The 55333-nt window shown below is 51.8% G+C and carries 58 protein-coding genes, 2 tRNA genes and 5 other RNA genes (2 of these 65 only partly in view); 33 read left to right on the forward strand and 32 right to left on the reverse strand.

Annotated elements, in window-relative coordinates:
* Both HV346_RS08090 and putA read right to left on the reverse strand, forming a co-directional pair.
* A protein-coding gene (locus HV346_RS08090; RefSeq protein ID WP_181623005.1) for a lysozyme inhibitor LprI family protein crosses the window boundary here: on the reverse strand, positions 1 to 193 show its 5' portion. Its footprint begins 203 nt before the window's first position; the window shows 193 of its 396 coding nt (coding positions 1-193); its start codon is at positions 191 to 193; its stop codon lies beyond the left edge, outside the window.
* 52 nt (positions 194 to 245) lie between these two features.
* Positions 246 to 4208, reverse strand: coding sequence for a trifunctional transcriptional regulator/proline dehydrogenase/L-glutamate gamma-semialdehyde dehydrogenase (putA, locus tag HV346_RS08095; protein WP_181623006.1), 3963 nt, complete (start codon positions 4206 to 4208; stop codon positions 246 to 248).
* A gap of 446 nt (positions 4209 to 4654) precedes the next feature.
* Here putA and putP point away from each other — a divergent pair, with 446 nt between their 5' ends.
* Both putP and HV346_RS08105 read left to right on the forward strand, forming a co-directional pair.
* On the forward strand, positions 4655 to 6163 hold the full coding sequence (putP, locus tag HV346_RS08100) for a sodium/proline symporter PutP (RefSeq protein WP_181623007.1): 1509 nt from the start codon (positions 4655 to 4657) through the stop codon (positions 6161 to 6163).
* Positions 6164 to 6275: 112 nt separating this feature from the next.
* Positions 6276 to 6695, forward strand: coding sequence for a DUF3574 domain-containing protein (locus HV346_RS08105; RefSeq protein ID WP_181623008.1), 420 nt, complete (start codon positions 6276 to 6278; stop codon positions 6693 to 6695).
* Between the two features lie 81 nt (positions 6696 to 6776).
* On the opposite strand, the gene HV346_RS08110 is transcribed toward HV346_RS08105, so the two are convergent.
* Positions 6777 to 7961, reverse strand: a complete 1185-nt coding sequence (locus HV346_RS08110) for a nucleoside transporter C-terminal domain-containing protein (RefSeq protein WP_181623009.1) — start codon at positions 7959 to 7961, stop codon at positions 6777 to 6779.
* A 251-nt stretch (positions 7962 to 8212) separates the two neighbouring features.
* On the opposite strand from HV346_RS08110, the gene efeU reads away from it, so the two are divergent.
* The 4 genes from efeU (at position 8213) to phoH (ending at position 12777) form a co-directional block, all read left to right on the forward strand.
* Entirely contained in the window at positions 8213 to 9046 is an 834-nt protein-coding gene (efeU, locus tag HV346_RS08115) for an iron uptake transporter permease EfeU (protein ID WP_181623010.1), read from the forward strand.
* Between the two features lie 41 nt (positions 9047 to 9087).
* Positions 9088 to 10215: an iron uptake system protein EfeO gene (gene efeO, locus HV346_RS08120; protein ID WP_181623011.1), complete on the forward strand. Its 1128-nt coding sequence runs from the start codon at positions 9088 to 9090 to the stop codon at positions 10213 to 10215.
* 5 nt (positions 10216 to 10220) lie between these two features.
* Positions 10221 to 11492, forward strand: coding sequence for an iron uptake transporter deferrochelatase/peroxidase subunit (gene efeB, locus HV346_RS08125; protein ID WP_181623012.1), 1272 nt, complete (start codon positions 10221 to 10223; stop codon positions 11490 to 11492).
* 496 nt (positions 11493 to 11988) lie between these two features.
* Positions 11989 to 12777, forward strand: coding sequence for a phosphate starvation-inducible protein PhoH (gene phoH / locus HV346_RS08130; RefSeq protein ID WP_181623724.1), 789 nt, complete (start codon positions 11989 to 11991; stop codon positions 12775 to 12777).
* A 157-nt stretch (positions 12778 to 12934) separates the two neighbouring features.
* Here the strand turns inward: phoH and HV346_RS08135 are convergent.
* The 6 genes from HV346_RS08135 to HV346_RS08160 form a co-directional block, all read right to left on the reverse strand.
* Positions 12935 to 13071, reverse strand: a non-coding RNA gene (locus HV346_RS08135) — RtT sRNA.
* A 44-nt stretch (positions 13072 to 13115) separates the two neighbouring features.
* Positions 13116 to 13252, reverse strand: a non-coding RNA gene (locus HV346_RS08140) — RtT sRNA.
* Positions 13253 to 13298: 46 nt separating this feature from the next.
* Positions 13299 to 13435, reverse strand: a non-coding RNA gene (locus HV346_RS08145) — RtT sRNA.
* Positions 13436 to 13479: 44 nt separating this feature from the next.
* Positions 13480 to 13567, reverse strand: a tRNA-Ser gene (locus HV346_RS08150).
* Positions 13568 to 13713: 146 nt separating this feature from the next.
* Positions 13714 to 14391, reverse strand: coding sequence for an isochorismatase family protein (locus tag HV346_RS08155; protein ID WP_181623013.1), 678 nt, complete (start codon positions 14389 to 14391; stop codon positions 13714 to 13716).
* 20 nt (positions 14392 to 14411) lie between these two features.
* On the reverse strand, positions 14412 to 15272 hold the full coding sequence (locus HV346_RS08160) for a pirin family protein (protein ID WP_181623014.1): 861 nt from the start codon (positions 15270 to 15272) through the stop codon (positions 14412 to 14414).
* Positions 15273 to 15382: 110 nt separating this feature from the next.
* Here HV346_RS08160 and HV346_RS08165 point away from each other — a divergent pair, with 110 nt between their 5' ends.
* Positions 15383 to 16288: a LysR family transcriptional regulator gene (locus HV346_RS08165; RefSeq protein ID WP_181623015.1), complete on the forward strand. Its 906-nt coding sequence runs from the start codon at positions 15383 to 15385 to the stop codon at positions 16286 to 16288.
* A 302-nt stretch (positions 16289 to 16590) separates the two neighbouring features.
* Here HV346_RS08165 and HV346_RS08170 read toward each other — a convergent pair.
* The 3 genes from HV346_RS08170 to HV346_RS08180 all read right to left on the reverse strand — a co-directional run bounded on the left by HV346_RS08170 (position 16591) and on the right by HV346_RS08180 (position 17040).
* Positions 16591 to 16727: non-coding RNA, RtT sRNA (locus HV346_RS08170), on the reverse strand.
* A gap of 44 nt (positions 16728 to 16771) precedes the next feature.
* A non-coding RNA gene (locus tag HV346_RS08175) (RtT sRNA) lies at positions 16772 to 16908 on the reverse strand.
* A 44-nt stretch (positions 16909 to 16952) separates the two neighbouring features.
* Positions 16953 to 17040 (reverse strand) — tRNA-Ser (locus HV346_RS08180).
* Between the two features lie 232 nt (positions 17041 to 17272).
* On the opposite strand from HV346_RS08180, the gene ghrA reads away from it, so the two are divergent.
* The 4 genes from ghrA (at position 17273) to HV346_RS08200 (ending at position 20187) form a co-directional block, all read left to right on the forward strand.
* Complete coding sequence (gene ghrA / locus HV346_RS08185; protein ID WP_181623016.1) at positions 17273 to 18211, forward strand: glyoxylate/hydroxypyruvate reductase GhrA; 939 nt, start codon at positions 17273 to 17275, stop codon at positions 18209 to 18211.
* 84 nt (positions 18212 to 18295) lie between these two features.
* Entirely contained in the window at positions 18296 to 19033 is a 738-nt protein-coding gene (locus HV346_RS08190; RefSeq protein WP_181623017.1) for a phosphatase, read from the forward strand.
* 20 nt (positions 19034 to 19053) lie between these two features.
* Complete coding sequence (locus tag HV346_RS08195; protein WP_181623018.1) at positions 19054 to 19605, forward strand: molecular chaperone; 552 nt, start codon at positions 19054 to 19056, stop codon at positions 19603 to 19605.
* A gap of 99 nt (positions 19606 to 19704) precedes the next feature.
* Positions 19705 to 20187 carry a DUF1097 domain-containing protein gene (locus HV346_RS08200; protein WP_181623019.1) on the forward strand — a complete coding sequence of 161 codons (483 nt, stop codon included), beginning with the start codon at positions 19705 to 19707 and terminating at the stop codon, positions 20185 to 20187.
* Positions 20188 to 20230: 43 nt separating this feature from the next.
* Here the strand turns inward: HV346_RS08200 and csgG are convergent, their stop codons facing one another.
* From csgG to csgD, 4 genes are read right to left on the reverse strand one after another with little or no spacing between them, the layout of a single operon-like run.
* Positions 20231 to 21064, reverse strand: coding sequence for a curli production assembly/transport protein CsgG (gene csgG / locus HV346_RS08205; RefSeq protein WP_181623020.1), 834 nt, complete (start codon positions 21062 to 21064; stop codon positions 20231 to 20233).
* Positions 21065 to 21090: 26 nt separating this feature from the next.
* On the reverse strand, positions 21091 to 21507 hold the full coding sequence (gene csgF, locus HV346_RS08210) for a curli production assembly/transport protein CsgF (RefSeq protein WP_181623021.1): 417 nt from the start codon (positions 21505 to 21507) through the stop codon (positions 21091 to 21093).
* A 24-nt stretch (positions 21508 to 21531) separates the two neighbouring features.
* A complete protein-coding gene (csgE, locus tag HV346_RS08215; protein WP_181623022.1) occupies positions 21532 to 21921 on the reverse strand; it encodes a curli production assembly/transport protein CsgE in 390 nt (129 codons plus the stop codon).
* Between the two features lie 4 nt (positions 21922 to 21925).
* Positions 21926 to 22576, reverse strand: a complete 651-nt coding sequence (gene csgD, locus HV346_RS08220; protein WP_181623023.1) for a biofilm master transcriptional regulator CsgD — start codon at positions 22574 to 22576, stop codon at positions 21926 to 21928.
* A 766-nt stretch (positions 22577 to 23342) separates the two neighbouring features.
* Between csgD and csgB the strand changes: the two genes are divergently transcribed.
* From csgB to ymdB, 5 genes are all read left to right on the forward strand, one after another.
* Positions 23343 to 23798 carry a curli minor subunit CsgB gene (gene csgB / locus HV346_RS08225; protein ID WP_181623024.1) on the forward strand — a complete coding sequence of 152 codons (456 nt, stop codon included), beginning with the start codon at positions 23343 to 23345 and terminating at the stop codon, positions 23796 to 23798.
* A 41-nt stretch (positions 23799 to 23839) separates the two neighbouring features.
* Positions 23840 to 24292, forward strand: coding sequence for a curli major subunit CsgA (csgA, locus tag HV346_RS08230; protein ID WP_181623025.1), 453 nt, complete (start codon positions 23840 to 23842; stop codon positions 24290 to 24292).
* A gap of 61 nt (positions 24293 to 24353) precedes the next feature.
* Entirely contained in the window at positions 24354 to 24680 is a 327-nt protein-coding gene (csgC, locus tag HV346_RS08235; protein WP_181623026.1) for a curli assembly chaperone CsgC, read from the forward strand.
* A 172-nt stretch (positions 24681 to 24852) separates the two neighbouring features.
* Positions 24853 to 25173 carry a type 1 fimbrial protein gene (locus HV346_RS08240; RefSeq protein WP_181623027.1) on the forward strand — a complete coding sequence of 107 codons (321 nt, stop codon included), beginning with the start codon at positions 24853 to 24855 and terminating at the stop codon, positions 25171 to 25173.
* Positions 25174 to 25280: 107 nt separating this feature from the next.
* Positions 25281 to 25823: an O-acetyl-ADP-ribose deacetylase gene (ymdB, locus tag HV346_RS08245; protein WP_181623028.1), complete on the forward strand. Its 543-nt coding sequence runs from the start codon at positions 25281 to 25283 to the stop codon at positions 25821 to 25823.
* 37 nt (positions 25824 to 25860) lie between these two features.
* Here the strand turns inward: ymdB and mdoC are convergent, their stop codons facing one another.
* Complete coding sequence (gene mdoC / locus HV346_RS08250; RefSeq protein WP_181623029.1) at positions 25861 to 27009, reverse strand: glucans biosynthesis protein MdoC; 1149 nt, start codon at positions 27007 to 27009, stop codon at positions 25861 to 25863.
* Positions 27010 to 27281: 272 nt separating this feature from the next.
* Here mdoC and mdoG point away from each other — a divergent pair, with 272 nt between their 5' ends.
* From mdoG to HV346_RS08265, 3 genes are all read left to right on the forward strand, one after another.
* Positions 27282 to 28817 (forward strand): glucans biosynthesis protein MdoG, encoded by a 1536-nt coding sequence (mdoG, locus tag HV346_RS08255; protein ID WP_181623725.1) that lies wholly within the window; start codon positions 27282 to 27284, stop codon positions 28815 to 28817.
* Positions 28810 to 31338 carry a glucans biosynthesis glucosyltransferase MdoH gene (gene mdoH / locus HV346_RS08260; RefSeq protein ID WP_181623030.1) on the forward strand — a complete coding sequence of 843 codons (2529 nt, stop codon included), beginning with the start codon at positions 28810 to 28812 and terminating at the stop codon, positions 31336 to 31338. The genes mdoG and mdoH overlap by 8 nt, the downstream gene beginning before the upstream one ends.
* A 61-nt stretch (positions 31339 to 31399) precedes the next feature.
* On the forward strand, positions 31400 to 31627 hold the full coding sequence (locus HV346_RS08265; RefSeq protein WP_181623031.1) for a YceK/YidQ family lipoprotein: 228 nt from the start codon (positions 31400 to 31402) through the stop codon (positions 31625 to 31627).
* A gap of 7 nt (positions 31628 to 31634) precedes the next feature.
* On the opposite strand, the gene HV346_RS08270 is transcribed toward HV346_RS08265, so the two are convergent.
* The 3 genes from HV346_RS08270 to HV346_RS08280 form a co-directional block, all read right to left on the reverse strand.
* The gene (locus HV346_RS08270; protein WP_181623032.1) at positions 31635 to 32009 is read right to left on the reverse strand and encodes a MysB family protein; all 375 of its coding nucleotides are present in this window, start codon (positions 32007 to 32009) and stop codon (positions 31635 to 31637) included.
* A gap of 98 nt (positions 32010 to 32107) precedes the next feature.
* Positions 32108 to 33358: a multidrug efflux MFS transporter MdtG gene (mdtG, locus tag HV346_RS08275; RefSeq protein WP_181623033.1), complete on the reverse strand. Its 1251-nt coding sequence runs from the start codon at positions 33356 to 33358 to the stop codon at positions 32108 to 32110.
* 141 nt (positions 33359 to 33499) lie between these two features.
* On the reverse strand, positions 33500 to 34426 hold the full coding sequence (locus HV346_RS08280) for a Kdo(2)-lipid IV(A) acyltransferase (protein ID WP_181623034.1): 927 nt from the start codon (positions 34424 to 34426) through the stop codon (positions 33500 to 33502).
* Between the two features lie 221 nt (positions 34427 to 34647).
* Between HV346_RS08280 and HV346_RS08285 the strand changes: the two genes are divergently transcribed.
* Positions 34648 to 35697 (forward strand): rhodanese-related sulfurtransferase, encoded by a 1050-nt coding sequence (locus tag HV346_RS08285; RefSeq protein ID WP_181623035.1) that lies wholly within the window; start codon positions 34648 to 34650, stop codon positions 35695 to 35697.
* A 41-nt stretch (positions 35698 to 35738) separates the two neighbouring features.
* On the opposite strand, the gene HV346_RS08290 is transcribed toward HV346_RS08285, so the two are convergent.
* The 9 genes from HV346_RS08290 to mdtH all read right to left on the reverse strand — a co-directional run bounded on the left by HV346_RS08290 (position 35739) and on the right by mdtH (position 42438).
* Positions 35739 to 36317, reverse strand: a complete 579-nt coding sequence (locus HV346_RS08290; protein ID WP_181623036.1) for a YceI family protein — start codon at positions 36315 to 36317, stop codon at positions 35739 to 35741.
* A 1-nt stretch (position 36318) separates the two neighbouring features.
* Positions 36319 to 36885 (reverse strand): cytochrome b, encoded by a 567-nt coding sequence (locus HV346_RS08295; RefSeq protein WP_181623037.1) that lies wholly within the window; start codon positions 36883 to 36885, stop codon positions 36319 to 36321.
* Positions 36886 to 37125: 240 nt separating this feature from the next.
* Positions 37126 to 37239, reverse strand: coding sequence for a DUF2770 family protein (locus HV346_RS08300; protein WP_181623038.1), 114 nt, complete (start codon positions 37237 to 37239; stop codon positions 37126 to 37128).
* A gap of 58 nt (positions 37240 to 37297) precedes the next feature.
* The gene (gene solA, locus HV346_RS08305) at positions 37298 to 38416 is read right to left on the reverse strand and encodes an N-methyl-L-tryptophan oxidase (RefSeq protein ID WP_181623039.1); all 1119 of its coding nucleotides are present in this window, start codon (positions 38414 to 38416) and stop codon (positions 37298 to 37300) included.
* Between the two features lie 116 nt (positions 38417 to 38532).
* Positions 38533 to 38787, reverse strand: a complete 255-nt coding sequence (bssS, locus tag HV346_RS08310; RefSeq protein WP_166716960.1) for a biofilm formation regulator BssS — start codon at positions 38785 to 38787, stop codon at positions 38533 to 38535.
* 271 nt (positions 38788 to 39058) lie between these two features.
* Positions 39059 to 39304, reverse strand: a complete 246-nt coding sequence (gene dinI / locus HV346_RS08315; RefSeq protein WP_181623040.1) for a DNA damage-inducible protein I — start codon at positions 39302 to 39304, stop codon at positions 39059 to 39061.
* 74 nt (positions 39305 to 39378) lie between these two features.
* Positions 39379 to 40425: a dihydroorotase gene (pyrC, locus tag HV346_RS08320; protein ID WP_181623041.1), complete on the reverse strand. Its 1047-nt coding sequence runs from the start codon at positions 40423 to 40425 to the stop codon at positions 39379 to 39381.
* Positions 40426 to 40554: 129 nt separating this feature from the next.
* Complete coding sequence (locus HV346_RS08325) at positions 40555 to 41115, reverse strand: lipoprotein (RefSeq protein WP_181623042.1); 561 nt, start codon at positions 41113 to 41115, stop codon at positions 40555 to 40557.
* Positions 41116 to 41229: 114 nt separating this feature from the next.
* Positions 41230 to 42438 (reverse strand): multidrug efflux MFS transporter MdtH, encoded by a 1209-nt coding sequence (mdtH, locus tag HV346_RS08330; RefSeq protein WP_181623043.1) that lies wholly within the window; start codon positions 42436 to 42438, stop codon positions 41230 to 41232.
* Positions 42439 to 42674: 236 nt separating this feature from the next.
* On the opposite strand from mdtH, the gene rimJ reads away from it, so the two are divergent.
* The 4 genes from rimJ (at position 42675) to murJ (ending at position 46494) form a co-directional block, all read left to right on the forward strand.
* The gene (rimJ, locus tag HV346_RS08335) at positions 42675 to 43259 is read left to right on the forward strand and encodes a ribosomal protein S5-alanine N-acetyltransferase (RefSeq protein ID WP_181623044.1); all 585 of its coding nucleotides are present in this window, start codon (positions 42675 to 42677) and stop codon (positions 43257 to 43259) included.
* A 9-nt stretch (positions 43260 to 43268) separates the two neighbouring features.
* Positions 43269 to 43922: a YceH family protein gene (locus tag HV346_RS08340; protein ID WP_181623045.1), complete on the forward strand. Its 654-nt coding sequence runs from the start codon at positions 43269 to 43271 to the stop codon at positions 43920 to 43922.
* A 2-nt stretch (positions 43923 to 43924) separates the two neighbouring features.
* The gene (locus HV346_RS08345; protein ID WP_181623046.1) at positions 43925 to 44848 is read left to right on the forward strand and encodes a Gfo/Idh/MocA family oxidoreductase; all 924 of its coding nucleotides are present in this window, start codon (positions 43925 to 43927) and stop codon (positions 44846 to 44848) included.
* Between the two features lie 110 nt (positions 44849 to 44958).
* Positions 44959 to 46494 carry a murein biosynthesis integral membrane protein MurJ gene (gene murJ / locus HV346_RS08350; protein ID WP_181623047.1) on the forward strand — a complete coding sequence of 512 codons (1536 nt, stop codon included), beginning with the start codon at positions 44959 to 44961 and terminating at the stop codon, positions 46492 to 46494.
* 59 nt (positions 46495 to 46553) lie between these two features.
* Here the strand turns inward: murJ and flgN are convergent, their stop codons facing one another.
* The 3 genes from flgN to flgA form a co-directional block, all read right to left on the reverse strand.
* Entirely contained in the window at positions 46554 to 46979 is a 426-nt protein-coding gene (gene flgN, locus HV346_RS08355) for a flagella biosynthesis chaperone FlgN (protein WP_181623048.1), read from the reverse strand.
* Between the two features lie 4 nt (positions 46980 to 46983).
* The gene (gene flgM / locus HV346_RS08360; RefSeq protein WP_181623049.1) at positions 46984 to 47277 is read right to left on the reverse strand and encodes a flagellar biosynthesis anti-sigma factor FlgM; all 294 of its coding nucleotides are present in this window, start codon (positions 47275 to 47277) and stop codon (positions 46984 to 46986) included.
* A gap of 93 nt (positions 47278 to 47370) precedes the next feature.
* Positions 47371 to 48030, reverse strand: a complete 660-nt coding sequence (flgA, locus tag HV346_RS08365; RefSeq protein ID WP_181623050.1) for a flagellar basal body P-ring formation chaperone FlgA — start codon at positions 48028 to 48030, stop codon at positions 47371 to 47373.
* Between the two features lie 157 nt (positions 48031 to 48187).
* Between flgA and flgB the strand changes: the two genes are divergently transcribed.
* The 9 genes in view from flgB to flgJ are tightly spaced (at most 57 nt apart) and all read left to right on the forward strand, a layout consistent with a single transcriptional unit that may run on beyond the window.
* On the forward strand, positions 48188 to 48604 hold the full coding sequence (flgB, locus tag HV346_RS08370) for a flagellar basal body rod protein FlgB (RefSeq protein ID WP_181623051.1): 417 nt from the start codon (positions 48188 to 48190) through the stop codon (positions 48602 to 48604).
* A 3-nt stretch (positions 48605 to 48607) separates the two neighbouring features.
* Positions 48608 to 49012 (forward strand): flagellar basal body rod protein FlgC, encoded by a 405-nt coding sequence (gene flgC, locus HV346_RS08375; protein ID WP_181623052.1) that lies wholly within the window; start codon positions 48608 to 48610, stop codon positions 49010 to 49012.
* Between the two features lie 11 nt (positions 49013 to 49023).
* Positions 49024 to 49725, forward strand: a complete 702-nt coding sequence (flgD, locus tag HV346_RS08380) for a flagellar hook assembly protein FlgD (RefSeq protein ID WP_181623053.1) — start codon at positions 49024 to 49026, stop codon at positions 49723 to 49725.
* Positions 49726 to 49751: 26 nt separating this feature from the next.
* Positions 49752 to 51002 (forward strand): flagellar hook protein FlgE, encoded by a 1251-nt coding sequence (gene flgE / locus HV346_RS08385; RefSeq protein WP_181623054.1) that lies wholly within the window; start codon positions 49752 to 49754, stop codon positions 51000 to 51002.
* Between the two features lie 20 nt (positions 51003 to 51022).
* Entirely contained in the window at positions 51023 to 51778 is a 756-nt protein-coding gene (locus tag HV346_RS08390) for a flagellar basal body rod protein FlgF (RefSeq protein WP_181623055.1), read from the forward strand.
* 11 nt (positions 51779 to 51789) lie between these two features.
* Entirely contained in the window at positions 51790 to 52572 is a 783-nt protein-coding gene (flgG, locus tag HV346_RS08395; protein ID WP_008500810.1) for a flagellar basal-body rod protein FlgG, read from the forward strand.
* A gap of 57 nt (positions 52573 to 52629) precedes the next feature.
* Positions 52630 to 53328, forward strand: a complete 699-nt coding sequence (gene flgH / locus HV346_RS08400; RefSeq protein ID WP_181623056.1) for a flagellar basal body L-ring protein FlgH — start codon at positions 52630 to 52632, stop codon at positions 53326 to 53328.
* A gap of 12 nt (positions 53329 to 53340) precedes the next feature.
* The gene (locus HV346_RS08405) at positions 53341 to 54438 is read left to right on the forward strand and encodes a flagellar basal body P-ring protein FlgI (RefSeq protein WP_181623057.1); all 1098 of its coding nucleotides are present in this window, start codon (positions 53341 to 53343) and stop codon (positions 54436 to 54438) included.
* A protein-coding gene (flgJ, locus tag HV346_RS08410) for a flagellar assembly peptidoglycan hydrolase FlgJ (RefSeq protein WP_181623058.1) crosses the window boundary here: on the forward strand, positions 54438 to 55333 show its 5' portion. It continues 58 nt past the right edge of the window; 896 of the gene's 954 nt are visible here — the first part of the coding sequence; its start codon is at positions 54438 to 54440; its stop codon lies off the right edge, out of view. The genes HV346_RS08405 and flgJ overlap by 1 nt, the downstream gene beginning before the upstream one ends.

Consider the following 55333-nt stretch of genomic DNA (forward strand, 5'->3'; position numbering starts at 1 on the left):
GCAGATCCCGCTGTGGTGCAGCGGCACGCTTTAACGCGGCCTGCCAGGTCTGGTTTAGCTTTTTATCGGCTGCCTGATATTGCTGTGCTGTACAGGTGTTCAGTTCCAGTTGCGTGCTGGCGTTGGCACACTCGTCTGCCAGCGCACTGGTGCTCAGCAGCAATGCCGCGCCTGCGATAAGAAATCGTTTCATAAACTCCCCGAATAAAAAAAGGCTCCGTCTCCGGAGCCTTATTAGCACAGCGTTAGCCGATTGTCATCAGGCTGGCGTTCCCCCCAGCGGCGGCAGTATTGACGCTGAGCGAGCGTTCGATATAGAGGCGCTCCAGCAGGAGATTGGTTTCTCCCCGGGCAAAGCCCTGCACCGAGACAATCGCTCCGCTGCGTGCCGCGACCTGCTCGCACAGCTCACGAAGCTGGTCAGAATCCCCGTGGTAGATCACCGCATCAAACGGTTGGGTGAACAGGACATCTGATTGGGCAAAGTGAATGCGCGACGCGACCTCTTTGGGCAACTGTTTCGCCAGATCGCGGTGCAGACCCTCTTCCGGCCACAAGACTTCGCACCCCGTCGCGACCGCCGCAGCCAGTTGAACCAGAGCATCCTGTTCGTTATCTGCAACACACAACACCCGCTCGCGCGGCATTAATGTCCAGGTGTTGCGTTCTCCGGTTGGGCCTGGCAGCAGGCGTTGTGTCCCGGCTTGCGCGAGCTCACCAAACTGCTGACACAGGGTGCGCAGTTCCGGGCGTTTATCTGCCCATGTGATGAGTGCATCCAGCGGCTGCGTGAGGATTGCCTTGAGCTGAGCATCCACCGGATGTTCTGCGTCCTGGCGTGCGAGGGTGATGCTGAGCGCATTTTCCGGGCGATGAGCCAGCAAACGGTAGAGGTAAAGTGGACCACCGGCTTTCGGACCTGTGCCCGATAAACCTTCTCCTCCGAAAGGCTGTACGCCAACCACTGCGCCCACCATGTTACGGTTGACGTACAGGTTACCGACGTTGGCGCTACCGGTTACCTGGGCGATGGTTTCGTCTATACGGGTATGTACTCCCAGCGTTAAGCCGTAACCTGACGCATTAATCTGCTCGATCAACTGATCCAGATTATTGCGGTTGTAACGCACTACGTGCAGAACCGGGCCAAAGATCTCTTTTTTCAGTTCATCAAAACTCGCCAGTTCAATCAGCGTGGGCGGAACAAAGGTTCCGGCTTGCCACTCACGGGCATCTTCGCTGTTCTCACGGACGGCCTGGAATACCGGACGGCCTTTGGCACGCATGGCCTGAATGTGGTTCTCGATATTGCCTTTGGCTTCTGCGTCGATGACCGGGCCGATATCGGTGGTGAGCCGCCCTGGGTTACCCATGCGGCATTCTGCCATTGCACCACGCAGCATCTTCAGCGTGTGGTCGGCAACATCATCCTGTATGCACAGCACACGCAGGGCAGAGCAACGTTGTCCCGCACTGTCAAAAGCGGAAGCCAGTACGTCGACGACGACCTGTTCGGTCAGGGCCGATGAGTCGACAATCATGGCGTTCATCCCGCCCGTTTCGGCAACCAGCGGCGTTGGACGACCCTGCGGATCCAGGCGAGTGGCAATGTTGCGTTGCAGAAGCGTGGCGACTTCGGTCGAGCCCGTAAACATGACGCCGCGCACGCGGTTATCGGCCGTCAGCTTCGCGCCGACCGTTTCACCCCGGCCTGGCAGCAACTGCACCACGCCTGCCGGTACACCCGCTTCAAGGAGAATGTTGATCCCCTGGGCGGCAATCAGCGGAGTCTGTTCCGCCGGTTTTGCCAGCACACTGTTACCTGCGGCAAGTGCGGCAGCGATTTGTCCGGTAAAGATCGCCAGCGGGAAGTTCCACGGGCTAATACAGACCACCGGGCCAAGCGGGCGGTGGGTTTCATTGTCGAAATCATCACGAACCTGACCGGCGTAGTAATGCAGGAAGTCGACCGCTTCGCGCACTTCGGCAATCGCGTTGCTGAAGGTTTTACCGGCTTCACGTACCAGAATGCCAATCAGCTGCTGCATCTGATCTTCCATCAACACGGCAGCCCGCTCCAGAATGGCGGCACGCTCTTGTGGCGGGGTCGCGAACCAGATCGGCGCATTGTTCACTGCGCTGTTAAGGGCCAGATCCACTTCCTGCTCCGTCGCTTCGCGTACGTAACCGACGGTGTCTTTTGGCTCGGCCGGGTTAATCACCGGCTGCATTTCCCCGTCAGCTACTGGCTCTTCAAGGATCGGTTTGGCCTGCCATTTTTGCAGGGCGCTGTTAAGCAGGGCGGAAGAGAGCGATGCCAGGCGGTGTTCGTTCGCCAGATCCAGGCCTGCGGAGTTCACGCGGCCTTTACCATACAGCTCGCGCGGCAGGGCAATCTTCGGATGCGGCAGACCAATCTGGCCTTCCTGAGCGGCCATTTTCTCAACAGCCTGTACCGGATCGGCAACCAGTTCGTCGAGCGGCAACGAGGTATCGGCAATTCGGTTAACGAAGGAGGTATTCGCCCCGTTCTCCAGCAGACGGCGAACCAGATAGGCCAGCAGCGTTTCGTGTGTGCCGACAGGGGCATAAATACGGCATGGGCGGTTCAGTTTTCCGTCCGCCACTTTCCCGGTGACCTGTTCATACAGCGGTTCACCCATGCCATGCAGACACTGGAATTCGTATTGCCCTGGGTAGTAGTTTTGCCCGGCCAGGCTGTAGATGGCTGCCAGCGTGTGGGCGTTGTGTGTTGCGAACTGCGGGTAGATCAGGTTCGGTACGCCGAGCAGTTTCTTCGCACAGGCAAGGTAAGAGACATCGGTGTACACCTTACGGGTATAGACCGGATAGCCTTCCAGACCGTCCATCTGTGCGCGTTTGATTTCGCTATCCCAGTACGCCCCTTTCACCAGACGGATCATCAGGCGACGGCGGCTGCGGGTGGCGAGGTCAATCAGGTAGTCAATGACAAACGGGCAGCGTTTCTGGTAAGCCTGAATGACAAAGCCAATCCCGTTCCAGCCTGCCAGTTCGGGTTCGAAACAGAGTTTTTCCAGCAGGTCGAGGGAGATCTCCAGGCGGTCAGCTTCTTCCGCATCAATGTTGATCCCGATATCGTACTGACGCGCCAGCAGGGTCAGGGATTTCAGGCGTGGGTAAAGCTCTTCCATCACGCGGTCATACTGGGCACGACTGTAGCGTGGGTGCAGGGCGGAGAGCTTAATGGAGATGCCCGGACCTTCATAAATACCGCGTCCATTAGAGGCTTTACCGATGGCGTGGATCGCCTGCTGGTAGGACACCATGTACGCTTGTGCGTCGGCAGCGGTCAGCGCCGCTTCGCCCAGCATATCGTAGGAGTAACGGAAACCTTTATCTTCCAGTTTACGGGCGTTGGCCAGCGCTTCGGCGATGGTCTCCCCGGTGACGAACTGCTCGCCCATCAGACGCATCGCCATATCCACACCCTTGCGGATCAGCGGCTCGCCGCTTTTACCGATAATGCGGTTCAGTGAGCGGGAGAGATTGGCTTCGTTATGGGTTGAAACGAGCTTGCCGGTAAACAGCAGTCCCCAGGTGGCGGCGTTAACAAACAGCGACGGGCTGCGGCCAATGTGTGAGTGCCAGTTACCGTTGCTGATTTTGTCGCGGATCAGGGCGTCGCGGGTGGCTTTGTCAGGAATACGCAACAGCGCTTCTGCCAGACACATAAGGGCAACCCCTTCCTGTGAGGAGAGAGAAAATTCCTGTAGCAGGCCCTGCACCATGCCAGCACGACCGGTGGCGGATTTCTGGTTACGCAGTTTGTCAGCGAGCTGGTACGCCAGGTTGTGTGCTTGCGCGGCGATGGTTTCAGGCAGGCGGGCCTGTTCCAGCAGCATGGGGACGGCGTCGGTTTCCGCGCGGCGGTATGCGCCGGTGATCGCCGCCCGGCTCACGGACTGGGGCAGGATCTGCTCGGCAAATTCCAGGAAGGGCTGGTGGTTTTCTTCTGTATTGCTGGTGGCATCATCACTTTCGTTTGCCGCGCCCGCCAGCAGGGCGGGTAACTCCGGCAGGCCGTCTTCGCTTTCCAGCCTTTCGAGATAATTGAAAATCGCCTGCTTAATTAACCAGTGTGGTGTGCGGTCAATACGGGTCGCTGCGGTTTTAATTCTTTCGCGTGTTGCGTCATCCAGCTTAACCCCCATGGTGGTCATGCCCATGCCAAAACTCCTGTTGTTCGGTATTGATGTTCTGTCGATAGCGTGAAATATCCACCATGTTGCAACTTTGTGCAACCGTGTTAAATGTGACATGGTTTGCAAGCTGGAAAATGAATGGATTGTTAATAGACGGTTAGCTGGAAAAATTAGCTGGCATGTGCCTTCAAAGCCTGTTTTTATGCGGGAGTTAACACTTTTAAAAGGTGCAACCCGTAAAAGCGTGAGCGAGTGCAACCTATAGGAAAGACCTATAAAACCAGGGATGAATTTGATGTAAATGCAGTGTTAAATCGTTTGTCAGCGGGATGCGTATACGGCAGGATAGCGCGCCCAACAGAAGCTCATATACCCTGAAGCATGACGGGTAGACACACATCACCACGTTCCGGTGATGACATAACAAGGCAGCCCGGATGGTTGTCGCACGACAATTTTGGAGAGTTTGAATGGCAATTAGCACACCGATGCTGGTGACATTTCTCGTTTATATCTTTGGCATGATCCTGATAGGGTTTTTGGCATGGCGGTCGACGAAGAACTTCGATGACTATATTTTGGGTGGCCGCAGTTTAGGCCCGATGGTGACCGCACTTTCTGCGGGTGCATCCGACATGAGCGGGTGGCTGCTGATGGGGTTACCAGGGGCGATTTTCATCTCAGGTATTTCAGAAAGCTGGATCGCCATTGGTTTGACGCTGGGGGCGTGGATCAACTGGAAACTGGTGGCAGGGCGCCTGCGTGTGCACACCGAAGCTAACAATAATGCCCTGACGCTGCCGGATTATTTCACCGGCCGTTTTGAAGATAAGAGCCGTATTCTGCGCATTATCTCTGCTGTGGTTATTCTGGTGTTCTTCACTATCTATTGTGCCTCCGGCATTGTGGCCGGTGCGCGTCTGTTCGAAAGTACCTTTGGTATGAGCTACGAAACGGCGCTATGGGCCGGAGCGGCCGCAACGATCCTCTATACTTTTGTGGGCGGCTTCCTGGCCGTCAGCTGGACCGATACCGTTCAGGCAAGTCTGATGATTTTTGCGCTGATCCTGACCCCAGTGATCGTGATTATTACCGTGGGTGGCTTTGGCGATTCGCTGGAAGTGATCAAGCAAAAGAGCATCGAAAACGTTGATATGCTGAAAGGCCTGAACTTTGTCGCCATCGTTTCCCTGATGGGCTGGGGCCTGGGCTACTTCGGTCAGCCGCATATCCTGGCACGCTTTATGGCGGCAGATTCCCACCACACCATCGTTCACGCGCGTCGTATCAGTATGACCTGGATGATCCTCTGCCTGGCAGGGGCGTGTGCGGTAGGCTTCTTCGGTATTGCCTACTTCAATAACAACCCGGCACAGGCAGGCGCGGTGAACCAGAACGCCGAGCGCGTGTTCATCGAGCTGGCGCAAATCCTGTTCAACCCGTGGATTGCCGGTATTCTGCTGTCGGCGATTCTGGCGGCAGTGATGTCAACCCTGAGCTGTCAGTTGCTGGTCTGCTCCAGTGCGATTACGGAAGACCTGTACAAGGCGTTCCTGCGTAAAGGGGCAAGCCAGACCGAGCTGGTGTGGGTAGGGCGTTTCATGGTGCTGGTGGTGGCGCTGATCTCTATCGCGCTGGCGGCAAACCCTGAAAACCGTGTTCTCGGCCTGGTGAGCTATGCCTGGGCGGGCTTCGGTGCGGCGTTTGGCCCTGTAGTGCTCTTCTCTGTGCTGTGGTCGCGTATGACGCGAAATGGTGCACTCGCCGGGATGATCATTGGCGCGGTAACGGTTATCGTCTGGAAACAGTTCGCGTGGCTGGGGCTGTATGAAATCATCCCAGGCTTTATCTTCGGCAGTGTCGGTATTGTGGTGTTCAGCCTGCTGGGCAAAGCGCCATCAGCGGCAATGCAAAAACGCTTTGCTGAAGCGGATGCGCATTACCACTCTGCACCTCCGTCTAAACTGCAGCCTGAGTAATTCCTCTTCTTACTCTGACCCTCTCCCTTTGGGAGAGGGAACAAACCCCTCTTGCTAAATTCCGCAATTTACGTTGATATCGCTGTGCTTATAACAATGAGGATAGCGAATAATGACAATCAAAACAGGGCTTATGGCGGCTGCACTTTTGATGCTGGCTGGCTGCAATGCACCATCGCAACATGCTGCGGTTGATACCTGCAAAGCGGACAACCAGATGCAGCAAACCACGCTCTATTTCGGGCTGAGCCGCCCGGCAGGGAAAGACATTACGGGTCAGGAATGGCAGCAGTTTGTTGACCAGGATGTGACGCCGCGTTTTCGTGATGGTTTAACGGTGTTTGATGCACGCGGTCAATGGCTGGGTAACGACGGAAAAGTGGCTCGTGAGCAGAGTAAGGCGCTGATGCTGATCCACGGCAAAGACGCGCAGAGTGAGAAGAGTATTGAGGCATTGCGTGGGATCTATAAATCACGCTTTGCGCAGGAGTCGGTGATGCGTGTCGATCAACCGGTGTGTGTACAGTTCTGATAAAACTCGCCGGGTGGCCTGGCGCTTACCCGGCTTGTCAAACCGGCAGGCCCGCGCAAGCGCCAGGCCGCCGGGCATAAATTACAGCACTAAACCAGCAAAGCTCGCGGACAGCAGACTGACCAGCGTTGCGCCATACACCAGACGCAGACCGAAGCGAGAGACCACGTTCCCTTGTTTTTCGTTCAGGCCTTTAATGGCGCCAGCCACAATACCGATTGACGCAAAGTTAGCGAAAGAGACCAGGAATACAGAGAGAATACCCAGACCACGTGGTGTCATCTGACTGGCAATTTTTTGCAGTTCAATCATCGCCACAAATTCATTTGCCACCAGCTTGGTTGCCATAATACTGCCTGCATTTAACGCATCGCTCAGTGGAATACCGATAAGCCACGCCAGAGGATAAAACACATAGCCCAGGATCTGCTGGAAGCTCATGCCAAATACGCTGGAGAAGAGGGCGTTGATGGCACTAATAAGGGCAATAAAGCCAATCAGCATCGCCAGAATAATCATCGCTACTTTAAAGCCGGCCAAAATATACTCGCCCAGCATCTCAAAGAAACTCTGCGACTCGTGCAGTTTTTCAAGATGAATATCCGGCTCGCCTTCCGGACGCGCCGGGTTAATGACAGACAGAATAATAAAGGTACTGAACATGTTCAGAATGAGCGCAGCAACGACAAATTTTGCATCGAGCATCGTCATGTAGGCTCCGACAATCGACAAGGATACGGTCGACATTGCGGTAGCTGCCATGGTGAACAGGCGACGGGAGGAGAGATCGCCCAGTACGCCTTTGTAGGCAATGAAGTTTTCTGATTGCCCTAAAATAAGCGAACTCACCGCGTTAAAGGACTCCAGTTTACCCATCCCATTCAGTTTCGACAGCAGCGTGCCGATGACCCGGATAAAGATCGGTAAAATCCGCCAGTGCTGAAGGATACCAATCAGGGCAGAAATAAAAATAATGGGGCAAAGTACGCCAAGGAATATGAATGCCAGCCCTTTTTCACCCATGCCACCAAAGACAAAATTGGTCCCTTCCGAGGCGAATTTAAGCAGTGATTCAAAGAAGCCGGAGACATATTTAATAATGAATAACCCGCTTTCGGCATGCAGGAAAAAGAATGCCAGCGCAATTTCAATAACAATAAGCTGTAAAACGAAGCGAATACGAATTTTTCGGCGGTCAAAACTCACCAGCCAGGCAAGCGCAAGAATAATGACCAGCGCCAGCAAGAAATGGACAAAGTTATACATGATGAATGTTCAGTTGGTTTGCGAGCCGCATATTTAGCCACAGCTGTGATTAACCGTAAATGGGCATTTGGGTTATAAGTTATAAATACAACGATAACGGGTGAAACTATTAATCAGCGAGTGATTTACATCTCGTCATCAAAACACCACACATTTCACTTGTGTTTCTGTGTGGCGTAATGATAATCACTATCACAGGAATTTACTTTTCTTTGCATCAGTTGACTGCGATTAACAATTAAGGTGTCGGCATGTTTGTTCCATTTCTCATTATGTTGCGTGAAGGCCTTGAAGCGGCTCTCATCGTCAGCCTTATCGCCAGTTACCTGAAACGCACTCAGCGAGGACGCTGGATTGGGGTGATGTGGATTGGGGTGATCCTCGCCGCTGCCCTGTGCCTTGGGCTGGGGATCCTGATCAACGAAACCACCGGTGAATTCCCGCAAAAAGAGCAAGAGCTGTTTGAAGGCATTGTTGCGGTGATTGCGGTGGTCATCCTGACCTGGATGGTGTTCTGGATGCGTAAAGTGTCCCGCAATGTGAAGGTTCAACTGGAGCAGGCCGTTGATAATGCCCTGCAAAAAAGCAACAACCACGGCTGGGCATTGATCATGATGGTCTTTTTTGCTGTGGCGCGCGAAGGCCTGGAATCGGTCTTTTTCCTGTTGGCTGCTTTCCAGCAAGATGTGGGTATTTGGCCGCCGCTTGGCGCAATGCTGGGGCTGGCAACGGCCGTGGTATTAGGATTCTTGCTCTATTGGGGCGGTATTCGTCTTAACCTGGGCGCATTCTTCAAGTGGACAAGTCTGTTTATTCTGCTGGTTGCTGCAGGCCTGGCGGCAGGAGCTATTCGCGCCTTCCATGAGGCGGGTCTGTGGAACCACTTCCAGGATGTTGCGTTCGATCTCAGTAACGTTCTCACCACCCATTCTCTGACCGGGACGCTGCTCGAAGGTATTTTCGGGTATCAGGAAACGCCGAGCGTCAGCGAAGTGGCGATGTATTTCATCTATCTCATTCCGGCGCTGGTGCTGTTCTTTATGCCATCACGCCCCAGCACTCAGCCGTCGCGTACTGCGCCCTGAAGTGCTACGTCGTTACAACATACTTAAGAAAGGGAAGAGTCATGGCAATTCATTTTCGTCGTAGTGCGTTACAGGTTGGTGTGGCAGCGCTGTTTGCGTCTGCTTTCTCTGCAGGCGCGGCAGATATTCCGCAGGTTAAAGTTACCGTGAATGACAAACAGTGTGAGCCGATGACTGTCACGGTCAACAGCGGTAAAACGCAGTTTATTATTCAGAACCATAGCCAGAAGGCGCTGGAATGGGAAATCCTCAAAGGCGTAATGGTGGTGGAGGAGCGTGAAAATATCGCGCCTGGCTTTACCCAGAAAATGACGGCCAACCTGCAGCCGGGTGAATACGACATGACCTGTGGTCTGCTGACCAACCCGAAAGGCAAGCTGATTGTGAAGGGCGAAGCGACAGCCGATGCAGCCAAAAGTGAAGCCTTGCTGAGCCTGGGCGGAGCGATTACGGCGTATAAAGCCTATGTCACGAAAGAGACTGCTGACCTTGTGACCGGGACGAAAGCCTTTACCGACGCGGTGAAAGCTGGTGATATCGAAAAAGCGAAAGCCCTTTATGCGCCAACTCGCCAGCACTACGAGCGCATTGAACCGATTGCAGAACTGTTCTCTGACCTGGATGGCAGCATCGACGCCCGTGAAGATGACTACGAGCAGAAAGCGGCTGATCCTAAATTCACCGGTTTCCACCGTCTGGAAAAAGCCCTGTTTGGCGACAACTCCACCAAAGGGATGGAGAAGTATGCTGAGCAACTGAATACTGACGTGCTGGAACTGCAAAAACGCATCAGCGAACTGGCCTTCCCACCGTCAAAAGTGGTGGGTGGTGCGGCGGGGCTGATTGAAGAAGTGGCAGCCAGCAAAATCAGCGGTGAAGAAGATCGCTACAGCCATACCGACCTGTGGGACTTCCAGGCAAACGTGGAAGGCGCGCAGAAAATTGTCGACCTGCTGCGTCCTCAGTTGCAGAAAGATAACAGCGAACTGCTGGCTAAAGTGGATGCGAACTTCAAGAAAGTGAACACCATTCTGGCGAAATACCGTACCAAAGACGGTTATGAAACCTATGACAAGCTGACCGATGCCGACCGTAATGCGCTGAAAGGCCCAATTACGACCCTGGCGGAAGATCTGGCTCAGTTGCGCGGCGTTCTGGGTCTGGACTAAGTACGATGAGCAAGAATGATGAATACGACGTTGCTGAACCCTCACGACGTCGGTTGCTGAAAGGGGTAGGCGCGCTTGCTCTGGCTGGCGGTTGCCCGGTGGCACATGCGGCAAAACCGCAAAGTGCCCCAGGCACACTTTCGCCTAACGACCGTATGGAAACGCAGCCTTTTTATGGCGAACACCAGTCAGGCATTTTGACGCCGCAGCAGGCGGCGATGATGCTGGTGGCTTTCGATTCTCTGGCGAGTGATAAAGCGGATCTGGAACGTCTGTTCCGTTTGCTGACGAAACGCATTGCCTTTCTTACGGCAGGCGGCCCTGCACCGGATACGCCTAACCCGCGTTTGCCGCCGATGGACTCTGGTATTCTGGGGCCGTTTATTGCTCCTGATAACCTGACCATCACTGTTTCTGTTGGGGAGTCATTGTTTGATGCGCGTTACGGCCTGGCGAAACAGAAGCCGAAAGCGCTGCAAAAAATGACGCGTTTCCCGAATGATTCGCTGGATGCTGCCCTGTGTCACGGCGATCTGTTGCTGCAGATCTGTGCTAATACCCAGGACACGGTGATCCACGCTCTGCGCGATATCATCAAGCACACGCCGGATCTCCTGAGCGTACGCTGGAAGCGGGAAGGTTTTATCTCTGACCATGCAGCCCGCAGCAAGGGCAAAGAGACGCCGGTTAACCTGCTGGGCTTTAAAGACGGCACGGCGAACCCGGACAGCACGGATTCGGCCTTAATGAAAGAGGTGGTGTGGGTGACGGCCAACCAGGGTGAACCTGCGTGGGCCGTGGGCGGCAGCTACCAGGCTGTGCGTATCATTCAGTTCCACGTCGAGTTCTGGGACAGGACGCCGCTTAAAGAGCAGCAGACTATCTTTGGTCGTGACAAGCAAAGTGGTGCGCCGCTCGGCATGAAAAACGAGCACGATGTACCTGACTATGCGCGCGATCCTGAAGGGGACACCATTGCCCTGGACAGCCATATTCGGCTGGCGAACCCGCGCACGAAGGAGACGCAGTCGAACCTGATGATGCGCCGCGGGTATAGTTACTCGCTTGGTGTGACTAACTCCGGGCAACTGGATATGGGCTTGCTGTTTGTCTGCTATCAGCACGATCTGGAGAAGGGCTTTTTAACTGTGCAGAAGCGGTTAAATGGCGAAGCGCTGGAAGAGTATATTAAGCCGATTGGCGGTGGTTATTTCTTTGCCTTGCCAGGGCCTCACGATCAAAAAGTGTATCTTGCACAAGGGCTTATCGAAGCCTGAGACCTATCCCGCTCGCCCGAGCGGGATATTATTTTTTCGTATGACTATCCCACTGTTATATTTCTGTAATATCCCTGTAAGAGACTGATTACGCTGTAGGGACAGTCTGTAAGTTGCATCAAGGTAAAATAAATGTTGCATTTATGATAATCCTTGGTGTACTTAATATAAGACAGCGGTAGTTCCCGGCAGTGATACTGAATCACTATGGAGATCGCGAATGGTTGCGTCCTGTACTGGACAAGGTAAACACAACAACCGCAGCACCCGGCGCGGAGGCTCAGACTCCGGCAGCGATTTCTTCACCACAAAATTCTCCCCTCCCACAAAACATCATCATTCTACCGACGTGCAAAATGGTGCGCGTAGCCGTTCTGTATCGTCATCCGGAAAAACAAGCAATGGCTTACAAGGAAGCCAACCCTCAGATGTTCGTGCGCATAATCGTGCCGTGACAGGCGCGTGTGATGAATACCAACAACTCAAGGTGCTATCCATGGGAAGACAGAAAGCAGTGATCAAAGCTCGTCGTGAAGCAAAACGTGTGCTGAGACGGGATTCACGCAGCCATAAACAGCGTGAAGAAGAATCGGTCACCTCGCTTGTGCAGATGAGTGGCGTAGAAGCAATTGGCATGGCGCGGGACAGCCGTGATAATTCACCAATTGTGGCGCGCAATGACGCTCAGGCGCACTACCTGAATGCTATCGAGAGTAAACAGCTGATCTTTGCAACCGGCGAAGCCGGATGCGGGAAAACCTGGATTAGTGCAGCCAAAGCGGCGGAGGCTCTGATCCATAAGGACGTGGACAGGATTATTGTCACTCGTCCGGTACTGCAAGCTGATGAAGATCTCGGCTTCTTGCCCGGAGACATATCGGAGAAGTTTGCCCCGTATTTCAGACCGGTTTACGACGTACTGGTGAAACGACTGGGTGCTTCTTTTATGCAGTACTGCCTGCGACCAGAGATTGGCAAGGTGGAAATCGCGCCGTTCGCCTATATGCGCGGACGTACATTTGAAAATGCGGTCGTTATTCTTGACGAGGCTCAGAACGTGACCGCTGCGCAAATGAAGATGTTTTTAACGCGCCTCGGGGAAAACGTGACGGTTATCGTTAATGGCGATATTACTCAATGCGACCTGCCGTCCGGTGTGAAATCTGGACTGAGCGATGCAATGTCACGTTTTGTTGAAGACGATATGGTGGGTGTGGTGCGTTTCACTAAAGATGACTGCGTCCGTTCGGCGCTGTGCCAACGCACGCTGAATGCGTACTACTGAGTATGCTGTTGTGTTCAAGGCCCGGGAAACCGGGCTTTGTTTTTTTGTACCAGGGAAGGGAGCTAAGATTGCCCGTATCTTCACGGTGTGAATTCCTGCAGGTGTGCAACATGCGAAAAAAAAAGCCCGTACTTGCGTACGAGCTCTTTCTCAAAGATGGCGGTGAGGGGGGGATTGACTCGCTTCGCTCGCCCTTCGGGCAGCCTGTCCGCTGCGCTCCCAGTCTGTCCAACTGGCTGCGCCAGTTGTCGAACCCCGTTCGGGGCTTCTCATCCCCCCGCAGGTGTGCAACATGCGAAAAAAAAGCCCGTACTTGCGTACGAGCTCTTTCTCAAAGATGGCGGTGAGGGGGGGATTGACTCGCTTCGCTCGCCCTTCGGGCAGCCTGTCCGCTGCGCTCCCAGTCTGTCCAACTGGCTGCGCCAGTTGTCGAACCCCGGTCGGGGCTTCTCATCCCCCCGCAGGTGTGCAACATGCGAAAAAAAAAAGCCCGTACTTGCGTACGAGCTCTTTCTCAAATATGGCGGTGAGGGGGGGATTGACTCGCTTCGCTCGCCCTTCGGGCAGCCTGTTCGCTGCGCTCTCAGTCTGTCCAACTGGCTGCGCCAGTTGTCGAACCCCGTTCGGGGCTTCTCATCCCCCCGCAGGTGTGCAACATGCGAAAAAAAAGCCCGTACTTGCGTACGAGCTCTTTCTCAAATATGGCGGTGAGGGGGGGATTCGAACCCCCGATACGTTGCCGTATACACACTTTCCAGGCGTGCTCCTTCAGCCACTCGGACACCTCACCATATTGTTTGCTGCCTGACCACTTGGGGGGCAACGGGGCGCTACTATAGGGAGTTGCGCTAAAACGGTCAAGCAGATTTTACGCTTTAGTGCTTGTTCGGTTAAGCAATAATCAGCTCCACGGTTTTTATGCCATGGAGCTGTGCATTACCGCTGTGAATCGAGCACTTCGCTATTCTTAACGACCTCTTGCGCTTTAGCATAACTTTCGATCAGCAACTGGTATGCCGGGAAAATGTGGGTGTAGACATCGGCCCATTCTGCCGCATCTTCACGGTTCCATGTCCGCTGGATCTCGGAGGCAACCGCCGCGGTATCCATTGGAACCACACCCGCCTGAACAACCCGTGCCAGCGTGATCTCCTGCGCCATCTTGCTGTACGTTCCGGATGCATCAATAACCGCAAACACCTTATACCCGTCAGCAACCGCGCTGATTGACGGAAACGCCATGCAAACGCTGGTGATTGTCCCGGCAATGATCAACGTGTTGCGTCCGGTGGCTTTTACGGCCGCGACAAATTCCGGGTTATCCCATGCGTTGATCTCGCCTTTCCGTGCCACATATTGTGCATGCGGGGCGTTGGCGTGGATCTCCGGGATTAAAGGACCGTTTGGACCCTGTGGAACGGATGCGGTAGTAATTACCGGGATCCCGGCAAGGGTCGCCATTTTAGCCAGTGCCGCCGCACGGGCGCGTAGCTCCGGCATTGGCATATCCCCGACGGTCTGGAACAGTCCGCTTTGATGATCGATCAACAACATGACCGCGTCGTTCGCGTCAATGACCGGACGCATTCCGTTAAAATTCGCAGGTGTAGACATTTTCTTCTCCTTTATTACGCTCAGATCTGGCCGAAGCGGCCGGAGTTGAAATCACGAATGGCTTCCGTGATTTCGGTTTTACTGTTCATCACAAACGGGCCGTAGCCCACAATCGGTTCGTTCAGAGGGGCGCCAGCCATCAGCAGCACTTTGGCATCACTGCTCGCTTCCAGGTGCAGTTTGCTGCCTTCCTGGCTGAGAACCACAAGCTGCGCTTCACCCGCCTGGGTTGTACCGTTTACCGTGATGTTGCCTTCAAGGACTACCAGCGCGGTACTCCAGCCTTCGGGCTGAGTCAGTGCGAGATGGCTTCCCTGACGGAGGGTAATATCCCAGACATTTAGCGGCGAGAAAGTGTGCGCCGGGCCGGTAATATCACCATAATGGCCAGCAATTACCCGCAGCGATCCACGTTCTTCTGACAGCGTCACCACCGGGATTTCATGCCTGGTAATGCTCTGATAACCCGGCTTCGCCATCTTGTCCTTCGCGGGCAGGTTGACCCAAAGCTGCATCATTTTGAGCTCGCCACCTTTCTGCGAGAATGCACTGGAGTGGAACTCTTCATGCAGAATGCCAGCACCTGCAGTCATCCACTGCACATCACCGGGGCCAATTACGCCGCCTTTGCCAGTGGAGTCGCGATGCTCCACTTCACCGGAATAGACGATGGTGACCGTTTCAAAACCACGATGCGGGTGTTCGCCCACGCCGCGCTTTTCTCCGTCAGCCGGGAATGTGTACGGGCCAGCGTAATCCAGTAGCAGGAACGGGCTGAGGGGTTCGCCGTGAGTCTGATAAGAAAACATCGACCTGACGGGGAAGCCGTCACCCACCCAGTGCTGGCGAGGCGCGGTATAGACACCTGTAACGTTTTTCATGTTTTTCTCCTGGTAGTCTGTTGATATTGATTAGCTTATATTCAGAACTAATATCCCGGTAGGCAGTGAAAATGACATTCACTGTTCTTAAAATGGAACGATGAGGTTTTATGCAGGATCTCAATGACTTCGTGTGGTTTGTGAAGGTGGTCGACTACGGTGGTTTCGCTGCGGCCGGAAGGGCGCTCGATCAGCCAAAATCAAAACTGAGCCGCAGGATTGCACAGCTTGAAGACCGACTTGGGGTGCGATTAATTCAGCGCACCACACGCCAGTTTACCGTTACCGAAGTGGGCCAGACTTTTTATCAACACTGTAAAGCAATGTTGGTGGAGGCTGAGGCGGCGGAAGAGGCGGTCGCGGCGTTACAGGCTGAGCCGCGCGGTATTGTCAGGATCACCTGTCCGGTGACGTTGCTGCATGTACACGTGGGCCCGATGCTGGCGCGCTTTATGGCGAAATACCCGGGAATTAATCTCCAGCTTGAAGCCACCAATCGCCGGGTGGATCTGGTGGGCGAGGGGATCGATATCGCAATCCGCGTGCGTCCACGCCCGTTTGATGACAGCGACCTGGTTTTACGGGTGCTTGCCGACAGGGGACATTGTCTGGTGGCCGGGCCAGATTTAATTCAGCGTATGGGGAAACCGGTTATGCCCTCAGAGCTAAGCCGATGGCCGGGGTTGAGTATGGGGGAGGGGAGGCAAGTTCATAAATGGGATTTGACTGGCTCGCAAGGGGCAAAAGCGGAGATTCACTATGCCCCGCGTTTTATCACGACTGATATGCTGGCGTTACGGGAAGCTGCAATGGCCGGTGTGGGTGTGGTGCAACTTCCCATTTTGATGGTGAAAGACCAGCTTGCGTCAGGTGAGCTGGTCCGGGTATTGGATGAATGGGAACCCCGCCGGGAAGTCATTCATGCGGTGTATCCGTCGAGGCGTGGGCTATTGCCATCCGTGAGGACACTGGTGGATTTTCTGACGGAAGAGTATGCGCGGATGGTGGAGGAGTAATTTTAATCCCTTGAGATATTGATCAACAAAAACAATAACCTGAAGCTATTTGAGTTGTTTCAGAAGAGTTGAGGGCTTACAGCGACGTTGCCTCCGCCCGTCCCCGATAAGCCGTAAGGAATAACCGGGTCGCCAGGGGGCGGTGAGCCACCCTGGCACGTTCACGAGTAATGTGGTGACAGAGTGGCAAGGAACATAAAGTGAACGGAATGACCACCTCAGCCGTATGTTCCCCTTCACTCCGCAGGTGTGCAACATGCGAAAAAAAAGCCCGTACCTGCGTACGAGCTCTTTCTCAAATATGGCGGTGAGGGGGGGATTGACTCGCTTCGCTCGCCCTTCGGGCAGCCTGTTCGCTGCGCTCTCAGTCTGTCCAACTGTCTGCGCCAGTTGTCGAACCCCGGTCGGGGCTTCTCATCCCCCCGCAGGTGTGCAACATGCGAAAAAAAAGCCCGTACCTGCGTACGAGCTCTTTCTCAAATATGGCGGTGAGGGGGGGATTGACTCGCTTCGCTCGCCCTTCAGGCAGCCTGTCCGCTGCGCTCTCAGTCTGTCCAACTGTCTGCGCCAGTTGTCGAACCCCGGTCGGGGCTTCTCATCCCCCCGCATGTGTGCAACATGCGAAAAAAAAGCCCGTACTTGCGTACGAGCTCTTTCTCAAATATGGCGGTGAGGGGGGGATTCGAACCCCCGATACGTTGCCGTATACACACTTTCCAGGCGTGCTCCTTCAGCCACTCGGACACCTCACCATATTGTCATCCCGTTGTTGCCGGGACGGGCGCTAATGTAAGGAAAACCCGAACTCCCGTCAATCAACTTTTTCAGTTAATTAGCGCGTTTAAACAAACTTCAAACAAGATGTTTTTTTAATGTGCTGAAAGCGGTTTTTTTATCAACAACGCGGGCTGAAGATAAATTTGTTATGCTGGCAATCCAGTTGAAAATGAAAATAAAACAGCGCAATGAAAGGCAGGAATGACTATGGATATTATCTTTTATCACCCCACTTTTGATACGGCTTACTGGATTAAGGCACTTTCGACGGCGTTGCCTGGCGCACGTGTTCGCGAGTGGAAGCAGGGGGATAACGAACATGCGGATTACGCGCTGGTCTGGCATCCTCCGGTTGACATGCTACAAGGCCGGGAGCTGAAGGCCGTTTTTGCGCTGGGGGCGGGCGTTGACTCCATTCTGAGTAAGCTCAAGGCTCATCCTGAAATGTTGCCTGAGCGTATTCCGCTTTTCCGCCTGGAAGATACCGGCATGGGCCAACAAATGCAGGAATATGCGGTCAGCCAGGTGCTGCACTGGTTCCGTCGTTTCGATGATTATCAGGCATTAAAACAGCAATCACACTGGGAGCCATTGCCAGATTACCATCGTGAAGATTTCACCATCGGTATTCTGGGGGCTGGCGTTCTGGGGTCAAAAGTGGCTCAGGCGCTGGCTCCATGGGGATTCCCGTTACGGTGCTGGAGCCGCAGCCGCAAAGCCTATCCTGGCGTGCAAAGCTTTGCCGGAACAGAGGAACTGCCTGCGTTCCTGAACGGCACGCGTGTGCTGATTAATCTTTTGCCCAATACAGCGGAAACCGTCGGGATCATTAATGGTGCACTCCTGAACCAACTGGCCGATCAGAGCTATTTGATGAACCTCGCACGCGGTGTTCATGTGGTGGAACCCGATCTGCTAAGTGCGCTGGATAACGGCAAGCTCAAAGGGGCCATGCTGGATGTCTATAGCCGTGAGCCACTGCCTAAGGAAAGCCCTCTGTGGACTCATCCGCGTGTGGCAATGACGCCACATATTGCGGCTGTAACACGTCCGGCAGAAGCGGTTGCTTATATTGCGCATACCATCAGTGAGATGGAGCAAGGTAATGCTGTCACAGGGCACGTCGACAGACAGCGCGGTTACTAAGAGAAACCCGGCGTATGCCGGGTTTTTGCTAATATTCGCCACTGATAACTGCTATCCTTTGGAAAAACCGCAGAGGAGAGAGAGATGTATCCCGTTGACCTGCATATGCACACCGTCGCCAGTACCCACGCGTATAGCACCCTTCATGATTACATCGCGCAAGCAAAGCTCAAAGGCATCAAGCTGTTTGCAATCACCGATCACGGTCCTGATATGGCAGATGCGCCGCACTACTGGCACTTTGTGAATATGCGTATCTGGCCACGTCTTGTCGATGGGGTTGGGATACTGCGTGGCATCGAAGCCAATATTAAAAATACGGACGGCGAAATCGACTGCACTGGCCCGATGCTGACCTCGCTTGACCTGATTATTGCAGGATTTCATGAACCTGTTTTTGCACCGCAGGATAAAGAGACCAACACGAAGGCGATGATTGCCACTATTGCCAGCGGAACTGTGCACATTATTAGTCATCCGGGAAATCCAAAATATCCCATCGATATTCAGGCGGTTGCGCAGGCTGCAGCAAAACATGATGTTGCGCTGGAGATCAATAACTCCTCGTTTGTTCATTCGCGTAAAGGCAGTGAAGCAAACTGTCGTGAAGTGGCTGCTGCGGTGCGTGATGCCGGGGGGCTGGTGGCGCTCGGTTCGGATTCTCATACAGCGTTCACATTGGGCGATTTTAGTGAATGCCTGAAAGTGCTCAATGACGTTGGGTTCCCGGAAGCGCGTATCCTCAACGTTACTCCGCGTCGCATGCTGGATTTCCTGGAGTCTCGCGGCATGGCTCCGATTACTGAATTTGCTGAACTTTAATTGTGTAATGGACTAAAAAAATGAATGAGTTTTCCATCCTTTGCCGCATCCTGGGCACGTTGTATTACCGTCAGCCGCAGGATCCGTTATTGGTTCCCCTGTTTACGTTGATTCGTGAAGGTAAGCTGGCGCAAAACTGGCCACTGGAACAGGATGAGCTGCTGGAGCGTCTACAAAAGAGCTGCGATATGCAGCAGATTTCGACCGATTACAACGCGTTATTCGTGGGAGAGGATTGCCGTGTCGCGCCCTACCGTTCGGCCTGGCAGGAAGGGGCGACAGAAGCAGAGGTGCGGGCTTTTCTCTCTGAACGTGGAATGCCGCTTTCGGATGCCCCCGCCGATCATATTGGTACGCTGCTGTTAGCCGCCTCCTGGATTGAAGATCAGGCTGGAGAAGGTGAGAGTGAAGCTATCGAAACGTTATTTGATGAGTATTTGCTGCCCTGGTGTGGCACGTTCCTCGGCAAAGTTGAAGCACACGCGACCTCACCGTTCTGGAAAACAATGGCGTCTCTCACTCGCGATGCGATTGCAGCAATGTGGGATGACTTACAGGAAGAGAATGCATAGTGACGCATGTCACACAATTAATGCAACGATACATTTCAACTTGCACATAACGTGCTTCTGATCTCATTTATGTAGTGCGTATCTGCTAAGATGCGCGCTATGAACATATTACTTTGTATTGCACTCACAACGGGCATTCTCTCCGGACTTTGGGGATGGGTGGCCGTTTCGCTTGGGCTATTGGGCTGGGCGGGATTTTTGGGCTGCACGGCGTACTTTGCCTGCCCGCAAGGCGGGGTCAAAGGGCTGTTTATCTCTGCGTGTACGATGATGAGTGGCGTCGTTTGGGCGGTCATCATTATGAAAGGAAGCGCATTGGCTCCGCATATTGAGATTCTGGGTTATGTCATGACGGGGATCGTGGCCTTTTTAATGTGTATCCAGGCGAAACATCTGCTGCTTTCGTTTGTGCCCGGAACCTTTATTGGTGCATGTGCAACGTTTGCCGGGCAGGGCAACTGGAAACTTGTCGTGCCATCGCTGATGTTGGGTCTTGTCTTTGGCTACGCAATGAAGAACAGCGGCCTCTGGTTGGCGGCCCGGCGGGACAAGGCGCAAAATATCACCGCAGTGAGAGAATAAAAAAAGGCGAGATATCTATCTCGCCTTTTTTATGCGCTTCCGATCAGGATTCCGGAGGAACCGACATATCGCGGTATTTCACCAGAACCGGGTTTTTCACTTCGGCCTTGTTCTGCAGATCCCACAACCCACGATCGATGCCGTCGTTAATCAGGAAGATAACGCCAGTTTCAATGGCAGACATCAGGCAGAGCATGACCGGCTCGTTAGAGGTGTAGCCAATTTCACCTTCCAGTAAACGCTGGTAGTCAATAAAGCGGAATACCCCAGCCTGCACCTCGTAAGAGAGGATTGTTTTACTGGTATTGACGGATGACAAGACTTCACCCGTACTGACGTTAACCACACGCAGGTTAACGGCTATTTGATCAAGCTGGTATTGTGTATCTGCACCAATACCAAAGTAACGCGCACCGACACCACCTGATTTGACGTTACTCTCATAGCCGATAATCGATCCTTCAATCATCACGTTAGCCGCAGCCAGTGACTGTAAAGGCACGCGGTTATTCATCGCGACAGTGCCATTCTCCTGAGCGGCACGAATGATTTTACGTTCGTTCAGCAGGTTTTGCAGTCCCTGGCGTTCAAGAGGAATAAACCAGCGAGAGTCCTTGAGTGCAGTGACCAGCATGGCCGTGGCGCTTTGAGGTACAGCGGTCGAGAAGTTACTCGCCGGATACGGTTTAAACTGACCCGTTTCATCCTGAATGTTGTAAACCGAGACGAATATCTTACCGGTAGGCATCGGCAGATGTGTTAAATCACGATAACTTTGGGCCCGAGGCATTAATGTAGGTTTTGCAGCTTCTTTTGGGGGAGCAGTTAAACAACCGCTCAATAAGCACACTGCAACTAATATCAGGAAGCGCTGCATGATCGTTGTCCTTATTTTGATGTTGTCTAGAAATTGGTGGAATCGTTTTGCAGACCGGACACCTGGATGGTGGATGTCTTCCCGGTTTTGCGGTCTGTAACGTTCAACTGAAGCTGCCCATCCTTGTTCGCAATATCCACGATAAAGTCGTTAGTCACCATACGTCCGGGTTTGCCCGTATTAATGTTGGTCAACAACCCGCCGAGAATCTGCGATTGAATAGCCTGGGTAAAGTTATCCAGCGCCGAGGGCGTTTCAATACCAAAGTCGCTGTTAGAACTTGGATCTTTATAGGAGTTTTGTGCCTGGGCTTCGTTCAGCATGAAAGCCCCGTTATTTGGGTTACCGCCAAAGTTAGGGTTACGGAACTGGAACGTCATATTTCCGCCCCAGCTTAATGGTGTGATCAGCATTAACGAAATAACTGCATGTGCAATACGCATGACAGCCTCCGGATATTAGGGTCGCTAGAACTCGTCTTTTGCTAAATCGCCAGTGCTTAATAGCGCTTTGTCTATTTGCAGGCGATTAATAGCTTCTTCGGTTTGTGCCAGGGCTAAGGCTACGTTTTTATCGAAGTCTATTTTCGTAGGGAATAAAAAAGTCTGGTAAATAACATCCTGATTGGCTGTTATTGTTATCCAGCTTCCCCAACGTGCACTGGGCCGTTCGTTGATTGTTAAGTTACCAGGGTAAGTGCTGTCCCATTTATCGCTGAATGCCCGATAAAAATTGTGGCCGGTAGATGAGACAGTGTGGTCCGTTAACAATCCGGGAATTTCCACTTCAACTGCGTGTAGGTTCCCGGCTGCGAGCAGAAAGCCCGCTGCGACAATCCAACTCAACTTGCGTTTCATGGTGTTAACGCCTGAGGTTATCGTTTGCCCATGAAACCGCCTGAGTTCGGTTTTTAACAGCTATCTTCTTGAAAAGATTATAAAGGTGCGTCTTAACCGTATTTTCGCTGATAAATAACGAACGGGCGATTTCAATATTTGAAGCACCGATGCGCAACTTGTTCAGGATCTCTTTTTCACGGTGTGTCAGCAACGCAGACTCTGAACTGTTGTAGCGATAATTTCCGGAGTGCGTGATGAGGTAGCTGGCAAGTTTTTGTGAAAAGTAACACTCTCCACGTAATATGCCTTGCAATCCTTCTACGACCCGTGTCTCTTCTTCAGTGACGTAGAAGACGCCATTGATATGCGGCCAGCTCTCAATGTCTCTATAAGGATATTCATCAGGAGTATTCAATAATAGCACGCGGATATTATTGTTTTTCCTGCTTAAGTTATCTTGCCAGTAATGGATAAGCTTTTTATCAGCTTCCATCATATCGAGAAGAATTATGCTGCCAGGTGCAATGTCATCAAAAGAACGTTGAATATTATGCAATTTCCCGTTCAATGATAATGATTGCTTTAAATGTTGTAATAAAGCTGTCGCCTGTAAAGATGGCTTTGTGATCAACAGTAATGTATGACCATGTAAACTATGGACTTCATTATACATGATGAAACCCCACTTTTTTATGACACCTGGCAGCTGTCACCTGAATAAACATCAGGAGACACCAGAAGTACTGACAGATGTTGCACTGCTGTGTGTAGAATCAGACCAGAACCTCCACGGGGAGGTAAATATAAAACAAATTTCTTACATCTGATTTCAATCTAGCTATTACGAACTTTAAAGCAAGTGTTAAACATGTAACGGAATGTAAAAATCAATATTAATTTGTGAAAATCGACCTTTATAAATGTTCTTGTTTGATAGGAAAGTTGTACATGTTAATAACAGTGCACACATTTCAAAAATCATACAAATATTTATAGTGTGATGATTTTTATTGTTATTTTTTATTTTCAGTTAACTTTGTAAAGGTATGAGTTTGGAAAAAAACCTAAGCCATAGACTGACGAAGAAAACCACTTAAGAAAACATGCCTCGTGTCACGCCCTGAGTGAAATGTCATCCAGATGCAGGCTTAAGCCTTGAAATGGAAAGGCTGGACAGCACCTTAGCGAGTCGTACAACCTCGTCATTAAAAAAAATCAAAAAAAACTAACCTGCGCTGATTACAGCAATTTTTTGCATTAATTAATACTTTGAGGTGAAACGAGGAATAAAAATAAGTCTCGCGGGTGAGATATTTAAAATGTTTCGATAGACATACTCTTCATCGTAACGCAGCGTTAACAAAAAACGAGTCGCGTTAACACGAGGTCACGGTTTCACGGTTATTTTTTTTATTTATAACCAGGTCCAGGGTGACAACATGAAGAACACATCGTTATGCATGATGTTTACATTACTGGGTGCGCCTGGCTTTGTAATTGCGGCAAGTTCGGATTTGGCAAATGCTGAATACAACTTCGCGATTAATGAATTAAGTCGATCTTCATTAAATCAGGCAGCCATTATTGGTCAGCAGGGCGTGAATAATAACGCCATGGTTCGTCAGGACGGTTCTAAATTATTGTCCGTTGTCTCCCAGGATGGGGTAGGCAATAGAGCGAAAGTTGATCAATCAGGGACTTATAACTTTGCATATATCGCTCAGAGTGGAAGTTCGAATGATGCGAGTATTTCGCAAGGTGCATATGGTAATACTGCGATGATTATTCAAAAAGGGTCGGGTAACAGAGCAAGTATTACGCAGTACGGTACGCAGAAAACCGCAGTTGTAGTGCAGAAACAGTCGCAAATGGCAATCCGCGTTATTCAACGTTAGTTATTAGCGGCGACTTTAATCAATCCGATGGGGGTTTTACCATGAAATTTATCAAAGTGGCAGCACTTGCAGCAATCGTAGTTTCTGGTAGTGCTATGGCTGGTCTTATTGACCAGAGCAGTTCACTGGGCTGGGGTCACGGTGGTAATAATAGCGGCCCGAACTCAACTCTGAGCATTTACCAATACGGTGGTGGTAACTCAGCTGTCGCCTTGCAGTCAGATGCTCGAAATTCAAGCCTGACTATTAAACAGAGTGGTGGCGGTAACGGTGCTGATGTCGGACAGGGTTCTGATGACAGTAGCATTAGCCTGACTCAGCATGGTTTTGGCAACAGCGCAACACTTGACCAGTGGAATGGCAAAAACTCTACTATGACAGTTAGCCAGTACGGTGGTGGTAACGGTGCTGCGGTTGACCAGACTGCTTCCAACTCAACTGTGACTGTTCACCAGGTTGGTTTTGGCAACCACGCGACAGCTCATCAGTATTAATACCGAAATCTGTGCTACAAAAAAACAGGGCATATGCCCTGTTTTTTTTCGGGAGTTCATCATGCATACCTTACTACTCCTTGCGGCGCTCTCCAGTCAGATCACCTTCAAAACCTCGCAGCAAGGAAATATGACGACGATTATTCCGCAGGTAACGCTGACGGAACCCTGCGAGTGTCAGGTGCATATCCTTTCTACGCGACAAGGGCAGGGGGGGCAAAGTACTTCGCAGCAACAAAACACCCTCTCTATACCTGCTAATCAGACGATTGATTTAATGAGACTGAGTTTAAATATAGACACGGGTGACGCGGTGAACATTACCGTCACCGTCTCTGATGGGAAGCAACTTCACTTATCACAGCAATGGTCACCCCCTTCAAGCTGACGCACAAAAACCATTCACTAAATCAATGCGTTGAGTGGGATGGCAGAGTGGCAGGGAGTCACTATGATGATATCAGGCGCTGAAGAAAAGTATGGCTAAGCGCCTCATTCTGAGTCTGTCATAAGGGAGTTTTGATTCTCCCAGGGAAGATTTTCATAGAGGAGTCTATCTAATGACCATCTCCACCGCTCAACTGATCTCCGGCTTTGGCCTGGTAGTGTCTACAGTCTTAACCCCTGCTTTTTCTGCAACCGTCGTTGATGGGGGCGTTATTCATTTTCGTGGAGCGATAGTGGCTAATCCCTGCGAAATATCCCCGCAACATCATAAGATTGAAATTTCATGCCCCGAAAATAAGGGCATGCAAACGCGCATGATAAAGTATGAAGATGTGCTGAATGGGCGCGGTGCAAATCCCGATGTGGCCACGGTAAGTATGAGATATCTTGACCCTGAAAAATCGCTCGCTATCGTACAAATTCAATATCGATAATCCCTCACTCTTCCGCCAATCGGCGGAAGAGCTTTTCACGCAATAGTTTTTTCTCAACATCGTCTCTGCGATACACTTAAGAAAAAGGCGGCTCGCAGAGGGTGTTTATGAAACCGCAAATTGAAATTATTCATGGTGATATTACGACGCAAAACGTCGACGTGGTGGTCAATGCCGCAAACCCATCATTAATGGGGGGCGGTGGTGTTGATGGCGCTATCCATCGTGCTGCCGGACCGCAATTACTTGAGGCCTGCAAGATTGTTCGTCAGCAACAGGGCGAGTGTCCACCGGGGCATGCTGTTATTACCATCGCGGGTAATCTTCCGGCGAAAGCGGTTATTCATACGGTGGGGCCGGTATGGCATGGCGGGGATCATCATGAGGCCCGTATTCTGGAGGATGCTTATCGTAATTGCCTGCGTCTTGCCGCAGACAATGGTTATCAGACTATGGCATTTCCGGCTATTAGCACAGGTGTATATGGCTATCCAAAAGCGGCGGCTGCGGCGATAGCCGTTGATACCGTGTACCGATATCTCTCGCTCAAACCCATGCCTGAGAAGGTTTTCTTTGTCTGCTATGACGAGGAAACGACCCAGCTCTATCGACAACGTCTTACTGAACGTGAACAGGAGTTTGGTGCGTAAAAGTTGCCGCGGCGCAAAAATTACGCCGCGACAGTGATCAAGCTTTGGTCTGCGGTTTACCTGAGAACAGGAAGCGTAGCAGAGGGATGCGCAGATGAATTTCGTACATGACAAGCGCGAGGCCAATCACAAACACCAGTCCGGTGAAAAACCCCAGCGTGTTAGAGGCGATGTGCGGTGTGATATACGCCCCGAAGAAAAGCGTTAACGGGTGATGCACCAGATAAATAAACAGCGACGCGTTGACGAAATAAGTCACCCGGCTTGATTTGAAATTCAAAAGTCGATGGCCGAGGGCGAATACCACATTGACCATCCATAGCCCCAGCAGCATCGTAATCACACTTTCTGTTTCATACATCCAGGCATCACCACTCCCGTAACGTTGATTGAGCAGATAAGCGGTAAATGCCAGTACGGCCCCGACGGCACACCATGGCGAAGGGGTTGTAAAGAGCGCTTTGAGCTTAGGATAGACAAACGCCATAGCCCCAATCATAAAGAATGGGATATAGAACAGTGACTGCATTACCACGAAATTAAACAACCCATCACTGAGTATGGGGGGATAGACGATAAAGATTATTCGTCTCACTGCGGCGTAAGACACACCCAGCAACAAAAAGAGCAGGGATAATCTGCCAAAGGTAACGTTGGCGAAAAACCGGTCAGTTTTATCGCTCAGGTGGCGGCGTAGGCGGCTGAAAATCCACAGGCTGACTGTTGTTAACACGACCAAAACCAGCAGGAACCAGAGGTGGGAAACCAGTTCCCAGACCAGCGTGTTGTATTTTTCATACAACGAAAGATTCTGCCAGTTCTCCGCTTTGCCTTTGACATACTGCAGCATGATGAACTGAGGCAACGTTAACAAAGGAATCGCTGTCAGCATGGGAATACCCACGCGCTCAACACGCACTTTCCACCAGCGTTTCAGCGGATAGCGCAGGAAAAGCATGTAGGAGAAATAGCCTGATATGACAAAAAATACCTGCATGCGGAAGGCATGGATAAAATCATTGAACAGCGTGAGCCACAAAGAGGGCTCCTGGCTATTCACGTGCCAGGTATGACTTGAGTAAATCAAAGAAATGTGAAAAGGGATCCCCAACAGCATCAGCCATGCCCGGATCGAGTCGAGGAAATATTCACGTTGCGCAGGTACAGCTGCAGATATAGTGCTCATATAACGTTGTGCATTCTCAGACTTTTCGCCTTATCCCTAAGACTCATAATGGTTACATTCGAAAGCAACCCTACACCAAGACCGATATCCTGTCTCCAGGATAAGCACGCAAAGTGAAAAGTGGGTTCTATCACTTGCTTAATCCATGAGCCAGCGGCTAAACAAAGCGGCGATATTGTTGTCGGATTACCTGGATTTCCATTAAAATGGATCGGATCGATATAAGCACACAAAGGGGGAAGTGCTTACTTATTATGAAACATAAACCACAAATGATGAAAATGCGTTGGTTGGGTGCGGCAGTGGTGTTGTCCCTGTATACCTCATCGGCCTGGTCTTTTAACATCGACGATGTCGCAAAACAGGCAAAATCGATGGCCGGCAAGAGCTATGAAGCGCCGAAAAGTAACCTGCCCTCCGTTTTCCGCGACATGAAATACGCGGACTATCAACAGATCCAGTTCAATCACGACAAAGCGTACTGGAACAATATAAAAACCCCGTTCAAGCTCGAATTTTATCATCAGGGCATGTACTTCGACTCACCCGTGGCCATCAATGAAGTGACGGCAAACGCAGTGCGTAAAATCAAGTACAGCCCGGATTACTTCAATTTTGGCAATGTGCAGCACGACAAAGACACGGTTAAAGATCTTGGTTTCGCGGGCTTTAAAGTCCTTTACCCGATCAACAGCAAAGATAAGAACGACGAAATTGTCAGCATGCTCGGTGCAAGCTATTTCCGTGTGATTGGCGCAGGCCAGGTGTACGGACTTTCAGCGCGCGGCTTAGCCATTGATACCGCACTGCCGTCTGGCGAAGAGTTCCCGCGTTTTCGTGAATTCTGGATTGAACGTCCAAAACCTGCGGATAAACGTCTGACGATTTATGCACTGCTGGATTCACCGCGTGCGACAGGGGCTTACCGCTTTGTCATTATGCCTGGTCGCGATACGGTCGTAGACGTGCAGTCGAAAGTTTACCTGCGAGACAAAGTGGGCAAACTTGGCGTTGCGCCATTAACCAGTATGTTCCTGTTTGGGCCGAACCAGCCGTCACCGGCGACCAACTTCCGTCCTGAACTGCATGACTCAAACGGCCTGTCCATCCATGCTGGCAACGGCGAGTGGATTTGGCGTCCACTGAACAACCCGAAACATCTGGCAGTAAGCAGCTTTGCAATGGAAAACCCACAAGGGTTCGGTCTGTTGCAGCGTGGCCGTCAATTCTCCCGCTTTGAAGACCTGGACGATCGTTACGACCTTCGCCCAAGTGCATGGGTCACGCCGAAAGGTGACTGGGGCAAAGGGAAGGTCGAACTGGTTGAAATTCCAACAAACGATGAAACCAATGACAACATCGTGGCTTACTGGACGCCGGATCAGCTTCCTGATGCGGGTAAAGAGATGAATTTCAAATACACCATCACCTTTAGCCGCGACGAAGACAAACTGCATGCGCCGGACAATGCCTATGTCATGCAAACGCGTCGTTCTACAGGCGACGTGAAACAGTCAAATCTTATCCGTCAGCCTGATGGCACGCTTGCGTTTGTGGTGGATTTTGCAGGTCAGGACATGAAAAAACTGGCTCCTGATACAGCCGTGACTGCCCAAACCAGCATTGGCGATAACGGTGAAATTGTTGAGAACACCGTACGCTATAACCCGGTGACGAAAGGGTGGCGTTTAACCCTGCGCGTGAAAGTGAAAGATCCGAAACAGACCACTGAAATGCGCGCTGCGCTGGTCAGCGACGATCAGCCGCTGAGTGAAACCTGGAGCTATCAGCTACCTGCCAATGAATAATACAACTGAATATATTGATGCCATGCCGCTGACCGATACCGAAAAAGCGGCACTGCCTAAGAGCAACATCCTCGCGGTACACACCGCGTTGGATGGTGAACATCATCAGTTTACGCGTGATGATGATACTCCGCTCGGGTCAGTAAAAGCGCGTCTGGAGCAAGCGTGGCCAGACTCGTTGGCGGAAGGGCAACTGATCAAAGATGATGAAGGCCGTGATCAGCTTCAGGCGATGCCTAAAGCAACGCGGTCATCAATGTTTCCAGATCCGTGGCGTACCAACCCGGTTGGGCGTTTCTGGGATCGTTTGCGTGGGCGTGAAGTGGCGCCGCGTTATTTGTCCAGACTGACAAAAGAGCAGCAGGCGTCTGAGCAGAAATGGCGAACCGTTGGCACAATTCGCCGCTATACCTTGCTGGTATTGACCCTTGCACAAACGGTCGTTGCAACCTGGTACATGAAGACCATTCTGCCTTATCAAGGCTGGGCGCTGATCAACCCTGCTGATATGACAGGTCAGGATCTGTGGGTCTCCTTTATGCAGTTGCTGCCGTATATATTGCAAAGCGGCATCCTGTTGTTGTTCGCTGTCCTGTTCTGTTGGGTATCGGCTGGCTTCTGGACGGCACTCATGGGCTTCCTGCAATTGCTGATGGGGCGGGATAAGTACAGTATTTCGGCGTCGACGGTGGGGGACGAACCTCTCAACCCTGAACACCGAACCGCGCTGATTATGCCTATCTGTAATGAAGATGTGGATCGCGTATTCGCGGGGTTACGTGCGACCTGGGAGTCCGTTAAGGCGACCGGTAACGCCGAGCATTTCGACGTTTACATTCTGAGCGACAGCTACAATCCAGACATTTGCGTTGCTGAGCAAAAAGCCTGGATGGAACTGATTGCCGAAGTGCAGGGCGAAGGGCAGATTTTCTACCGTCGTCGCCGTCGTCGTGTGAAGCGTAAGAGCGGCAACATTGATGACTTCTGCCGTCGCTGGGGCAATCAGTATAGCTACATGGTCGTGCTGGATGCTGACTCAGTGATGACAGGCGAGTGCCTGACCGGCCTGGTTCGTCTGATGGAAGCCAACCCGAATGCGGGTATTATTCAGTCGTCGCCTAAAGCATCCGGTATGGACACGCTCTATGCACGTTGCCAGCAGTTTGCAACGCGTGTATACGGACCGTTGTTCACTGCAGGCTTGCATTTCTGGCAACTGGGTGAATCGCACTACTGGGGGCACAACGCGATTATCCGCGTGAAACCGTTCATTGAGCACTGTGCGCTTGCGCCACTGCCCGGTGAAGGGTCGTTTGCAGGTTCGATCCTGTCGCACGACTTCGTGGAAGCAGCGTTGATGCGTCGTGCAGGCTGGGGCGTCTGGATTGCCTATGACTTGCCCGGCTCGTATGAAGAACTGCCACCGAACTTGCTGGATGAACTCAAGCGTGACCGCCGCTGGTGTCACGGAAACCTGATGAACTTCCGTCTGTTCCTCGTAAAAGGAATGCACCCGGTTCACCGTGCCGTGTTCCTGACAGGGGTGATGTCATACCTTTCAGCGCCATTGTGGTTTATGTTCCTCGCGCTTTCTACCGCCTTGCAGGTGGTTCATGCTCTGACGGAACCGCAGTATTTCCTGCAACCACGTCAGTTGTTCCCGGTGTGGCCACAGTGGCGTCCGGAACTGGCGATCGCGCTGTTTGCGTCAACGATGGTGCTACTGTTCTTGCCTAAACTGCTCAGTATCATCTTGATCTGGTGCAAAGGCTCGAAAGAGTATGGTGGCTTCTGCCGCGTGACGCTTTCATTGCTGCTTGAAGTGCTGTTCTCTGTGCTGCTTGCGCCTGTCCGTATGTTGTTCCATACCGTATTTGTGGTGAGTGCATTCCTGGGCTGGGAAGTGGTGTGGAACTCTCCACAGCGTGACGACGACTCCACTCCATGGAGTGAAGCTTTTATGCGTCATGGTTCCCAGTTATTGCTGGGGCTGGTGTGGGCAGTGGGTATGGCCTGGCTGGATCTGCGCTTCTTGTTCTGGCTAGCCCCGATTGTCTTCTCCCTGATCTTGTCGCCATTTGTGTCGGTGATCTCCAGTCGGTCTACAATGGGTTTGCGTACCAAACGCTGGAAGCTGTTCCTGATCCCGGAAGAGTATTCTCCGCCACAGGTGCTGGTGGATACCGATAAGTATCTGGCACTCAACCGTGCGCGCTCGCTGGATGATGGTTTCCTCCACGCGGTATTCCACCCATCGTTTAATGCCCTCGCAACCGCCATGGCAACAGCTCGTCACCGTGCGAGCAAGGTGCTGGAAATTGCCCGTGATCGTCATGTTGAGCAAGCGCTGAATGAGACACCTGAAAAACTCAATCGTGACCGTCGTCTGGTCCTGTTGAGCGATCCAGTGACGATGTCTCGTCTGCACTACCGGGTGTGGTCAGCCCCTGAGAAATATTCGTCCTGGGTAAGCTACTACGAGGCACTTAAGCTCAATCCGTTGGCGCTGAAGTCGAAATAAGCCGAGCAACAACATAAAAATACCGGCCATCTGGCCGGTATTTTTTTCACGAGGTTTTCACATGAGAATACTCATCGTCATGCTGATGGCGTGTTTACTGACGGGGTGCGGCAGCATAATCAGTCGCACTATCCCAGGGCAAGGCCACGGAAATCAATATTACCCAGGCGTTAAGTGGGATGTCCGCGATTCGGCATGGCGCTACCTGACTGTACTCGACTTACCGTTTTCATTGGTGTTCGACACGTTGTTGTTACCCATCGATGCCCAGCACGGTCCGTACGAATAAACGTCGCTTAACGCTCGTCCCATTCATCCGCCGCGGTTTGTCCCTCTTCGGTATCCAGAGGAGGTTCAAGCTGGAACTCTCCTTCATCCCATTCATGCAGGGTATTCTCTTCGAGCCACTCCTGTCGTAGCTCGATTTCATCATAATCACCGTCGAAGACTGCCTGAGCACCTTCACCGCTCAATATTGGCAAACAATCGCCTTCTTCACCTTCTTCCGCGTAGAACTCGGCTTGCCACATAATATCGCCGTCCTGCAGCACATATTTTTGAATATTGAGTTGCTGCACGTCAGCATCTTCTTCCTCAATACCAGGGTTGTCGGCAAGGAATTCTTCACGAGCGGCATCAATAGCTTCTTCCAGCGTGGCGTACATGGTCATCGGTGTCTCCCTGTTTTTCGAGATGGTATTCAGGGAAAGAATAGCTGATTCTCCGATTTTGCAAGTATGAAGACGCAAATAAGCATCACGCGTTTGGCTTAATTGTGTGCTGGGTTATTTTGCGCTGTCTTTTCAGTGGATGAAGGCCGCAATGCTCTGGATAAGCTAATCCATGAATAAAGGGCGTTGAACAACACGACACCCGCCGTCACGATAAAGACGGCGCGGAAACCAAAAGTAGCAGAAATACCCGCCCCGACAAGCGGTCCGGTAACATTGCCAATGTCGCGAAATGACTGGTTATAGCTGAATATACGACCTGCGATCTGATTGGTGGAGTTGTAAACCAACAATGTCTGAACGGCAGGTAACAGTGCCCCATCCGCAGCTCCCAGGAGAAAACGGAGCACGCCGAGCTGCCATGGCGATTGCACCATCGACATAGGGATAAGCAATAAGACGGAGATCACCAGGGCACAAATCAGGATTTTTTCCGGACCAATTCGGTCTCCGAGTTTACCCAGCCGGGGTGCACTGAGCAGCGCGGCGACGCCAGGAACTGAGGCTATAAGTCCGCTGATAAAGGCAATATTGCTGACATTACCGGCAAGATCGCGAACATACAGCGTCAGAATGGGGGCGATGGAACCGGTCGCGACCTGAATAATCATTGTGGTAACAAAAAGGCTCAGCACAAGTTTGGGATTTTTCAGCGAGGCCAATACATCACGCGCATGGAGCATCTCTTTTTTCGGTACAGGGGTAAAATTCTCACGGATACACAGCAATGTCACAATAAAACAGGCGAAGAGCACGCTGGCTGTGATGAAAAAGACGGGACGCAAGCCGTAGTTATCTGCCAGTAAACCGCCTGCCAGTGGCCCTAACAGAGCGCCGCTCACCGCTCCCGTAGACAGAGTCCCTAGCGCCCAGCCACTTTTATGACGAGGAATTTGTGTGGCAATCAGGGCGTTAGCATTGGGGACAAAACCGCCTAACAGGCCAAGTAATGCCCGCAACACTAAGAATTGCCAGACGTTTTGTGCAAATCCCATTAACACCATAATCATGGACATGCCGAGTGCTGAACGCAGCAGCATGATTTTGCGTCCCTTACGGTCAGCGAGGCCACCCCAGAAAGGAGAGGCAATAGCTGAAAACAGGAAGGTGATGCTGAAAACCAGCCCCGACCACATGTTGAGCGCACTGTGGCCAGTGACACCAAGTTGTTCGACATAGAGCGGGAGGAAAGGCATGACCAGACTAAACGCTGCACCAGTGAGAAAGCAGCCGAGCCAGGCAACCGCAAGGTTACGTTTCCAGTTTATGGGGGCATCATTGGGTGGCATAACAATCCGCATTGCGAGGTGCTGAGCACCATGAAAGTAGAGGTAATAAGCCTGCTAATTATGCGCCTGGGTTATGATTGCTGCAACGTCGGGGGGCTTTTAATGCTAAAACAACATGCGGCCACGAGGGCCGCAGGGGGATCAGTACCGGGAGGGAACGCCTTCTGGGCGGGTTTTGAAGCGACGATGTAGCCACATATACTGCTCCGGAGCCATCATAATGCACTTCTCGATAATGCCATTCATCCAGGCTGCCGTGGTTTCTGCATCATCCAAAGGTGGTGAGTTTTCCGGTTCCAGCATGATTAATTGATAGCCTGAGCCATCTGGTTTACGCCGTGGAACAAAGGGGACAATGCTGGCTTTCGACATGCGGGCCAGCATCCATGTCCCGGTTGTGGTAGCCGCATCGGGGACCGCGAAAAACGGAACAAAGACGCTGGCCTGTGGGCCGTAATCATGATCGGGGGCATACCAGATAACTTCGCCTGATTTCAGGGCGCGGATCATGCCTTTAAGATCCTTACGGTCGATCATGCTTTTGTTGGAGCGCATACGTCCCCAGGTTTGCAATAAATCAATCACAGGGTTGTCATTGGGGCGGTAAACACCAATGCCGGGGGCTTGCATACCGAACATTCTGGCCCCTATTTCCAGGGTAAGAAAATGCACGCCAATCAGCAGTACACCTGTTTTATTCGCCTGGAGGGTATGTACTGGATCCATGCCGGTTCCGGCAACCTCCATCCAGCGAGCCATGCGCTTGTCGGACCAAAACCAGGCCATGCCCGTCTCCATCAGACCCATGCCGACAGACTCGAAATTCTTCGCCACCATGTTCTGTCGTTCTGATTCGCTCATCTGAGGAAAGCAGAGTTCAAGATTGCGGTGCGCAATTTTGGCGCGCCGTTTCATGATTATTTGAGCAAGGTGACCCAGACTTTTACCCAGGCGGAAAATCACCGGGTAGGGAAGTTGTACAATAAGCCACAAAAAGCCAATGCCAAGCCAGGTCAACCAATAGCGGGGGTGTAAAAGGGTGGCAGTAAATTTTGGTAACTGGGTCATGTCTGTCCTGTTTTCTTACGTCCTGATGGCCTTATTGTCTCATTTTTTAAGGCTTAGCCAAAATCTCCGGCATCACAATGCGTGCTAATAACACGAATGTTATAACTGAATAGCCAGGTTGCATGAAATGTAGCGCAAAATGTGTGGATGTAAATTGTCATTGTTTGCTATATGATGCGGCCCGATTTTCTTTCTCTTAACGATTGCAGGACTTGTACACCATGCCAGTGTTACACAACCGCATTTCGAATGAGATGTTAAAAGCGCGTATGTTGGCTGAAACCGAACCGCGTACAACCATCTCATTCTACAAATATTTTACGATCAATGATCCACAGACGACACGTGATGCCCTGTATCAGGCTTTTACTGAACTGAATGTATTTGGACGAGTCTATCTGGCCCGTGAGGGCATTAACGCACAGATCAGTTTGCCAGAAAGTCATGTGGATGCATTTCGTGACTTTCTCTATGCCTTCGATCCTGCATTGAAAGATTTGCGCCTCAATGTTGCGCTCGATGATGACGGTAAATCATTTTGGGTGCTGCGCATGAAAGTGCGTGAGCGCATTGTGGCAGATGGTATTGAGGATCCAGCGTTCAATGCAGCAGATGTGGGTGAATATCTCAAAGCGGCTGAAGTGAATGCGATGCTGGACGATCCCGATGCCGTTTTCATTGATATGCGCAACCACTACGAATACGAAGTCGGGCATTTTGAAAATGCCATGGAAATCCCGGCAGACACCTTCCGCGAACAACTGCCTAAAGCCGTTGAAATGATGCAGGAACATAAAGATAAAAAAATCATTATGTACTGCACGGGCGGGATCCGTTGTGAAAAAGCCAGTGCGTGGATGAAACACAATGGATTTAACAAAGTGTGGCACATAGAAGGCGGGATTATTGAATATGCCCGTCGTGCCCGTGAGCAGGGATTACCGGTACGTTTTATCGGTAAAAACTTTGTGTTTGATGAGCGTATGGGCGAGCGTATTTCAGATGACGTGATTGCTCACTGTCATCAATGTGGTACGCCATGTGACACGCACACGAACTGTAAAAATGACGGTTGTCACCTGTTGTTTATCCAGTGCCCGGCCTGTGCTGAAAAGTATCATGGCTGCTGTAGTGAGCTGTGTAGCGAAGAGAGTGTACTGCCTGAAGAAGAGCAGCGCCGTCGCCGTGCAGGACGCGAAAACGGGAATAAAATTTTCAATAAATCTCGCGGTCAACTGAATACCAAACTGGGTATTCCAGACCCTGAGTAAAGATAAAGCCCGGCGGAGCCTCTGCTCTCCGGGCTTATATATCAGGATTTCTGCTGTACACCCTCTACGGAAATAATCAGATCAACATCCTGAGACGCCGGGCCTAAATCGGTGGTGATGTTAAAGTCCTTCAGGCGAATTTTACCGGTTGCTTCGAAGCCTGCGCGTTTGCCGCCCCACGGATCATCCCCCTGACCGATTAATTTTGCATCCAACGTGATCGGTTTCGTTACACCATTGAGCGTCAGATTACCGGTAATATCCAGCTTGTCTCCATCCTTTTTCACCTCGCTTGAGGTAAATGTCGCCTGCGGGAATTTGGATACATTCAGGAATTCGGCACTGCGTAAATGTTTATCACGCTCTGCGTGATTGGTATCCACACTGTTAGTATTAATGGTTACGTTCACTTTATCCGATGCCGGGTTTTTATCGTCAAAGCTAAATGTCCCATCGAAATCTTTAAACGTACCATACAGCCAGCTATATCCCAGATGCTGAATACGGAAATTGACAAAGGCATGCTGACCTTCTTTATCAATTTTATAGTCAGCGGCAATAGCAGAACCGGCAGTAAATAACAGTGAACCTAATGCGATACCCAGCAGGTGTTTTTTCATTTTATGCTCCAGAGTCAACTGACGAACGGCCCAGCATGCGCTTTAGCGTATCGTCTTTATCGATAAAATGGTGTTTGAGTGCGGCAAGCCCATGGAGGACAGACAGGATCACGATGCTCCACGCCAGCCACAGATGCAGAGTGCCAGCGGTGTCAGCCTGAGATCCGGCATCAGCCAGTGTGGCGGGAATCTCGAAAATCCCGAATACACTAATGGGCTTGCCGTCAGCCGTTGAGATGAGGTAGCCGCTAATCAGAATGGCAAAGAGCAGGGCGTAGAGCGCAATATGGGCTGTTGTCGCACTGAGGCGAGTAAGGCGAGTATGGTGTTTGGGTGCAGGTGGTGGTGGGGAGATGCGCCGCCAGACGACGCGGATCACCAGACCCATCATCAATAGTACACCAATGCTTTTATGCAATTCGGGAGCCTGGTGATACCAGCCGTCATAATAACTCAACGTCACCATCCAAAGCCCAATTCCGAACATGGCATAGACAGCAATGGCGAATATCCAGTGCAAAAACATGGATATTATTCCGTAGCGTTGAGGAGAATTACGAAATTGCATGAGGTTTACCATTCTTAATAAACTGAGAGGTAAAAATGACGGGTAAAAAAAGTAATTGCAACTGAAATATATAGATAACGTTTTTTATTTTATTTATTTCAGGTGTTTTGAAAGTGATCGTGAAATGTAATTCAAAGGATTCGTGCAATACGGTGAGTAGGCTTGCAGGGATGAGGTTGGTCAACGATTTTAAATATTAAAGAAATATATAATATCGTCAATAATTGTCAGCCTTTCTTTTCAATAAAATACAATGTAAATAAAATCAATGATTGCCAGTAGTGACCACAACAATATATAGAGCATTAAATGTTCGCGTATATTATTGATGAGGTAACCAAAGAGTTTGCGCATAGGTATCAGCTAGTCAGAGTTAAAGAACAGGTTCCGGATGTCCGGAACCCGCATTGTATTATCGGTCAAAACGGGATAACGCGAAGGGCGTCAGATCAAATTGCGGGGTCATACCCTGCGCAAATTGCGCGGCAATTTCGCCAAGGACAGATGCAAATTTAAAACCATGACCACTGAGCCCAGTGATCAGCAGGGTGTTGCTGTGGCCTGGTAAGGTATCGATGATGAAGTCTTCATCCGGCGTATTGTCATAGGTACAGGCTGCCCCATAGAGTAATCCACCGATTCCCGGCAGCACATTACGCAAGAATGTGAAGGCTTCTGAGCCATCTTGCGGGTACGTACCGAATGGCTTACGGTCCTCTGGTGATGTGATGGGTTGTCCACCATTATGTTTGCCAATTTTAAGCGCATCTTTCTCAGAGGGAAAACCGTAGAACTGGTCACCGTTCGGGAGCTCACCAGTGAATGCCGGGAAATGATTCTGGGTGCTGTAACGACCATCGGCCTGGAACCATGAGAAGACTTTGCGGACCGGTTGAACGGGCAGATCAGGCAACAGTTTTGTCACCCAGGTTCCCGCACTGATCAGCAGTCGGGATGCTGAATATTCGCCCTCCGGTGTTGTCACTATGACACCATCGGCGAGATGTTCAATTGCATTGACCGGGCAATTGAACAGTTGCGCGCAGCCTGCTTTAGCCGCCAGATCAATCCAGTTTTTGATGGCTGTTTCGCAATGCAGCACGCCAGAATTAGCTTCAAATAACCCAATGTAATCATCGGGAACCTGAATTTCTGGCCAGCGTTTCGTAATGGCCGTCGCGTCAAGACGTTCAACATCCAGGTTAAATTCGCGAGCACTTTGCTCGACGGTGGTCAGAAATGCAGAGTGAGCGGGACCAAGATTGATAATGCCTGTGCGGTCAAAAATGCGTTCTTCTGTCTGTTTCGCGAGCTCATCCCAAAGTGTCTGAGCACGTAATACCAGCGGTACATAACGCTCTCCTTCGCCGTAGGCGTGGCGAATAAGGCGGGTATCACCATGATGGCTTCCTTCCGAATGCGGAGGGAGGTGCGAATCAATCATCAGAACCTTGAGGCCAGCTTGCGTCGCGTAATAACCTGCGGCAGAACCAACGGAGCCGCTACCAATAATGATCAGGTCGTATTTCATGAGGATCTCTTAATCAGCACTTTGATTAGCAGAGTAATTAACATCACAGGCTTATACAAGGGAGAAATAAATAAGGCACCGCATGGGTGCCTGTTGAGTGAAAAGTGGGCATAAGATTAATGCCGTTTATACTCATTTTCCTGATAGTCGCCAGATTCTATTTTTGCAATACCTGCTTCCAAAATAGAAATAAACTGACGGGCAACGTCTGTGGTTAGCCACAGCGTCTGTCCAATTTCCGCTTCTTCACGGTTTGGTTGATTCGGGGTCTGGTAGTGCAAACGCAGCATCAAAGCATCGTAGCTATCTACGGTACTGATATCCCAGCCAACAAGCGGGTGGGTCTGGATGACTTCACTATTCTTTTCCATTATAACCCCCGTAATACGTGTTAGAAGACAACGACTTTGAGGTTCAATGCATGTTTTTCTGAAGCAACTTCAGTATATCAATAAATAAGGGTTATGCCTGGAAAAATAAATAGCTGGCAACACATTTTTCTGTTTTTTAGGATTGTTCGAACAATAAATCACCATCTGCTTCACGTTTTTTAAAGAAGATGGCCAATTAATTTGAACGTAATGGATTAAGACGAAAAAAAGCCGGGGCGACCCGGCAAAAAACACAATGAGGGAGCAAGTTTTAATCAGTAATGAACCAGTCGTCAGCACTTTCCCACGTTTCCTGCAGGATCTCGCTGATGCGATCTTTATCTTCTCGCGCGCCACCGATGACGGACAAATTGTTCGCGGCAGCATAACGAACTGTTACGGAACCTTCATTTTCTGGAAACGAGCTGTGAATACGGCGGGATAACTCACCAGCCAGTGCATCGATCGCACCAGCTGGCAGGATGGTTGTTTTGGCAATAGTGACTTCAATACGCATAAATGCCCCCTGTGTAATATACTGTTTATTTATACAGGTAAGTTCTAAGCTTTACAACCAGGGGCGTTCATTTTTTAGCGCTTTATCGTCCAGTGTACGGTTTCACCCGCCAGGAACGGGATCAGCGTATCATCCGTCAGGGCTATAGATTCCTCAACCTGGCTTGTTTTGCGCTCAAGTTCAATAAAGGTGTCATTGACAGGCAGGTCATAAAAACGTGGGCCATTAAGCGAGCAGAAGGCTTCGAAATGCTGCAACGCGCCCATTTCTTCAAACACGGTCGCGTAGCTGGCGAGGGCCGTCGGGGCATTGAAACAGCCAGCACAACCACAACTGGCTTCTTTACGATGGCGGGCATGAGGCGCAGAGTCAGTCCCGAGGAAAGCGCGCGTGAAACCACTGGCAACCAGCTCACGCAATGCCTGCTGATGGATATTTCGCTTGAGGATCGGCAGGCAGTACAGATGCGGACGCACGCCGCCTACCAGCATATGGTTACGGTTAAACATCAGATGCTGAGGTGTAATCGTTGCGGCAATAAGCTCATTACCTTCACGCACATAATCAGCGGCATCTTTTGTTGTGATGTGCTCAAACACCACCCTCAGACCAGGAAGACGCTGACGCAAAGGTTCCATCACTGTTTCAATGAAGCGGGCTTCTCTGTCGAAGATGTCGATATCGGCATGAGTGACTTCACCATGCACCAACAGCGGCATGCCCAATTTTTGCATTCTTTCCAGCACTGGCATAATGGCATCGATACTGGTGACACCGTGGCTGGAGTTGGTGGTCGCATTGGCAGGATAGAGTTTGGCTGCCGTAAACACACCTTCATTGAACCCGCGCTCGACTTCATTTGGGTCGAGTGTGTCCGTCAGATAACAGGTCATTAACGGGGTGAAGTCATGTCCAGCCGGAACGGCAGCAAGAATTCGCTGGCGATAAGCGATAGCGGCATCGACGGTGGTGACAGGCGGAACCAGGTTAGGCATAACAATCGCGCGGCCATAAATTTCGCTGGTATAAGGCACGACGGTTTTTAGCATATCGCCATCACGCAGATGGATATGCCAGTCGTCAGGGCGGCGGATTTTAAGAACCTGGGGTTGTGCAGTCATGGATGTGCTCCGGCTTGTCAGGAATCAGTCACTAGGATGGCTGTTTTTGCCGGACACAAATCATATGCGGAAACGTTTTCGTTTGCACACGTTTCCGCAAAAAAAAAGGGCGCATTTGCGCCCGTAAGGTTAATCGGTGAAGGGAATAATGATTTCACCCGGTTTCACCTCTATCCCTTTCGCATATTTTTTCGCCAGTGATTCACCTTTGCTCTTGTCCTCACTCAGGACATACGCAGGTTGCTGATTAAAATAATTACGCAATGACTGGTTCAGATAAGGCATCAGGGTCTGCAATACGGGCTTCATCTTGTCTGGCGAGACGTCTGCATCCACCACTTCCATCTCCTGAAGATAGATAGCCCCTTTCTCTTTATTAAAGACCGGCAGCGCTTTAAGTTTCAGTTTGATATTCGCTTTTTGGCTACCAAACAACGAATTCATATCCAGGCTGGCATCGCCGGAGAGGGTCACTTTGTTGGGTTCCTCGCGTCCGATCTGGCTGGCGAGATTGGTGAGTTCGATATGGGCATCAGCGACACCCGGCACGCCGATGTCTTTGGCGAAGTTATTGTGTTTTTCCAGCGCCTGATTAATTTCCTGCTCACTGACGGTATATTGCGTAAGCTGGTTACAACCTACCAGCAGGCCGCTGACGATCAACGCCGCGGCAATGACGATCTTGTTCATGGGGTTCCTCAACATGATATCGGCGCATCTGTCCTGACGCGTCAGTATGTCAGGCTGATACAGCACAAACCAGCAGAAAAAACTGATAACGCAAGGATACCGCCCATCCGTTTGTCATGCGCCGGGTTCGAGCATACTGCGGGCACTGCGTTTTGGGCTGAACTGCCACCACAATGCGAAAAGGGTCATAAAGCCTACAACGCCGAGCATCATCCACGGCAGTTCAGGCTGATTCATTGCTTTACCTGCATCAAACAACCAGCCGCCACCGGCATAACCCAATGCGCCACCAAAAGCGAGCCCCAGACGGCTGAATCCCATATAGCTGCCGCGTGCCCGGGCATCCGCAAGACCGGCGCTGAGCGTTTCACGGGCCGGTTCGGCGATAATAGAACCGATGTAGAAGGTACAAATCAGCATGAAAAGTTGCTGTAACGAATTCACCAGGCCAATAGGCATCATGCTTAATGTCATCAGCAATAGCCCAGCCATCAGACGATGTTCAAGCCGGAATCGCTTTTCGCTCCAGCGTGCAATCGGGTAGAGCAGCGTCAGTGACAGACTGGCCTCAATGGCATACATCCACTTAACGGCCGCCGGAGAACCGGCAACATCGTTAACCATGATGGGCAACATCAGCATGACCTGGACGGCCAGCATGTAGTAACCCGTCAACGTTAATACATAGGTGACAAAGCGTTTGTCACGCAGCACGCGGCCAAGACCTTCACGCACGGGCGCTTTAACGGTAGAAAGTTTCCATGCCGGCAGGAGCCAGGCATTAAAGCCCGCACACAGAATAAACAGTATCGCACCCGTCGCACAGACTAACCGGAAGTCATACTGCAACAACCAACTTCCCAGCAGTGCACCAATCACTGCACCCGCGCTATCCTGCATCATCAGGAGGGAGAAGAACCGGCCACGCTGTTGTGGTCGAATCAGTTTTACCACCAGCGCGGTGCGTGGAGGATCAAACAGTGTGCCGCCAATACCGGAGAGAAAGCAGGAAAACCACAGTAGCCAGGGTTCATGCGCAATCGCCATAGTGGCGAATCCGGCCGCACGTAACAGCATCCCCGTGACAATCATCGGCTTTGCGCCAAACCGGTCGGCAATAGCCCCGCCAAAGACGCCCAGCCCTTGTTGAACAAACTGACGTAAGCCGAGCGCGATGCCGACCATTAATGCCGCCCAGCCCATTTGATCCACAAAGCGAATAGAAATGAGGGGAAAAACGACAAAAAAGCCGAGCACGACCAGCATGTTATCAACTAACAGGAAATATTTACCCAGATTACGGGCCTGCGATACGCGGGACATTTCCCCTCCAGGGAAAAGAAGATGGTGAGCACGCTAATATTCTGCGGTGTTGCCGCCTGTTTTCCCACCCAACCAGCGACAATATTTTTTTATCAAAAGGGTGCTTTGATAGAGAGTTCTCATCGAAAAAGATGAAAAGTACGCAAAATGGTATGTCACTGTTTTCACAGAAAGCGAACGCGCAGGTATAGTAAAGCTATTAGGGTGAGCAGAAGTCACGGGAAGGAGTGGTATCGATGTTTGGCTATCGCAGCAATGTGCCAAAAGTGCGTCTGACGACAGACAGGCTGGTTGTTCGTCTGGTGCATGAGCGTGATGCCTGGCGGCTGGCGGATTATTACGCTGAGAATCGTCAGTTTTTAAAGCCCTGGGAACCGGTTCGGGATGAGAGTCATTGTTATCCATCAGGCTGGCAGGCGCGTCTTGGCATGATCACCGAGTTTCACAAGCAGGGGACAGCGTTTTATTTTGCTCTGTTAGATCCTGAAGAAAAAGAGATTATCGGTATCGCCAACTTTTCGAATGTGGTGCGTGGCTCGTTTCATGCTTGCTACCTCGGTTATTCCATTGGACAGAAATGGCAAGGACAAGGGCTGATGTATGAAGCGTTAACGACGACGATTCGCTATATGCAACGTACCCAGCATATCCACCGTATTATGGCGAATTACATGCCGCATAATCAGCGCAGCGGTAATTTGCTGGCGCGACTGGGGTTTGAAAAAGAAGGTTATGCCAAAGATTATCTGCTGATTGATGGTGAGTGGCGGGATCACGTGTTGACGGCGTTAACCACCAAAGAATGGACCGCAGGTCGTTAAGGAGTGAAGATGAAATATCAGTTAACCGCCGCTGAAGCGCGCGTCATTGGTTGTCTGCTTGAAAAGCAGGTTACCACGCCGGAACAGTACCCGCTTTCCATTAATGCTGTCACGATGGCCTGTAATCAGAAAACCAACCGAGAGCCAGTAATGAACCTGGGCGAGCATGATGTGCAGGACATTCTGGATGCGCTGGTCAAACGTCATTATCTGCGCACCGTTAGCGGGTTTGGTAACCGGGTCACTAAATACGAACAGCGCTTCTGTAATTCCGAATTTGGCGATTTGAAGCTGAGTCCGGCTGAAGTGGCTGTGATAACGACCTTACTATTACGCGGCGCGCAAACGCCGGGTGAGCTGCGGACTCGTGCGTCCCGAATGCATGAATTCAGTGACATGCAAGAGGTTGAGCAGACGCTGGAAGGGCTCGCCGCCCGTGATGATGGGCCTTACGTTGTGCGCCTTGCGCGAGAACCGGGTAAACGCGAAAGCCGCTACATGCATCTGTTTAGCGGTGATGTTGATGCCGCGTCGGTGAGCGCGTCGGAAACGGCGTCATCTGTCGTTGATGAGAGTTTGCTTGCGCGTGTTGAGGCGCTAGAAGATGAGGTCGCCGGACTAAAACAGCGCCTGGATGCGTTGCTGGCTCATTTGGGGGATTAAGGGTGGCAAAATTACGCGTAGGCGTTGTTGGGTTAGGGGGTATTGCCCAGAAAGCCTGGTTGCCCGTATTAGGTGCATCGACGGACTGGACGCTACAGGGAGCCTGGTCGCCAACGCGCGAGAAGGCGGAGCGTATTTGCGAAACCTGGCGGATGCCATATGCCAACTCAATGCTGGCGTTAGCCCGTGATTGTGATGCGGTGTTTGTGCATACCTCGACGGCAACACACTACCAGGTGGTCAGCAAATTATTGAATGCCGGGGTTCACGTCTGCGTAGATAAGCCCCTGGCAGAAAATATTCAGGATGCAGAGCGCCTGATTGAGCTGGCTTCCCGTAAAAAACTGACGTTGATGGTGGGTTTCAACCGCCGCTTTGCCCCGCTTTATCAGCAACTGAAAGCGCAGCCAGGTGATCTTGCCTCGTTGCGTATGGATAAACACCGTACCGACAGTATTGGTCCGCACGATTTGCGGTTCACCCTGCTGGATGATTATCTCCACGTTGTCGATACGGCTCTGTGGCTAACAGGCGGTAATGCGCAACTGAAAAGTGGCACGCTGGTAACTAACGAGCAGGGCGAAATGGTCTATGCTGAACACCATTTTGCACATGACCACCTGCAGATCACGACCAGCATGCACCGCCGCGCCGGTAGTCAGCGCGAATCGGTTCAGGCCATTACAGAGGGTGGGCTGTACGACATCACCGATATGCGTGAATGGCGGGAAGAGAAGGGCGACGGCGTGGTAACGCTTCCTGTTCCTGGCTGGCAGAGTACGCTGGAACAGCGTGGTTTTGCCGGGTGTGCTCGTCATTTCATCTCTTGTGTGCAAAATCAGACGGTTCCTGAGACATCGGGTGAGCAAGCCATTTTAGCCCAGCGCATTGTGGATAAGCTCTGGCGAGACGCCATGAGTGAATAACCCGCTGTAACATCTGTCGATAGTAATTCGCTTAAATCCAGGTAGACTAAGCGCTTCTTCAACGCCTGCATTGCAGGCGTTTTGCCGTGTGGTTGTGGAAATTCACGTTAATGAACTTATTAAAATCGCTGGCAGCAGTCAGCTCGATGACCATGTTTTCTCGCGTGCTCGGCTTTGCGCGTGATGCGATTGTGGCGAGGGTTTTTGGCGCAGGCATGGCAACGGATGCCTTTTTTGTGGCGTTTAAATTACCCAATCTGCTACGCCGTATTTTTGCGGAAGGGGCATTTTCTCAGGCATTTGTTCCGATTCTTGCGGAATATAAGAGTAAGCAGGGCGAAGATGCTACCCGCGTATTTGTGTCCTATGTCTCCGGCTTGCTGACACTGGCCCTGGCCGTTGTGACGGTTATCGGGATGCTGGCAGCCCCCTGGGTCATTATGGTCACTGCGCCGGGCTTTGCTGATACGGCAGATAAATTTACACTGACCACGCAGCTCCTGCGCATTACGTTTCCTTATATCCTGTTGATCTCACTGGCCTCGCTGGTGGGGGCGATACTCAATACCTGGAACCGTTTCTCTGTTCCGGCGTTTGCGCCGACCTTTTTGAATGTCAGCATGATCGGCTTTGCCCTTTTTGCTGCACCGCATTTCAACCCGCCGGTACTGGCGCTGGCATGGGCGGTGACCGTAGGTGGCGTACTGCAGCTCGCGTATCAACTGCCGCATCTGAAAAAAATAGGAATGCTGGTTCTGCCTCGCGTTAATTTTCGTGATGCAGGCGCAATGCGTGTGATCAAGCAGATGGGACCGGCGATCCTGGGGGTCTCTGTCAGCCAGATCTCGCTTATCATCAACACTATTTTTGCCTCTTTCCTGGTGTCCGGTTCGGTTTCATGGATGTACTACGCTGACCGTCTGATGGAGTTTCCGTCGGGGGTATTAGGCGTGGCGCTGGGGACGATTCTGCTGCCTTCGTTGTCAAAAAGTTTCGCGAGCGGCAATCATGATGAATATTGTCGTTTGATGGACTGGGGTTTACGCCTTTGCTTCCTGTTGGCACTGCCAAGCGCAGTCGCATTAGGCATTCTGGCAAAGCCACTGACCGTTGCTCTGTTCCAGTACGGTAAATTTACGGCCTTCGATGCGGCAATGACCCAGCGTGCGCTGGTGGCCTACTCCGTAGGATTAATGGGGCTGATTGTTGTGAAGGTGTTGGCTCCGGGCTTCTACTCACGTCAGAACATTAAGACACCGGTTAAGATCGCTATAGTGACGCTGATAATGACTCAGGTGATGAACCTGGCATTTATTGGCCCCCTGAAGCATGCCGGTCTGTCTCTGTCGATTGGTCTGGCGGCCTGTCTCAATGCGGCACTGCTGTACTGGCAACTGCGTAAACAAGATATTTTCACACCGCAACCCGGCTGGACGAGTTTCCTGGTTCGCCTGGTAATTGCTGTGTTGGTGATGTCTGCCGCGCTGCTGGGGATGATGTACGTGATGCCTGAATGGTCTTCAGGAACAATGCCTTACCGCTTGATGCGTCTGATGGCCGTGGTCATTGTGGGGATCATTGCTTACTTTGCAACGCTTGCGGTTCTGGGCTTTAAAGTGAAAGAGTTTGCCCGCCGTACGGCATAAACGCCAAAAGGGGAGTTCACCAGAGGTGCTCCCCAAAACATAACTTGTCGCTTATGCGATCAAATCGAAATCTTTTTTCCGCCCGCCAAACGTGAGCTGGATGTTTGACCATCCGCACCGTACAGTCCTGGCTCCTGATGCGGCTTTAACACCTCAAGGGCCTGCTGATTACGGACTATCTGTCCTTCCAGCAACCAACCGTTATGTTGGTTAAGGTCGCGAAGATGCTGGGTTTTTTCTGTAATAGTCTGCCAGCGTTCAACAATCTCATCATTGGCACTGCGTCGTGGATCTTGTTCTGCACGTCGCTGCTGCTCCAGATAATCCAGCGTCGCCAGAAGTGAGCTTTTATCTTCCGTAATGCGTTGCAAAGCACTGCCGTTGATATGACCGACAGACAATTGCTGCTGCTCTGCATCCATTACAGTTTTCAGGTCGTTCAGGACAACCGTCATTTGATCCAGTATTTCTGACAGTCGACTCATAGGGTTAATTACTCTGTAAGAAACTCTGAGCTTCCTGAATCAGCGCGTCAGCGATTTTGCTGGTGTCCATTTTCAGTTCGCCGTTACGGATTGCCGTTTTCAGCGTTTCAACACGTTCCATGTTGATATCGCTGCTGCCTGGTTGCATCAGTTTCGCCTGCGCATCGCTCAGCGTCACGCTGGTGCTGTTGGCCGTCGATGTTTTTTCCAGACGCGTTTTTTGCGGTGCAGCGTCATTCGTTTCGCGAGGTTGTACAGTGCTAACCGGTTTTAGGGCCGATGTACGATCAATGCTCATGGTGTTGTCCTCATCGAGGGTTCGCGGCGTTTGCGCCAGATATTATCATTAGTGCAATATTTATCGGCAGCCGCCGCGAAATCTTTAAAAAGATTATAGGTTAATCAGAATATTCCCATCAGAACCGACGGTTCCGCTCACCACCTGGCCTGAGGACATCCTGACCCTGGCGTTTTGGGCAACGGCAGCGTTGTTTAGCGCCTGCCCTTCACTGTTGACACTAAACCCATCTCCGTTAGCAACAACCATCACCCGTTGACCCGCTTTTACCCGCCATGCCTGGCGCAACATGGAGAGCTGAATTGGCTGTCCTGGCGCCATATCACGCAGGCTGACGGAGTCCTGCGCCTGGCTGATATCGAGCATGGTTCGTGGCGGAAGCTGGTCCAGCCGCCCCCGCTTCAGTGTGACGCTATCCGCCTGAAGTACGCTACCGCGCGCAATCGGGGATGCCGCCACAACATAATTACCCGTGGCCTGTACGGTAACCTGTAAATAGCGCTTCTCATTGGCGCAACGCGCAAGCACATTCAGATTTCCCCACAGCTTTGCACTGCCGGTGACACTGAAAGAGGGTTGCTCGCATGAAGGCAGAAGATTCGTGGGTGTCCGGACGGTGACGGATACGTCATCGCTGAAGCCAGCCAGTTGCTGGGTGAAAAAAGCGGTCAGTTGATCGCTCAGATTATCAGCCTGCACCAGGGGGCTTAAAAGCAATAAGGTTGCCGCCAGGCCGCTTTTTAATGTCCACATCGCACGTTCCACCGTTTCCAGAGTTGGGACGATTCTACCTGCAGTGGTTTCTCATCAACGCAATAAATAGCGACGCATTTTGTGCTTATTCCGTCGATAAGGGACACGGGTTGAGATTTAAGCTGTGAGCTGAAATTTTGCCATCAGCGGAGGAGACATGCTCGATAAACTCGACGCCGCGTTACGTTTTCAGCAGGAAGCGCTCAATTTACGTGCCCAGCGGCAGGAGATTTTGGCCGCCAACATCGCTAACGCGGATACCCCAGGGTTTCAGGCGCGCGATATTGATTTTTCCAGTGAGCTAAAAAAAGTGATGGAGCGTGGACGTGCCGAAGGTACGGGGGTTGCACTTGCATTGACATCCTCACGCCATATTCCCGCTCAGGCGATGACTGCGCCAACGACTGACTTACTTTATCGCATTCCCGACCAGCCTTCCCTCGACGGCAACACCGTTGATATGGACCGGGAACGTACACAGTTTGCCGATAACAGCCTGAAATATCAGACAGGACTGACCCTACTCGGTGGACAAATCAAAGGCATGATGAGCGTCCTGCAGGGGGGCAACTAGTAAATGGCCTTGCTGAATATTTTTGATATCGCCGGTTCGGCGCTAACGGCACAGTCTAAACGTCTGAACGTTGCCGCCAGTAACCTGGCTAACGCCGACAGCGTAACCGGACCTGATGGGCAGCCTTATCGTGCGAAACAGGTCGTCTTTCAGGTCGATGCTGCACCGGGTGCAGCGACGGGCGGCGTGAAAGTCTCTGAAGTGGTAGAAAGCCAGGCACCAGACAAGCTGGTTTACGAACCAGGTAACCCTCTGGCAGATGCCAGCGGTTACGTAAAAATGCCAAACGTGGATGTGGTGGGCGAAATGGTTAACTCCATGTCTGCGTCTCGCAGCTACCAGGCAAACGTCGAAGTGCTTAATACCGTGAAGAGCATGATGCTCAAAACGCTCACTCTCGGCCAGTAAAGGAGACACGCATGTCCATCGCTGTAAAAGTGAATGATACGACGAACTCGACTGCAACGAGTTCAACCAGTTCCACTTCTCTGACGGGAAACAGCGCATCCGACCTGCAAAGCAGCTTCTTGACGCTGCTGGTCGCGCAGTTGAAGAACCAGGACCCGACAAACCCGATGCAGAATAACGAACTGACTACGCAGCTTGCGCAGATCAGTACGGTGAGTGGCATTGAAAAACTCAACACCACGCTGGGGTCAGTTTCTGGTCAAATCGACAGCAGCCAGTCACTGCAGGCTGCGAGCCTGATTGGTCACGGTGTCATGATCCCGGGTACAACCATTTTGGCGGGGTCGAGCACGACAGACGGAACCACCACCACATCAACAACACCATTTGGCATTGAGCTGCAGCAGGCAGCCGACAAAGTGACGGCAACGATCACCGACTCCGGTGGCAACGTTGTGCGTACGATTGATATCGGTGAACTGAAAGCCGGTGTTCATACCTTTACCTGGGATGGCAGCCTGACGGATGGGACTACCGCACCAAACGGTTCGTACAAAGTGGCCATCAACGCCAGTTCCGGAACAACTCAGTTGACCGCTCAGCCACTGCAATTTGCCCTTGTTCAGGGGGTGATTAAAGGCAGTGATGGTAACAAACTGGATTTGGGTACTTCAGGTACTACCACACTCGACGAAGTTCGGCAGATTATCTAAGCCTTAACACTTATCAGGAGTAAGTCATGGCCTTTTCTCAAGCGGTCAGCGGCCTGAATGCTGCGGCCACCAACCTGGATGTCATTGGCAACAACATCGCCAACTCCGCGACCTATGGTTTTAAATCCGGTTCTGCCTCTTTTGCAGATATGTTTGCCGGTTCCAAAGTTGGCCTGGGCGTTAAAGTCGCTGGCATCACTCAGGACTTCACCGACGGTACGACCACCAATACCGGTCGTGGCCTGGACGTTGCCATCAGCCAGAACGGTTTCTTCCGTATGGTTGATAGCAACGGCTCTGTGTTTTACAGCCGTAACGGCCAGTTCAAGCTGGACGAAAACCGTAACCTGGTGAACATGCAGGGCCTGCAGCTGACCGGTTATCCGGTTGCGGGGACGCCTCCATCCGTTCAGACCGGTGCGAACCCACAGGCGATCAATATCCCGAATACCCTGATGGCAGCTAAGTCGACCACCACGGCGACTCAGCAGATCAACCTGAACTCCACGGATACGATTCCTACAGCGGCCTTTGATCCGACAAACTCGGATAGCTACAACAAAAAAGGGACTGTGACGGTATTCGACAGCCAGGGTAATGCCCACAACATGTATGTTTACTATGTCAAAACAGCAAACAACAAATGGGATCTTTACACCCAGGACGGCAGTGTCGCGAATGCCGCGACAACCAAAGCGGCACAGATGAGCTTTGATACCAGCGGCAATCTGAACGGGATCTATAACTACGATGCAGCTGGCGTGCTGAGTGGTACACCGAACGCAAACCCAGCGATTAACATTACGACGGATGCGCTCAGTGGCGCGACGCCAGCAACGTTCTCCCTGAGTTTCCTGAACTCTATGCAGCAGAACACGGGCGCGAACAACGTCGTCAGTACTACTCAGAATGGTTACAAACCCGGTGATTTGGTGAGCTACCAGATCAACGACGACGGTACTGTTGTCGGTAACTACTCGAACGAGCAGAAACAGGTTCTGGGCCAGATCGTGCTGGCGAACTTTGCGAACAACGAAGGTCTGCAATCGGAAGGCGATAACGTCTGGTCTGCCACTCAGTCCTCAGGCGTCGCACTGTTAGGGACAGCTGGTACGGGTAATTTCGGCACACTGACAAACGGTGCGCTGGAAGCGTCTAACGTCGATCTGAGTAAAGAGCTGGTGAACATGATTGTCGCGCAACGTAACTATCAGTCGAATGCGCAGACGATCAAAACCCAGGATCAGATCCTCAACACGCTGGTTAACCTGCGTTAAGCGGCTGACAGGAAAGCGCAATGGATCACGCAATATATACAGCGATGGGCGCGGCAAGCCAGACGCTCAATCAGCAGGCGGTTACCGCCAGTAACCTGGCGAATGCCTCTACACCTGGCTTTCGCGCTCAGCTTAATGCGCTGCGCGCCGTGCCGGTAGAAGGGCTGTCATTACCGACGCGTACGCTGGTGACTGCCTCCACGCCTGGTGCTGACATGACGCCAGGCCAGATGGATTACACCTCACGCCCGCTGGACGTTGCTCTGCAACAGGATGGCTGGCTGGCCGTGCAAACAGCTGATGGCAGCGAAGGCTATACCCGAAACGGTAATATCCAGGTGGATGCGACCGGCCGGTTAACGATTCAGGGACACCCGGTGATTGGTGAAGCTGGACCGCTCACCGTGCCGGAAGGATCTGAGCTGACCATCGCGGCGGACGGGACCATCTCGGCATTAAACCCGGGTGACCCGGCAAATACCGTTGCGCCAGTTGGGCGTCTGAAGCTGGTAAAAGCCGATGGTAAAGAAGTGCAGCGTGGTGATGACGGCATGTTCCGTCTTACCGCGACAGCACAGGCAGCACGTGGGCCCGCTTTACAGGCCGATCCGAGCATTCGCGTGATGTCGGGTGTGTTGGAAGGCAGTAACGTCAAACCGGTTGAAGCGATGACCGATATGATCGCCAGCGCACGTCGTTTTGAAATGCAGATGAAGGTTATCAGCAGCGTGGATGAAAACGCGAGCAAAGCTAACCAACTACTGGCTATGAGTTAACAGGACTTCTTATGATCAGCTCTTTATGGATCGCGAAAACCGGCCTGGACGCACAGCAAACCAATATGGATGTTATCGCCAACAACCTGGCGAACGTTAGCACCAATGGTTTTAAACGTCAGCGCGCCGTTTTCGAAGATTTGCTTTACCAGACCATTCGTCAGCCGGGTGCGCAGTCTTCTGAGCAAACGACGCTGCCGTCCGGTTTGCAGATTGGTACAGGTGTTCGCCCGGTTGCGACCGAACGTCTGCACAGCCAGGGCAACCTGTCACAGACCAATAACAGCAAAGACGTGGCGATTAAAGGTCAGGGGTTCTTCCAGGTTCAGTTACCTGATGGAACCTCAGCCTATACCCGTGATGGCTCTTTCCAGGTGGACCAGAATGGTCAGTTGGTCACGGCGGGTGGCTTCCAGGTTCAGCCTGCGATCACGATCCCGGCTAATGCCCTGAGTATCACCATTGGGCGTGATGGCGTGGTGAGTGTGACGCAGCAAGGTCAGGCCGCACCAGTACAGGTAGGACAGCTTAACCTGACAACCTTCATGAACGATACGGGTCTGGAAAGCATTGGTGAGAACCTTTATACCGAAACGCAATCCTCCGGCACGCCGAACGAAAGTACCCCAGGTCTTAACGGTGCAGGCCTTCTGTATCAGGGGTATGTAGAAACCTCTAACGTAAACGTTGCAGAAGAGCTGGTGAACATGATCCAGGTCCAGCGCGCGTATGAAATTAACAGTAAAGCAGTGTCGACGACTGACCAGATGCTGCAAAAACTGACGCAACTCTAAGGTGGAGTCCGGTGCGGTAAGTGCCGCGCCGGCTCCCTGTTTTCGAAGATGAAGGCAATGCAAAAAAACGCGGCGTTTCGTTATCCTATAGTGACTGTCCTGGCTGTGGCTCTGAGTGGCTGTGCCTTGATCCCGTCGAAACCTTTGGTGCAGGGTGCGACTACCGCCCAACCCGTTCCAGGTCCTTCGCCTGTTGTGAACGGCTCAATTTTCCAGACCGCGCAGCCGATTAATTATGGCTATCAACCGCTGTTTGAAGACCGTCGTCCACGTAATGTCGGCGATACATTGACCATTGTGCTGCAGGAAAACGTCAGTGCGAGCAAAAGCTCGTCTGCGAATGCCAGCCGCGATGGCAAAACGAATTTCGGTTTCGACACTGTTCCGCGTTACCTGCAAGGGCTGTTTGGTAATGCGCGTGCTGATGTTGATGCTTCTGGCGGCAATACCTTTAATGGTAAAGGTGGGGCGAACGCCAGCAATACCTTTAGCGGCACGCTGACGGTAACGGTTGACCAGGTGCTGGTTAACGGCAATTTACACGTTGTGGGTGAAAAACAGATCGCCATCAACCAGGGTACTGAGTTCATCCGCTTCTCTGGTGTGGTTAACCCTCGCACCATCAGTGGCAGCAATACCGTTCCGTCCACTCAGGTGGCGGATGCGCGCATTGAATACGTCGGTAACGGCTATATCAACGAAGCGCAAAATATGGGCTGGCTGCAACGTTTCTTCCTTAATTTATCGCCGATGTAATCGAGGTGACCTATGTTTAAATCCCTCTTCGCAGTGGTGCTGGCCCTGGTGGCGACCTTCGCCCAGGCTGAGCGCATTCGCGATCTCACCAGTGTACAAGGCGTGCGAGAAAACTCCTTAATTGGCTATGGCCTTGTGGTCGGTCTGGATGGTACAGGTGACCAGACGACTCAAACGCCTTTTACGACACAGAGTTTAAATAACATGCTCTCCCAGTTAGGTATTACCGTACCGGCCGGGACCAATATGCAGTTAAAAAACGTGGCGGCAGTTATGGTGACGGCCTCTTACCCGGCATTTTCACGCCAGGGGCAAACCATCGATGTGGTGGTTTCCTCTATGGGTAACGCCAAAAGCCTGCGTGGTGGTACGTTGTTGATGACGCCACTGAAAGGTGTCGATAGTCAGGTGTATGCACTGGCTCAGGGTAACATTCTGGTTGGTGGTGCAGGTGCATCAGCGGGAGGCAGCAGCGTTCAGGTAAACCAGTTGAATGGCGGGCGTATCACCAACGGTGCAATCATTGAGCGTGAATTGCCGACTCAGTTTGGGACGGGCAACACCATTAATTTACAGCTGAACGACGACGACTTTACGCTGGCACAACAGATTGCCGACACCATCAACCGTGGCCGTGGCTACGGGAGTGCGACAGCGCTGGATGCGCGTACTGTTCAAATTCGTGTCTCCAGCGGTGGCAGTAATCAGGTTCGCCTGCTGGCAGATATCCAGAATATGGAAGTTAATGTCACACCGCAGGACGCTAAAATCGTTATCAACTCCCGTACCGGATCGGTAGTCATGAACCGTGAAGTGACGCTGGACAGTTGTGCTGTGGCACAGGGTAATCTCTCTGTGACGGTGAACCGCTCGGCCAACGTGAGCCAGCCGAATACGCCATTTGGTGGTGGTCAGACGGTTGTTACTCCGCAAACGCAGATTGATTTGCGCCAGAGTGGAGGGTCACTTCAAAGTGTACGCTCCAGTGCCAACCTGAACAGCGTAGTGCGCGCACTTAACGCGCTGGGTGCAACGCCGATGGATCTGATGTCCATTCTGCAGTCCATGCAAAGTGCAGGCTGTCTGCGTGCCAAACTGGAAATCATCTAATGCTGACTGATAGCAAACTGCTGACCAGTGCCGCCTGGGATGCCCAGTCGCTCAATGACCTGAAAACGAAAGCAGGTAAAGACCCGGCAGCGAATATCCGCCCGGTTGCCCGCCAGGTTGAAGGGATGTTTGTACAGATGATGTTGAAAAGCATGCGTGAAGCCCTGCCAAAAGACGGGATTTTCAGCAGTGATTCAACGCGACTGTACACCAGCATGTACGACCAGCAGATTGCACAGCAGATGACCGCCGGTAAAGGCCTGGGTCTGGCTGACATGATTGTGAGGCAGACTGCTGCCGCACAAGGTGTACAGCCAGAGGACCAGCCTCAGCAAGTGCCGATGAAGTTCGATCTGGAAACGGTGACCAGTTATCAGAACCAGGCGTTGACGCAAATGGTGCGTAAAGCAATGCCGAAGACTTCCGGGGGAAGTGATGAGCCGCTCTCTGGAGACAGCAAAGACTTCCTGGCGCAGCTTTCCTTGCCTGCACGTCTGGCCAGTGAACAGAGTGGCGTGCCGCATCACCTTATTCTGGCCCAGGCGGCGCTCGAGTCTGGCTGGGGTCAGCGGCAAATTCGTAAGGAAAACGGCGAGCCAAGCTTTAACATTTTTGGCGTGAAGGCTTCTTCAGGCTGGAAAGGGCCGACGACAGAAATTACCACCACTGAATATGAAAACGGTGCTGCTGTTAAGGTCAAAGCCAAATTCCGCGTATACAGCTCTTACCTTGAAGCGCTCTCGGACTATGTTGGCCTGCTTAGCCGAAATCCGCGTTATACCGCAGTGACTCAGGCGGCAACGCCAGAGCAGGGCGCGCAAGCGCTGCAAAATGCCGGATATGCAACCGATCCTAACTATGCGCGTAAGCTGACCAGCATGATCCAGCAATTGAA

It is taken from the genome of Enterobacter sp. RHBSTW-00994 (assembly GCF_013782625.1).
Taxonomy (GTDB): domain Bacteria; phylum Pseudomonadota; class Gammaproteobacteria; order Enterobacterales; family Enterobacteriaceae; genus Enterobacter.

What these genes read in the sequence shown, in the direction of transcription:
- putA (WP_181623006.1), bottom strand. Translation starts at nt 4,208, where the DNA reads ATGGGCATGACCACCATGGGGGTTAAGCTGGATGACGCAACACGCGAA.
- putP (WP_181623007.1), top strand. Translation starts at nt 4,655, where the DNA reads ATGGCAATTAGCACACCGATGCTGGTGACATTTCTCGTTTATATCTTT.
- HV346_RS08105 (WP_181623008.1), top strand. Translation starts at nt 6,276, where the DNA reads ATGACAATCAAAACAGGGCTTATGGCGGCTGCACTTTTGATGCTGGCT.
- HV346_RS08110 (WP_181623009.1), bottom strand. Translation starts at nt 7,961, where the DNA reads ATGTATAACTTTGTCCATTTCTTGCTGGCGCTGGTCATTATTCTTGCG.
- efeU (WP_181623010.1), top strand. Translation starts at nt 8,213, where the DNA reads ATGTTTGTTCCATTTCTCATTATGTTGCGTGAAGGCCTTGAAGCGGCT.
- efeO (WP_181623011.1), top strand. Translation starts at nt 9,088, where the DNA reads ATGGCAATTCATTTTCGTCGTAGTGCGTTACAGGTTGGTGTGGCAGCG.
- efeB (WP_181623012.1), top strand. Translation starts at nt 10,221, where the DNA reads ATGAGCAAGAATGATGAATACGACGTTGCTGAACCCTCACGACGTCGG.
- phoH (WP_181623724.1), top strand. Translation starts at nt 11,989, where the DNA reads ATGGGAAGACAGAAAGCAGTGATCAAAGCTCGTCGTGAAGCAAAACGT.
- HV346_RS08155 (WP_181623013.1), bottom strand. Translation starts at nt 14,391, where the DNA reads ATGTCTACACCTGCGAATTTTAACGGAATGCGTCCGGTCATTGACGCG.
- HV346_RS08160 (WP_181623014.1), bottom strand. Translation starts at nt 15,272, where the DNA reads ATGAAAAACGTTACAGGTGTCTATACCGCGCCTCGCCAGCACTGGGTG.
- HV346_RS08165 (WP_181623015.1), top strand. Translation starts at nt 15,383, where the DNA reads ATGCAGGATCTCAATGACTTCGTGTGGTTTGTGAAGGTGGTCGACTAC.
- ghrA (WP_181623016.1), top strand. Translation starts at nt 17,273, where the DNA reads ATGGATATTATCTTTTATCACCCCACTTTTGATACGGCTTACTGGATT.
- HV346_RS08190 (WP_181623017.1), top strand. Translation starts at nt 18,296, where the DNA reads ATGTATCCCGTTGACCTGCATATGCACACCGTCGCCAGTACCCACGCG.
- HV346_RS08195 (WP_181623018.1), top strand. Translation starts at nt 19,054, where the DNA reads ATGAATGAGTTTTCCATCCTTTGCCGCATCCTGGGCACGTTGTATTAC.
- HV346_RS08200 (WP_181623019.1), top strand. Translation starts at nt 19,705, where the DNA reads ATGAACATATTACTTTGTATTGCACTCACAACGGGCATTCTCTCCGGA.
- csgG (WP_181623020.1), bottom strand. Translation starts at nt 21,064, where the DNA reads ATGCAGCGCTTCCTGATATTAGTTGCAGTGTGCTTATTGAGCGGTTGT.
- csgF (WP_181623021.1), bottom strand. Translation starts at nt 21,507, where the DNA reads ATGCGTATTGCACATGCAGTTATTTCGTTAATGCTGATCACACCATTA.
- csgE (WP_181623022.1), bottom strand. Translation starts at nt 21,921, where the DNA reads ATGAAACGCAAGTTGAGTTGGATTGTCGCAGCGGGCTTTCTGCTCGCA.
- csgD (WP_181623023.1), bottom strand. Translation starts at nt 22,576, where the DNA reads ATGTATAATGAAGTCCATAGTTTACATGGTCATACATTACTGTTGATC.
- csgB (WP_181623024.1), top strand. Translation starts at nt 23,343, where the DNA reads ATGAAGAACACATCGTTATGCATGATGTTTACATTACTGGGTGCGCCT.
- csgA (WP_181623025.1), top strand. Translation starts at nt 23,840, where the DNA reads ATGAAATTTATCAAAGTGGCAGCACTTGCAGCAATCGTAGTTTCTGGT.
- csgC (WP_181623026.1), top strand. Translation starts at nt 24,354, where the DNA reads ATGCATACCTTACTACTCCTTGCGGCGCTCTCCAGTCAGATCACCTTC.
- HV346_RS08240 (WP_181623027.1), top strand. Translation starts at nt 24,853, where the DNA reads ATGACCATCTCCACCGCTCAACTGATCTCCGGCTTTGGCCTGGTAGTG.
- ymdB (WP_181623028.1), top strand. Translation starts at nt 25,281, where the DNA reads ATGAAACCGCAAATTGAAATTATTCATGGTGATATTACGACGCAAAAC.
- mdoC (WP_181623029.1), bottom strand. Translation starts at nt 27,009, where the DNA reads ATGAGCACTATATCTGCAGCTGTACCTGCGCAACGTGAATATTTCCTC.
- mdoG (WP_181623725.1), top strand. Translation starts at nt 27,282, where the DNA reads ATGATGAAAATGCGTTGGTTGGGTGCGGCAGTGGTGTTGTCCCTGTAT.
- mdoH (WP_181623030.1), top strand. Translation starts at nt 28,810, where the DNA reads ATGAATAATACAACTGAATATATTGATGCCATGCCGCTGACCGATACC.
- HV346_RS08265 (WP_181623031.1), top strand. Translation starts at nt 31,400, where the DNA reads ATGAGAATACTCATCGTCATGCTGATGGCGTGTTTACTGACGGGGTGC.
- HV346_RS08270 (WP_181623032.1), bottom strand. Translation starts at nt 32,009, where the DNA reads ATGACCATGTACGCCACGCTGGAAGAAGCTATTGATGCCGCTCGTGAA.
- mdtG (WP_181623033.1), bottom strand. Translation starts at nt 33,358, where the DNA reads ATGCCACCCAATGATGCCCCCATAAACTGGAAACGTAACCTTGCGGTT.
- HV346_RS08280 (WP_181623034.1), bottom strand. Translation starts at nt 34,426, where the DNA reads ATGACCCAGTTACCAAAATTTACTGCCACCCTTTTACACCCCCGCTAT.
- HV346_RS08285 (WP_181623035.1), top strand. Translation starts at nt 34,648, where the DNA reads ATGCCAGTGTTACACAACCGCATTTCGAATGAGATGTTAAAAGCGCGT.
- HV346_RS08290 (WP_181623036.1), bottom strand. Translation starts at nt 36,317, where the DNA reads ATGAAAAAACACCTGCTGGGTATCGCATTAGGTTCACTGTTATTTACT.
- HV346_RS08295 (WP_181623037.1), bottom strand. Translation starts at nt 36,885, where the DNA reads ATGCAATTTCGTAATTCTCCTCAACGCTACGGAATAATATCCATGTTT.
- HV346_RS08300 (WP_181623038.1), bottom strand. Translation starts at nt 37,239, where the DNA reads ATGCGCAAACTCTTTGGTTACCTCATCAATAATATACGCGAACATTTA.
- solA (WP_181623039.1), bottom strand. Translation starts at nt 38,416, where the DNA reads ATGAAATACGACCTGATCATTATTGGTAGCGGCTCCGTTGGTTCTGCC.
- bssS (WP_166716960.1), bottom strand. Translation starts at nt 38,787, where the DNA reads ATGGAAAAGAATAGTGAAGTCATCCAGACCCACCCGCTTGTTGGCTGG.
- dinI (WP_181623040.1), bottom strand. Translation starts at nt 39,304, where the DNA reads ATGCGTATTGAAGTCACTATTGCCAAAACAACCATCCTGCCAGCTGGT.
- pyrC (WP_181623041.1), bottom strand. Translation starts at nt 40,425, where the DNA reads ATGACTGCACAACCCCAGGTTCTTAAAATCCGCCGCCCTGACGACTGG.
- HV346_RS08325 (WP_181623042.1), bottom strand. Translation starts at nt 41,115, where the DNA reads ATGAACAAGATCGTCATTGCCGCGGCGTTGATCGTCAGCGGCCTGCTG.
- mdtH (WP_181623043.1), bottom strand. Translation starts at nt 42,438, where the DNA reads ATGTCCCGCGTATCGCAGGCCCGTAATCTGGGTAAATATTTCCTGTTA.
- rimJ (WP_181623044.1), top strand. Translation starts at nt 42,675, where the DNA reads ATGTTTGGCTATCGCAGCAATGTGCCAAAAGTGCGTCTGACGACAGAC.
- HV346_RS08340 (WP_181623045.1), top strand. Translation starts at nt 43,269, where the DNA reads ATGAAATATCAGTTAACCGCCGCTGAAGCGCGCGTCATTGGTTGTCTG.
- murJ (WP_181623047.1), top strand. Translation starts at nt 44,959, where the DNA reads ATGAACTTATTAAAATCGCTGGCAGCAGTCAGCTCGATGACCATGTTT.
- flgN (WP_181623048.1), bottom strand. Translation starts at nt 46,979, where the DNA reads ATGAGTCGACTGTCAGAAATACTGGATCAAATGACGGTTGTCCTGAAC.
- flgM (WP_181623049.1), bottom strand. Translation starts at nt 47,277, where the DNA reads ATGAGCATTGATCGTACATCGGCCCTAAAACCGGTTAGCACTGTACAA.
- flgA (WP_181623050.1), bottom strand. Translation starts at nt 48,030, where the DNA reads ATGTGGACATTAAAAAGCGGCCTGGCGGCAACCTTATTGCTTTTAAGC.
- flgB (WP_181623051.1), top strand. Translation starts at nt 48,188, where the DNA reads ATGCTCGATAAACTCGACGCCGCGTTACGTTTTCAGCAGGAAGCGCTC.
- flgC (WP_181623052.1), top strand. Translation starts at nt 48,608, where the DNA reads ATGGCCTTGCTGAATATTTTTGATATCGCCGGTTCGGCGCTAACGGCA.
- flgD (WP_181623053.1), top strand. Translation starts at nt 49,024, where the DNA reads ATGTCCATCGCTGTAAAAGTGAATGATACGACGAACTCGACTGCAACG.
- flgE (WP_181623054.1), top strand. Translation starts at nt 49,752, where the DNA reads ATGGCCTTTTCTCAAGCGGTCAGCGGCCTGAATGCTGCGGCCACCAAC.
- HV346_RS08390 (WP_181623055.1), top strand. Translation starts at nt 51,023, where the DNA reads ATGGATCACGCAATATATACAGCGATGGGCGCGGCAAGCCAGACGCTC.
- flgG (WP_008500810.1), top strand. Translation starts at nt 51,790, where the DNA reads ATGATCAGCTCTTTATGGATCGCGAAAACCGGCCTGGACGCACAGCAA.
- flgH (WP_181623056.1), top strand. Translation starts at nt 52,630, where the DNA reads ATGCAAAAAAACGCGGCGTTTCGTTATCCTATAGTGACTGTCCTGGCT.
- HV346_RS08405 (WP_181623057.1), top strand. Translation starts at nt 53,341, where the DNA reads ATGTTTAAATCCCTCTTCGCAGTGGTGCTGGCCCTGGTGGCGACCTTC.